Origin of the sequence: Castellaniella sp. (genome assembly GCF_049650445.1) — a bacterium.
Lineage (GTDB): Bacteria > Pseudomonadota > Gammaproteobacteria > Burkholderiales > Burkholderiaceae_B > Castellaniella.
Map to the genome: position 1 here is coordinate 55465 of NZ_JBASAD010000022.1, position 45652 is coordinate 101116.

Consider the following 45652-nt stretch of genomic DNA (forward strand, 5'->3'; position numbering starts at 1 on the left):
CGGGCCCTTGATCCACGGACGCGACCGGTCCACGACCTGCCAGCGGTGCGCCAGCCCGGATTCTTGCAGAGCGATGGCCAGCAGCATGATGCGCGCCTCGATCGAGCCCATCTTCGCCGGCAGCAGATCCAGAGCGGGCTCCATGATTTCGCCGACGAATACCTGCGGCGTCATCGGCAACGCCGCCATTTGATTGCTCATAGTCCACACCTCGCCATGGCCGCCACATTCCCTCGCGCCCGCACGACCATGACAGCGATCAGCACCGACACAGCCGCATCCCAAGCCGACGCGCCGCCGGCGTTGAGCGATACGTCGATCGCCTGGCCGCCCAGCGACACAAGAAGCAGATACGCCAGGATCGAGATCCACGGCTTGTACCGACTGCCCCCGCGTCGGTAGCACATCAGCACGGCTACCGAAATCAGATTTGCCAGCAAAATGATGTGCGCGGCCATGTCAGCCTCCTTTGCGAAACGCGGACACGAGCGAGTCCCAGACCTCACGAAAACTCACTGTCTTGATCCGATCAATCACGGTGATCGTGGTATGTACGACCAGCGCCGACACCAGGAACGCAGCGATGAACGGCGACTGGATAGGCGACAGCGCGGCAACATCCGGCACGGCCGCGTAGCCAACCACCAGAGACACCAGCGCGTAGATAACGCGCGGCACGCGAGCCGTATCCTTTGCCGTCAGCGCAAACGTCACGGCTCCGGCGAATGCCCCGGCCACGGCGCCGGGATCCAACTGGGTCAGCAGCGCCGTCAGGCTCACGGTGGCAGCCACGGCCCCAGCCGTTGCGATACTCGATGCAGGTTCTGCCATTCCAAACTCCCATAAAAAAAGCCCGCATCGAGTACGGGCATTGTTGAAATACTTTGTTGCGTGGCCTACAACGGGTCTTTTGCCCGCCATGAACGACCGTCGCCGCCTGCGCCTGGTGCGCAATCTCCCCACCCTCGCCCAGGCCCTGGAGCGCTACCTGGCCGAAGTGTCGGCCCGGAAGAAAAGCCATCTGCAGGAGCAATCCGTGGCGCGGATCTGGCTGCGCACAACCCTGGCCAGCCGCAACCTGGCCAGGGTCACGCCGGCTGACCTACAGCGCCTGCGCGACGAATGGCTGCAAGATCGCAAGCCGGGCACCGTCAATAGGCGCCTGGCACTGATCTCGCACCTGTACACCGTCGCACGCAAAGAATGGGGCTATACGTGGCTGGCCAACCCTGTGCAGCTGGTCACCCGGCCGGTGGTAGACGACGCCCGCGACCGACGGCTCTTCACCCGGATCCGGCTGAACGGCCTGTCGCCTGCGGAATGCCCGCGCAGCGAGCTCGACTGGATCATCCGCGCCACCCGCTCTGAGGCCCTGCCCACGATCCTGCGGCTGGCCGTCGAGACCGGTATGCGGAGATCCGAGATCGTCATGCTGCGCCGCGAGCAGATCGATCTGACGCACGGCGTGGTGACGCTCACAGACACCAAGAACGGCGACACCCGCTACGTGCCGCTATCCCCGTTTGCCCGTGACGCCCTGCGCCGATGGCTGGCCGGTCGCCCGATGCGCGGCAGGATATTCAGCGTGACGGCTGGGGCGATGACCCGCGCGTTTGCCCGGGCCCGCGATCGAGCTCGCCGCCAATACGAGGTCCTGTGCAAGCGGCACGGCCGCCGTCCGGTGCGGGCCTACTTCGTCGACCTGCGGCTGCACGACCTGCGCCACGAGGCCACGACGATGCTGTCCGACGTCTACCCCGCGCACGCCCTGGCCAAGGTCACCGGCCACAGGGACACGAGGATGCTCATGCGGTACTACAACCCCAGAGGCAGAGACCTGGCCCAGCAGCTCATGCGCTCCAAACTCGGCCGCTGGCAATCTGAGCAGCTACGCCTGGCCGCCTGAAGGCCAGCCAGTCATGACGTCGTAGACCTGGATGACGGCGCGATCATCCGGCAGCGCCTCGATGGCGTCGTGGTGCACGCGTTCGGCCGTGTAGCACGCCTGCACGAATTGCCCGATTGCGCCCGCGATCTGCTTCACATCCGCGACCGTGACGCGCACCCACCCGGTTTCGGCCTTGAAATCGACTTCATCGGTATCCTGCAGACCGGCCAGCGCAGCATTGGCCACGACCGATGTGATGCGATTCTGGTCGTCGATCGACGTACCCACGCGCACGCCGGTCTGCAGCGTGATGCCGCCCGTCATGACCGCCCACCGCTGATCCGTGGCGGCCTGCAGCTTGGCCTGGCGCAGTTCGGTCGACGTCGGCTCCGGCGCCGGCGGCTCTTCCGTGTGCAGCCAGCCAGGCACCGGCCCGACGCCGTCGTACACCTGGCCATCGTGATCCTCGCTCAGCGTGTAGAGCTTCCCGTGGCCCAGCCAGAGCGTGTCTTTGCGATGGTCCTCGATGACTTCCCAGGATCCGGTGCTCGGGTCGCCGTAGGCCTTGGTATCGACGACCGGATGCAGCGCGGTCACCCAACGAGTGACGTGCCCGGCCGGGACCGCCGGCGGCTCGACCAAGACCTGCAGATGCCCCTTCGTGGGGGCCTCACGCGCATACGGCGCATCGCCCTGCAGCAGGGCCTGATCATTAATCTGGTAGACGGTAAGCATAACGACTCCAGCCCCGCATTTACGGGGCAAATGGTTTGGAAAAAGGAAAGTGACTGCAGGGCTGCGAATCCAAGGCTGGCTGGGGCGTACCAGGCGGATGCTCTGCAAAACATCACAGGGGCTGCCTCCCAAGAAGGCGGCAGCACTGGATTTTTTAGTCCTTCTGGCACCACCGGGGCTCTTATGGTGAAGGGCACAGCTACTGGCACGGGCCCGGCCGGAACCGCCGGCGCAAACTACTACCGCGGCATCACATTGGACGCCTCCCGGGTAGTCCGCGCGTCATCGGAAACGCGCAGCGCCAGTAGTGCTGTCTCCGCCGTCGTGCTGGTCTGAGTGACTGCCTTGCTGCGAATGCGAGACTCACAGGGATGTTTCAAGCTGACGCTGGTCAGGGCCACTGGCACCGTATCCAGGGCCAGCCGGCAGGCGCGGTGACTTCAGGGATCGGAAATTACAGTTTTCCCCAGGCCCCCGGAGGGGTGAATGATGTCTCTGGAGGCAACGCGCTTGGGACAGTCTGGGCAACAAACGTCGTCACTGGGGCGGTCTCTGACGGTGTCCACGGAACCCCACGGATCTCGTCAGAGACTCGCGGAAGCTCTACTGCGGTAGCTGCCGCGATCTTGGTGTAAGGGGTCAGATCAGGAGGACAGGCAGGACGGCCATATTCTCGGGCCGTGTCTCTGCGCCGCCAGTAGATCCGGTGACCGTGTCATTGTTTCCCGTTACCCGGCCAGTCCCAGCCGCCCCTACGTTTCCGTACGGGGTAAAGCCCGCGTGAGCGTGCGCCCGTATCTGATCCGCCTGGCGCGTCCCCACAAGCCTCGCATTCGCAGTGTCAGCGTCAGTTCCGGCCATCCGCAGGAAAACATCCTGCAAATCCGGGGCCTTCCAATCGCCGCCGCCAAGGTCCGCAATGCGGCCCCAGCCCTTCGCCCAGTCCACCGCAGCAACGACCTGGCCGCGCTCCCGGAACAGGGCGATCAGGCGTTTTTGCTTCGGGTCGGACATGGACCACACGCCGCCCGTCGCCGACATCTCCCAGGCCCGGGGCGTCGGCGCGAAGTGCGACGGGATCTCGCCGCACAGGACGCTGCGGTAGCCCTCGAAGTACGCGCTGGTCGTCCAGACGTACAGATAGCCACCCATGTCAGTGCAGATTGCGGGGCCCTGATCAGCGGTAGCAGAGTCGAGTTCGGCGAAGGTGGCGCCGGGGATGCCAGAACGGAAATCAGCCAGCACAGCCCCCAGCGTGGCCGGCGTGATTGCCAGCAGCGCCGAAGCAAGCGCCTTCGCCTCGGCCTCCGTGGCGATCTCGATCAAGCCCTTCTTCGTGGTGCTGGCGTCCGGAGCCGTAGCGGCCAGGATCTGCACCAGCGCAGACAAGTCCCCGGCGGCAAGCGTCACACCCTTGGCGGTGGCGGCCAATTTCAGTTGGCCGTACAGCCAGTTCGCCTTCTGGTCGGCGATACGATGCACTGCGTTGAACTGCTCGACACTCGGCGGCACGCTGCCGATCGATGCCCAGCCAAGTTTGTATTGGGTGTCGATCCAGGTGTCGATCGCGCCGTTCTCGCCCCAGGCGTATTCGAACGCACTGAAAAAGTCCACGTTTGCCATGTGCTGCCCTCAAAAAGAAAAACCGCCCGGGCGGGCGGCTGGTATTGCTGTTGCTGTACGGTCAGATCCGGCGAGACATCACGCCCACGCCGAACCCGAAAAATCCCTGGTTGCTGAAGCCAAACGGCTTTTCCGTCGATCCGGTCAGAATCTGCACGCCCACGCCGGCCGCCAGCGGAATCCAGCGGTACGGGTTGACCATCAGCGGATCGTTCGGGCCTGGGATTTTGCTGATCCAGATGCGGACCTTGGCGTTGCCGGCATCCTTGATCCGGACATAGGCAACGTCGAAGATCGGCCGAATCGCGGCGATGATCTCGGGCGCCGTGCCGTGCCCGTTGTTGACGGCGATCTTCCAGTACAGGACCTTGCGATATTCGGCATCCAGCAGACGAGTCGATCCGGACACCGCCTTCTCGTAGCCGCGCCGAAACCGCGCCTGTCCGAACCCCAGGGCCCCAGGCTGCCCATCGAACCCGAAGAATTTCACGTAGACGGTGTCGGCGATCTCGCGCGGCTGGCCGACGATCTCGCCGATGCCATCGAGTTGCTGGCCGACGGCCGTATCCAGCCACCGGTCCTCGAATAGCTGGCGCAGCGCGCCCTGCAGGCCCTGGACCGGCGCATACAAGGCGCGCACGACCGACTCCAAGCGTGGGCTGTTGCCGTACTGCGCGAGGAAATTTCCCCAGGCGATGTCCGCGTGTTGCTGCTGCAGGTCCATCACGTCACCTCGATGCGGCTGGGGTCGAACATCGCCCGCTCGATGTCGCCAATAGCGATGTTGGCAGCCGAGTAGTCGCCGGGGGCGGGGATGTTGCCCGGGTCGCTGGCAAAGGCAAATTGCAGATCCACCTCAGCAATCCCTTTGGTCTGGTAGATGCCGGAGAAGAACCGCTGAACGATCACGTCCTGGCCAATCTCGTGGGCCTGGCCAGTCACGTTGATCGACTCGGCCACCAGCTCGAAGCCATCGACCGGAAACGGCTGTTCCGCTGCCGGCAGCAGGGTCAGAGCCGCTTTCACCCAGACGTAGACCGGGGTCGGCCGGTCGAACCGAATCAACTGGTCGCCCTCGAGCGCGGTCACGGTCTTCTCAATGGCTCCGTTCGTGTCGATGCCCGCAGCCTTGTACTTGTAGATGGCCGTCGCGATCTCTTCCTCGATGCCGCCGTCCACGACAACATGCAGGCTGTGCGGCAGACGACCGTCCACGACCGCGTCGGTGTCGTTCTGGAACACCTTGATAGCCCGGATGCCGGAGACCTCGCGCTGGATGTTCGGCGCGATGCTGGGCAGTGTGGCAGCGCCGAACCGGAACACACCGGTCTGGTAGCGGCGGCGCAGCTCGGCATCGGTCTCAGTGCTGCGCCCTACGGATCCGCTCACCAGGTTCGTCACCGCCTGCCAACCGTCCACCAGCGTCACAATGGTGTCCAGGTCGCCGGGCCCCACCGTTTCGGCAATAGGGTCGATGGTCTGCGCCAGGACTCGGCTGCCCAGTGTGGCCACGGCGAGATTGGCTGATGGCTCAACGGATGCCTCTCCGACATCCACGGCTAGCAACCGGACCGCCGATCCATCGCTCGATACCTGCATAGGGCTGGCCGCCAGGGTCGCAACCAGGCCGGCCAGAATGTCGCCGATGGTCGCCACTGCATCGCTGGTGTAGCTGTAGGCCACACTGTTGATCGTGACTGTGTACGTGGTGCTATTCAGCACGGTCGGCACCAGACGGACATCAGCCGCGCCCAGGGCGCTGATCGTCGCGGCCTGCGCGGTCTCCCACAGCGACTGAGTGACGCGATTACGGATCTGGGCGCCAACCGGCACCGGGGTACCCTGCAGCCCATAGACGATCACGTAGCACTTGGAGCGCTCGGCAGCCAGTCTGGACACGCCCGAAAACGCGACTGCCCGATCCAGCGATGTTCCAGAAGCTGAGCCTGGGTACATGGCATAGTAGACGCCCTCGCCCATCTCCCACAGCGCAGTCTCGCGGTCGGCGAAGGTGTCGATCAGTACCCCCATGACTGAGTCCGGGCGCGTCTCGATATCGTCGGGCAGGCCCTTGGCGCGCAGGTTCGCCCGCAAGACTTCGATGATCTCGACCCGGATTTCAGGCAGGCGCGGGCGAACGAACCCCGCCGGGGTCACACCGTAATCTGGCATGTGATGATTTCCTATCGGGTGACGCTGACCGTGATCGGCCCTTCGTCGGTTTGGATGCCGGGCAGCGTGATGCGGCCTTGGCGGGTCTTGGCGTCGATCTCGATTTGAACTGTGGGAACGCCAGTCACACCCGGCACGTCGCGCACCTTGGCGCGGATGATGGATTCGACCTGAGCGCGGTTGGGCGACTTGATCATGACGGCTTCCAGGTACGGCACGCCCCAGGTGCCATCCAGAAACCACTCACTCAAGAAGGTCAGCAGCGTGATCTTGATCTGCTGTGCCACGCGGACCGCGCCGTCGGCCAGCACCAGATCCCGGTCCTTGCCTAGGGCCAGGTCGTGACCCAGGCCCAGTTTGATGTCGACGCTCATACCACCTCGCCCGTCTGCCCGCCGCCCGGCGTGACGCCGTCGTGCTTGTGGGTGCTGTCGATCACCTTGCCGTCATGTGTGATTGCGCCGCCGGTGAAGTTCGCGCCGCCTTCGATTGTGGTGCCCGCGCCGCCGCCCGACCCAGACAGGCCCGCCGTGTAGGTCAGCAGACCGTTTACCGTCACTTTGCTGTTGAACGTCGTCTGTTCGGCGTTGAAGGTGTTGGTCTGGCTATTCACGGTCATGGTGGGCACGTTGATGGTCAGGTCGCCGCTGGGCGCCAGCTTGATGGTGCCAGGCCCGTACTGGATGCAGACATTCTCAGTATCTGCCACCGGCCCCGGGCGCATGACCGGCGTGGCGAAACAGTCGGACAGGTCGAACTGGCGCGGGTCGTCCGGGGCCTGATCGGATCCTGACAACCAGTTTTCCAGACTGCGCTGGCTGAAGTTCAGCTTCACGGGGTCGCCCGGCTTGAGCGGCACCGTGACCATGGCGCGGCCGCCGTCGGCAATCGGCCAGCACACCGGCACCTGTACGATCTGCGGCGCGGACAGCGTCTGGCCGTTGGCCAACTGCTTGGGCATGGCCGGGCGCACCGTCGCGGTCTTGCCGTCATAGGCCACGATGACGCCCGGCAGGCAAACGTTGACCTCGGCCAACGCGGCTTGGATCAGCTCCTTCATTTTTTGTCCTTCTTACGTGGCGGCGCGTTGCGGTCCACCAGTTCCAGTTCGGTTTGCCAGTCGCCTGACCCGCCCCAGTCGCCCGTGTGGTGCAGCGCCTCGATCCGAAACCATCCTTCGATCGTGCGACTTTCCAGCTTCACCAGGTCGCCGGGATTGAGCGTGGGTAGCAACAGGCTTTTGACCCGCCAGCCGTCGATCTGCTGCTTGGCCGAGACGATGTCCTTGTTGTCGCCGCTTCGCTGATCCTTCACGCGGGCCTTTTCGCGGGCGCCCTTGCGCATGCGCTCCGGATACCCGATCAGGCCGCTGTCGGCCGCCAGCACGAACGCCTGGCGCGGCGTGGTACCGAGGCGCGGGATAATCTGCAGCTCGCCGTTCTGGATCGACCATTCCAGGCCCGTGCCCTGCACGATCTTGTGCAGAGCCACTCGGGCGGCACCGTAGTAGCTGTAGCCGTTCTGCCAGACGCGATCCGGCACGTCGGCGGCCATATTCAGGCGCAGGCCCATCTGGCGGGCCAGGTCGCGGGCGACAGTGTTGGCGCGCGCGCCCGGCCCATAGCCCAGGCTCACCACGGTGTCGCGGATCTCGGCGTAACCGTCCAGCACCTCAAGCTCGGTCACCACATCCGGACCGTCGAAGTACGTCCAGGCCTCGGCCACGGTGCCATAGGCCAGCAGCAGCGGCCCGTCTTCCTCGGCGTAGCCAGCATACAGAGCCGCTACCGTATCGGGCTCCTCCATCGCCTCTCGAGTGTCTTTGGCCAGATTCCAGATGCGGATCTTCGTGACGTTGGGCTCTTCCTTGGTGTCCTTGTCCGCCTCGAAGGTGATCCGCATGGGCGGCACGATCTCCACGCCCTTCTGGCCCGGATGGCCCACCAGCAGGCGGTAGTCACGATTGAAGCGCGGCAACTTCGGCCTCCGTCAGGTAGTAGAGCGCAGCGGCGCCAGTCAGGAACGTGTCACGACCGATCCGCAGATCGTCGTCGTTGGCGTAGACCACAAACTCGCCGGCCGGCACGGCCAGATGCCGGAACTGCTCAAGCAACGGCGTGTTGGGCACCAGCGACAGCCCACGGATGATGTCCTCGTTGCGGGCATTGGCGATTCCCATCACCCAGATACCGGCCTCGCTGTTCCAGTCAAAGCGCAGGAAGAACGTCACATCCTCCAGGCCAGCCTCGATCACGAAGCTGTTTTGGTCACGCATGGGGATCTGGATCATTTGCCCCACCCCGTGCGGCTGGCCAGGTCGGACGGCGGCTCAGCCTGTGCCGACTCGGTGCTGGTCTTGCCGCCCTTGGCACCCGTCTGTCCAGCTTTTCCCTTGGCGCTGCCCTGGGCCTTGGCCGGCGGGATGTCGGCCTGGCGCAGACTCACCTTCTGAATCTTCTGGAATTCACAGGTGATAGTGATCTTCTCGCCTTCATTGGTGCGACCGATCTTGGCATTGCTCATGCCGTACTCGGTATAGATGTCCATCCCTGTGACGATGGTGACCGGCAGGCGGTCCCTGTGGATCTGGCGCAGCGCTTCCTTGGCCTGGATCAGCTTCGAGCGCCCACCGGCGCCCAGTAACAGAACGCCCGCCGCCGTCACCACACCAGACAGCGCCAGGCGCTCCGGCTCTTGCGTGATGTGGTCGGTCACCGGCGGGCCATCTTCGACCGCGTAGCCGGTGACATTCGCCGCCAGTTCCGTGTCCTCGGTCAGCAAGGCATCCAGAGGCACGCTGCCGATCATGGTCTGGGGGCTGCCCAGATTGAACAGGAGGGAGAGGAATGCCATTTCGATCATCCAAAAAGAAAGCGGCTCCAAAGAGCCGCCTTTGCTTACTGCCGTGCCTTACGTCCGTTTTGCCCACCGAAACCGAAGCGTCGCCCACAACGCAGAGGCGTAGCCGCGCGACGTCAGCATGTTGGACACCAGCACGGCGTCCACTGCCACGGGGTCATGAGCAGGCAACAGCATCCTAGCAATCGCGAACTTCGCGTGGTCGTATCGCGTAGTTCCAGGGAGGCGTGCAAGCCGCATTCTTACAAATTGTCGTATATTAGTCATTTTTACCTATACCTCCGATCCAATGAATTCTGCTGAACGTCTTTCCCGGCTAGCGAAGGCAATGACCTCATCTCCGTCTAATCCACAGCACGTGGGCATTCAAATGTGGCCGAACGTCCTGAGCTCGCTAACAGATCAGGAGTCTTGGGAAAATGATCAGATAAGTCGGTTCTTGGTGACGATCCAAGATGAGATAGCGGATCTCAACGACGAACTAAGGGAGCGCGGCGTCCCTGAGACACTATTCGCCAATTACCTAACAAACATGCGATCATCCGTGGACCCTATGCGGCAAAAAGACAACTGGCAGTCACTGCTCAAGGCATTTGATAAACCCAGGACAGACTGCCTGCAGTGGGCATCATTGTATTTAGGAGACGAGGAAGAGGAGATCTCCAGGGAGGAGATGGAAGACCTCGTTTCCGCTATAGAAAAACTAAAGAACCTCATCTCGACCGGACAAATCCCAGGCCCTTTGCGACGATCGATGCAAAAACACATCGCAAACATGGAAGATGCGATCGCAGACTACCCTATAAGAGGGGTGGGCTCTATCAGAACGGCACTAGAAGCCTCTACCGGAATCCTACACAGCAGCAAGGACGCCTACAAATCCGCAATGCAAACCGATCAAGGAAGAGACATCATCGGATCGGCACGAGAAATGCTCGAGAAAGCCGGTGGACTTATCGATGCGGCGGGCAAGAAAGCCGACGCCATCGGAAAAATCGGATCTGCCTTGGGTGCGGCGTTCAAGCTTCTCTCATAGCCGCCCGTAGGCGGCTGGTGGAGCAAATCGATCCTTTCAGCGGCTAGCCTTCATCGCCTCGGCCTTCGCCTTCACCTCCTGATCAAACGACTTGGATTTGTTCAAGGCAGAAAGTTCTTTATCGCAAGCCTTTTGATCGATTCCGCACCTCGTCTTCTCCCCCAGCCGAGCCTCTGAGACGGACAGCAGAGCGCCCATCCGCAGGCCAAGTCCGTCAAATTCGTCATTTTCAGGGTGACGAATTGCGCCCAACATCTTCTCCTTGATATCCGACTCAAACTCATCACCGAATCGGCACCCGGCGAGCATGGGCGCGCCCAAAACAATACCGCCGCCCTGACAGACAATCATAACTTTGGCTCCCTTCCGAAGCTTGGCGACACGCGGTGCCGACCCACCATCGAACGCTGCCTGAACAGCAGAGAATTCTGGGCCGTCGAGCACAAGAAACGGAGAATTCCCCATACCGCTCTTGATGGCTTTCACATTGCCAGCCACCAAAAGGCGTTTTCGATAGTATTGCTGGTCACCAAGAACTTCGTTCTGACGATAGTCGTCGGAGATTTTTTTCGCCGTCACCCGCTCAATATCTAGGATGCCACCAGATACCGATCTCGCTCCTTTCAGGAAACTGCCGAAATCGTTCTGGAAATAATACTCAAAGATCGCGGCTTGCTTGGCGTTCATTCCTCCGGCAGCGAAGGTCGCTCCGGGCACAATCAGACCAACCGTCAGAAACAAAGACCGCCAAAGCATATCGCCCTCCTCCTGTAGCGTTCGGCTTTATTCTAAGGCATCGCCTCGACGTTGGGGGTCAGATGTCCCGGAGGCATCACAGGCACAGCAGAGCCATATCCGCGTCGCACACCATCCTCTGCCGCTCGACCAACGGCAGTCGGGTTCCCAGCAACGCCCTGAATCGTGATATTCGTCTGGCGATTGTCCTGGGCTGAAACCGAAGCGCTCCCAGCTCCCTGAACAGTTGACGCTGATGGGCCGGGTTTGCTCCCCTTGAGGATGTCCGGCACCAGCCCATCAAAGAATCCAACCAGTCCGTCTTTCTTTTCAATGAACCAGTCCAGCAACCGCTGAAAGCTGGCTCTCACCTCAGCCCAGGACTGCGCCGCGCCCTCCGTGAACGCCTTCCAGATATCCTCTCCGGCTTTCTGGATGTCGCCCCAATAGCGGATGATGATCAGCGCCACGGCGGCAATAGCTGTCGGAATCCAGCCGATCAGCATCGCAACGCCGGCGATGACCAGCCCAGCCGTCCCCCACTTCTTGGCAAACTCGCCCACGGACAAGCTGGCATCGCCGATCAGGTTCTTCACGCCCTCCAGGATGCCTTTCACCCAGTCGATCTGCGTCTTCCACTCTTCCGACCGGCCAATGATCCCGCCCAGTACAGACTGGCCACCGCGCAGCCACGTCAGTACATCATCACCGATCAGCCTGATGGCCTCCAGAATGGCGTACATGCGCAGGAACGGCCACAACGCGGCCATTGAGGCGCCACGCATCGCCCGCAGCAGCGGCAGCAGCCGCATCACGCCGGCGGCCAGCAGCGCCATGGCCCCGATCTTGACGATTTCGGTCATGTTCTGGGCAATCAGCTTGGCTAGGCCGTAGAACGTCGCGCTGGCCGCGCTGGCCCGGTTCATCTGCCAGACCATCCGCCCCCAGGCATTACGGATCAGCGTAGCGCCGCGCCCGAAGGTCTTGGGCATGCGGTCGAATTCTTCGTTGATGCTCTCGCCTAGCTTCAGCAGACCGCCAGCCAATGCCTTGCTGGTGAGCTTGCCCTCCTGGCCCATCTGGCGCAGTTGTCCAACCGACACGCCGAAGGAATCAGCAACAGCCTGGGCCAGACGCGGAGCCTGTTCCAGAATAGAATTCAGTTCGTCGCCGCGCAACACGCCGGAGCCCAGGGCCTGGCCCAACTGTGTGAGTGCCGCCTGCTGGCTGCCGGCCGACCCGCCGCCAATGGTCAGCAGCTTGCCAATGGTGTCGGTCAGTTGCAGCGACTGATCCAGCCCCAAGCCCAGTTCCTTGCGGTTGCGGCTGACGCTGGTGAACAGGTCTCCCGTGGCCAGGTAATCTTGGCCAGACGCCTGCGCACTGGCATACAGGCTCTTGAGCGCCCGCTGCTGGTCCTCGATGCTGTCGGTTGCCAGGCCGATGCGCGCCTCGACGCCAGACCACTCATCCGCCAAGCCGGCCGCGGCTGTCACGCCGACATAGGCCAGTGCACCACGGATGTACCCTGCCAGCGCCGTGTACCCGCCGCCGATCTCGCGGACGTTTCGCGCGGACTGACGCTGCTCGCGGTTCAGGCGGCGCTGTTCGCGGATGCCCTGGATGACCTTGCCGGGCACCAGGCCATAGCTGGCCAGCGCCTGGTTGACGCCTTCGCGCCAGCCCTGCATGGCCGCACGGCCCACGCCAGAGACCTGCTGGCCAACCGTGCGTGCCTTCTTGGCGTATTCAGTCAAGCCGGTACGATCCACCTGATACCTCAACAGCGTGACAAGCTCGCGGACAACGCTCATTACTTGTTCCTTTCCATTTGCGCATGCTCAGCGGCCTGCTGGGCGTCCAGTAGCTGATTGAGGGTGATGAGATCGGTCAGATCAACTTCGCAGCGCCTGACCTCGCCCAGCGTCACCTTCCCGGCCAGGATGGGACGCCAGATGAGGAATTCCGCCGTTATTCGGTCGGAGTACCGCCCAACAGGCCGCCCGCCTGGAATTTCTGGGCCAGTCCAGTCCGGCTGACCCAGGCGGCCAAAGGGCGGCCAAACCACACGCGCAAGGCATGGAACAGCAGTTCCAGCACATCGGTGAATTCCGCGAATGCCATAGCCTTGGCGGCGGCATCCAGAGGCACCAAGTTGCCGTTGAGCTCGACCGAGATCAAATCTTTGGTCAACAGGCGATTGGTCCAGCCGATCAGTTGCTTGCCATCCAAACGCTGTGATAGCTTCGCGATTGCGCCAGCCATCGCCGCTTCGTCCCGCACATCATCTTGGCCACCAGCCAGCAGGGACACCAGGCCGCCCGCCGCCGGCAGAATGTCCTTTTGCAGGTCACCAAAGATCGCCAGCGCCTCGAAAGCATCCAGGGGTTGGATCAGAAAAGCGGTGCCGCTGACGGTCACCTCGATAGGCTTTGCCATCAGTTCGTCCCCCCGTTATGGAACAGGCCGGCGGCCTCGAGCGTCCACTCACGGGCCTCTAAGCCTTTGCCAAATGTCGCCTTGGCATGCTTGACCACCCAGCCGGTGCCGCCAAATAAGGTCGTTCCACGCAAGTCGGTGACCGCAATCGGCACGGCGCCGTCTCCACCAGAGACCCGATCAGCCAAATGCAGAGCTGACAAGATGTCGTTGCTGCGACTGGTCTGCTGTAGGGTCACGGTGATGGTGTGGCGAGAATCCAGGCTCATCGCCCGGGCGACCTCGCCGTCGGCGCCGGCTTCGCTGGTTACGCCGTCACCCAGTGGCTCGATGTCCACGAACGTGCCGTCAGCAAATCCCGACAGCGCGGCCACCCCTACGATGACCTTCACCCGATCGGGCGAATAGGTTTTCACGTCTGCCATTTCTCAGCGCTCCTTAAAAGTCGTAGACCAGAGATCCCTTGATCTCGGTCGTGTGGATGGCTCCGGCCAATCGGGCAGTGAATTTCAGGTCGCGCAGCACCCGGTTGGCCTTGTCGTTGGTGAGGATTTGGCTGGCGCGCGGCACACCGATGGTGTAGGACGGGATCACCTGGTCGTTCTCGTCCAGTTCGGGCGGCGCGATGCCGCCACGGCGCACGTTCAGGTCCAGTGGATCGCGGATGGCGTTGGCCATGAGCTGAATGCCGTCGTCGGTGTACGGCGCCTTGCCAGTCGAATTGGTCGCCCGCACGATGGCGCCCACGGCCGCCACCTTGATCTGCTCGGCCAGTTGGTCGCGCAACCGGATGACATCAATCCACTCGCCAGCGGCCACGCGCCCGCCCTGGGTGACCGCGAAATTGCGGAACATCTCGAAGGTGGTGACGTTCTTGCCCTTGGCGGTGATGTATTCGCCCTCCCGCAGCGGGCTGACGGCCACGCCGGCCAGTTGGACATTGGCCCAAGATTCCTGCCCCGCGTAGTAGGTGAAGCGGTTGCTCATGAGCGCCGCTTCCGGGTACTGGGTATCAGCGCTGGCGCTGTACATCGCCGACGTGCGGAAATACTGGTTCTCCATCAGGTAGCTGGCGATATCGCTGGTGGCGCCCGAGTCAATGATGTTGGGATCCTTAGAGGCCGTGGAGAACAGCTTTTCGTTCGCCTCGGTCCAGGCCGCCGCATCTTTCACGTCTTGCACGACACGGCTGGTCAGGATCAGGCCGTACCAGTTCGACATCTCGCCGTTGACGGCGGCCAGGGCATCGGTCGCCGATTCGGCGCTGGCAGCCAGGACCATCTCCAGGTTGCCGGCCACGCTGAGCGCCATCGGCTTGCCGGCTTCATCGTTGATCAGAGCAATATCCGCGGCCGTGGCGGTCGCCGTGACAGGCGCCGCCGTGCCGTTGATCGCTGCGGCCAGACCGGTGGCGATAGCCGCCTCATCGTCGGCCTGCAGCCCAGCATAGGACGCCTTCACGGACTGTTGGGTACCCGTACCATCGCGCCATTTGAGCGTGACAGAGTATTCCGCCACCGCAGCCTTGGTAACCGTGACGGTCGCGCCGTCGACCTGGCGCCGGCCGATGTAGCACTGCGCGACGTGCGGGGTCTGGCTGAAGACGTCGCGCGCCGCCCGGTACAGAGGATCCGTGGCGGGCAGGCCCATGTCCAGCAGTTCGTCGGCGCCGGTGATGACCAGCACCCGGTTGGTGGACAGGACATGACTTCCCAGGATCAGCATGTCGTTGAAGGACTTTTCGTCGATCGCCAGGGTGCCGAGGGAAATCACGACATTGGCGATCCGGTCGAGGTTTGCCATAGGAGGCTCCTATAAAAACCGCATCAGCGGCCCAGAAAGAAGAAGCCCGGCTCGGAGCCGGGTCAGTGGATGAAAAGGGACGGTTGAAGTTGAGACTCCAGCGCTTCACGCCGTCGCCTGAAATCGGGAATGGCGTACTTCCGCTCCAGCATCAGGCGCGATCCGAAGGACGCTTTGACCTGGGTGGAGACCTCCTCTGCCACCAGCGCCTGAAGTTGCTGATACAGGTTCTGCGTGCGCTGGCTTAGTGCATCACGCATGCGGTAGAACTCGCGGATCAACCGGACCTTGAATGCCACAACCTCGTCTGTGTTGCGCATCATCGAAATCAGCAGAGCGGCCTGCTGCTCGTTCAACATGGCGTATTCGGTCGGGGCGCCGCCGCCCTGTGGGCGTTTCACCACCCGCATTTCAAATGCCAGTGGGCCGAACTCCTGGAGGATGGCCGCATGCTGCCGGATCAACTGGATGACGCTCTTGTGCCTGGCCTTCATGCCGCGCGCGATCACGAGGCTGGATGCTAGGGGTTCACCGCCGATGACGGAGACCAGTGGCTCGAATGGTGTTTGCATATTCACTCCCTGCAATGCCCTGGAAATGAGGATGGCCGCAGCAGCGCCCCAGGGAAGGCGATTTCGGATGCCTCCTAGCTGCGGCCAAAAAGAAACCGCCCGAGGGCGGCGGATAGGAAGAAAAATCGTCAGGCCGTGGTGATCGGCACAGACGGCAGACCATCAGCCGCCAGCGAGCCTTGGATTGTTTCAATCCAGCTCGTCCACTCGACATAGCTGCCGACGTAGTGGCAGGTCAGGTCCAGGATCGTGCGTTCCTCGTAATGGATCTTATCGACCAGTGCCGGAACGTCCTGGATGCGATCCACGCTCAGGATGCCGATATCCAAACTCTCGCTGGCATCCTGGGCGGCTTCACTGTGAATGCGCAACGCCAAGGCGTCCGCCCGCCCCCAGGCGCCCGGTCCGTAGCACTGGATTTGCACTTCGACCACGCGGGAGGCGAAGGACTTGCGGTTGCCATCGCCATCCACCTGCCCATGTTCGACCGGGTGTGGTGCGCTGGGCGAGATCTCGATTGTCGAAAACTGCTTGGCTGGGCGCGGGCCGTTTTCGTTGGCAAACACCGTGGGCTCATCCAACAGGCCGGCAAACAGGGCATGAAAATCATCGTGAATCATGGCAGTTTCGTCATTGCAGCCAGATAGCGGTAATGCGGGATGATGCCCGATTGCCAGGGGCTGACCGCCACCAGCAGATAGCGCTCACCCAGCCATTCAAGGCTATCGCCGTTCGTACTGTTTTCCCCTGCCACATTCAACCGCACGTCGGTGTAGAGGCGCACCATGCGCTCGATCCTGCGTCCGGGCTGTTCGGCCTGCATCTGGTCGTAGTCGCCCGAACTGGCCGGCTGCACGGATGCAAGAATGGCGGTGGGGTCGCCGTCTGGCCCATCCTGCCAGCGCCCGCCTACATAGCTGCCAGGCAGGCGCGGGATGATGGTCTGTGGCGCGCGAAGGCTCATTTCTTCCTGACCTCATGATCGATGGCGTTGTACAGCAGTTTTGTATCTTTCAGTGGGTCATCACGACCCTTTTTCTTGACGGTAGACGGGGCATTGCGTGCCCACGGCCCATTGTCGATGTGCGCATTGATCCGTCCATGGAACCACTTGCCCAAATCGGCAGCAGCAGCCTCTGGCGTCAGGCTTCCGTCGAGAACCAGCCCAACTTGCTTCTGCATCACGTCGGCTGTCTTTTCGCGGTAGGCGTCCGCAGTTCCGCCGATAAAGTCGCGCTTTGGGATCGTGCTGGTTCCATATACCTGAATAGTGGCGACCTCGCCTATAGTCATGCCGTTGTCATAGGCGTCGTCAAAGTGATTCGGAAGAATCCCGGCTGCGATCTCAAGATCACCCAGGCGCACGCTCTCGCGCACGATCTTGTCCAGGCCATGATCGATCACTTTGACGCCGCTCATTTCACACACGCCCCACGCTGCATCTTGATCGGACACTGGCGAGCCATCTCGTCGTACCGCGCCTTGAAGCCAAACTGGTCCAGCGCCTCTGATCCGCTGGCGTAGGTGCGGGACAGGTCACCCTCGGATTCGCTCTTGATGCCAGCCGTCGGCACAACGCCACCCTCTTTCCCGACGCGCATCACCAGCAACCATGCCGCATACAGCGCCTGGGCGGCGTCCTGCTCGGCCTCGGACAGGCACCATGGGCGCTTGTTGGCCGCCAGGGCCAGCGCCTGCTGTCGATCATCTTCCGTGTATCGATCGCCAGGAAGCTCGAAGGCTAGGATTTCGAGAGGGGTCATTCGTCGTCGCTCCTCGCGGCATCTTCAATCAATTGCAGCTTCGCTATTTCAAGGGCGCCGACGGCCAGCGCAACCGGCACCGCGCCATCGTACTTATGCACGGCTTCCAGCACGTCATGGACGATGCCCCCAGCCAAAACGGCCACGCCTGCCATCAGGGAGTCATCCACTGTCAGGCCTTCTTGGTCCCGCGCTTCGGCTTGGCGATAACCGCCGCCGGGCGCGGTGCGACGTTCGCAGCCGGCCCGGAGCCGGCCACCTCGACCCACCCCTGGCGCTGCAATTCGCGGGCTGCAGCGGGGCTGGCGTCGATTGTGCGCCCGCCTCGGATCAGCGTGACGATGCTCATTGGACATCTCCAGCAGCCCGCAGCGCGGCGCGGATCTTGTCGGCGCCGGCACGCGCATGCACGGCCACGCCACGCTCAGCGGCCAGGGCGCGCAGTTGGTCGACGTCCAGATCATCCAGGCCGTCGGGGTTCGGTGTGATCGTGAGCGCCCGCAGCTCGTCGGTGCCCATGTCTTCGGAAAACTCGATGCCGCGCTCGGTCAGCATGTCGATCAGCAGCTTGCGCTGTTCGGCGTCGGGCAGGCGGCCATCGTCGCTGTCGGAGGCGGCTTTCGGCTTCGATTGCTTCTCGCACTGGACCCAGCCCAGCTTTTTGTGTTCGGCCAGGGCGCCGGGATGCACTTCCAGATAGTCAGCGCCTTTGCTGACCGGGATCAGATGGGACATTTCGCATTCTCCAGAATGCTGGGGCCGAAGCCCCAGCGGTTCATCAACCGACCAGCAGGGCGACGTGCTCGGGCTTCACCACCGCGCAGCCCCAGGCCAGGCAGACCTCGTACTTCACCTGGCGGTACTGGCGGTACACCCGGACCTCGAACGTCATGCCGGTCACGGGATCCGTGATGGTCATGGCGTCGTCGGCGGAGTCACCTCCTTCCGGCACGGCGGGCGCGCGGGCGGCCAGTACGATGGCACCCCGGGCAAACGCGGCGTTCGGCGTGTAGTTCGCGCCGATGGTCATCGCGCCGCCATCGGCCAGGGCGACCAGCAGGCCGGGCTTGCCGATCCCGAGCGTGGCCGGCCCGGTGATGCCGGTGTTGACGACGTACTTGTTGGTGTCCCCGCTGAAGGTCACGATGTCGCCAGCCAGCACGGTGCCGGTACCGGTTTTCAGCACGATGCCGGAGACGCCCGCAGCGTGTGCACCATCAGCCACGTAACCCGCGCCGGTGCCCTTGGTGTGCAGATTGATGCCGCCCGAATACCGCAGGGCGAAGTTCTGCACGCGGTCGGTCATGCCGTTGCGCAGCATGTCATTGGTGCCGGCCTCATTCACCTTGAAGAGCACTGATTGCTTGCCGCGCAGGTTCGCCATGGCCATGGAGCCCAGCACCAGTTGGCGATCCACGATGGGCGCACCGTTGACGTCCAGGATCTGGGCCACGCCCGCGAAGTCGGACAGATCGCCAGCGGTGCCAAACGGCGCCGTGCCAGCCGTGCCGTAGGCCCGCGAGGCGCCCGCCATCGCCGCCAGGGACAGATCGATTTCCACCGCGTTGACCAGCTTGCGCATGGCGTCGGTGAACTGATCGGCCAGGATCTGGTTATAGACGCCGGTCGAGCCGACTGCCCGCTGCTCTTCGCCATTCCAACGCACCGGAGCCGCCTTGGACTTGGTGATGGTGACGTCCGTATGGTCGACGGTGGTATCGCCCGAGTTCGCGGGTTGCGCGCCCGGGGTGATGTCTTCCAGTTCGCCCGCCTCGCCCAGGGGCACGCGGACGGTTTGACCGACGGCGGCCCGCTCGGCATTGGAATCGCGGCGAACCGCGGGGATGAAGCCGACCATTTCACGGGAAACCGTGTTCAGGGCGGCATACAGGGTCGGGATAATCCCAGTCAGGGTGTTAGCCATGATGTTGATCCTTGAGAGATGAAACGAAGGTTGAATTGCAGGATCATCCGACCCTGATAGCGCCAGGCCTCATCCGAGGCGCCAGCCGGGGTAATGCGTTAATCGGTGAGCGTGACGGCCTTGTCGCCGGTGACGGCGGCCATCTGTTCGGTGGGAGACAGCTTGGAGAACTGCTCGCGACTCATGGTGCGGGCGCCACCTTGGCCACCGCCACTGCCGCCGGCCCCACCGCCCGACGCGCCAGAGCCCTTCAGGATCTGATCCTTGTAGGGGTATTGGTCCACCAGCACCTGCAGGGCTTCGTCAAAGTCGGCCAGTTCGCCCGGGCGGGCAGCGGAGAAAATCTTGTTGCCGTTGGCGTCATATGCCACGGTCTTGCCGTCCTCGACCTTGAAGGCCTGGCCGAAACGGGCCTGCACCAGGTCGGCGGGGATGGCGAATTTGTCGGCGATGATCTTGGATCGAGCAAAGCTGCCGCCGATCTTCTCGGCGTAGAGCTGATCTTCCAGCGCCTTGGCCTTGCTGTTCGCCTCGTCCAACTGCGCCTGGAAAGCCTTACTGGCTTCAGCCTTCACTTTCTCGACCTCACCGGCGTCGATCAGCTTCTTGCTGTCCAGATTGGCGACCGTTTCCAGCGCCTTGATCGCGGCTGCCGGATCCTCGATGCCCTCGAAGCTCTTGAGCGTCTTTTCGGCGGCCTCTTTGGCCTCCCGATGACTCTTGGCTTCGGCGTTCAAGCGGCTGATCGTGTTGCGCGTGCCAGGAGCATCGAAAGCCACTTCCTTGCCGTCGTCTTCGACGTACACGGGCTTGCCGTCCTGCACCTCGGCGTAGGTCTTGCCGTCCACTTCCAGGGTTTTGAGCTTCATTGCTTTGTTTCCTCGGCCATCCGGCCACTACGGGCATCTGCCCACGGCGCCCGCCGCCATCCGGCGATCAGGCATAGAAAAGCCGCCCACAGTTGCCTAGGGCGGCCAGAAAGAAAATGCCAGCTCGGCAGCAGGCAGAATGCTGTGTATCGACGGTCAGTCGCCGCCGTACTTATTTTTCAGGTCAGAAATCGTGATGATCTTGCCCTGCCCGTTGATCAAGTCGGACAGAGTGATGTCACCGCGCTTCCAGATTGCATAGCGGCCAGGCCCGAAATATCGCCCCTGCCACTTCGCCGACTTGGTTTCAACGAACTCCTCGAATGTCATGCCTCGGCTGACCTTCCCGTCGGCGCCAGGAATGGCGCTGGCTGGCCCATCCTCGGGCAGCTCCGGGATCATGTTGCAGCGGCATCCGGTGTGATACGGGGATGCGCCGATTGCCCGGACAGCCTCGTTTTTCGCCACCATGTTCAGATCGAACAGCTCGCCGTCCATGTTCCCGCAGAGCAGGCACGTCTTGCTGTCGAACATCGAACTTGAGCGGTAGCCAGAGATCAGGCTGGTTTCCGTGGCGGCGGTGCGCTTCGCCTCGGTCTCTGCCGCCAGGGTCATTTCCTGCACAGCAGACTGCACATTGCGCGCCGACTTCTCAATCACGCCGCCGCGCCCAAAGATCGGCTCCGTTGCCTCCCTCATGCCTGCCGCCTGGGCCATCCTCAGGGCGCGGCGGATATTGCGGCGCACGCCCTGCGATGCCGACTCCCAAGATTCAGCCGTGGTCATACCGCTGACCAGCACATCAGCGACTTTCGGCGGGATGCGCCGGCGTGACCTGATGGCCCTGGCAATCTCGGGTGTGATAACTGCCAAAAGCTCGGTCAGCCCAGTGTCCGTCAGTCGATCAATCCGGCGGTACCGGCCATCAATCCGCGTCACAACGCTGGCAATCAGGGCATTCATCTGACGCCTATTCAGGCGCGACAAATCGACACCTGCCAGCAGCGCCGCGATTTCTTCACCCAGCGTCAGGACGTGCTGACGCGCATCCTGTTCCAGCCCCCGGCTGTACGCAATAACATCGAGGTGCAGCTCAGAGAAACGGTCATACAGGGACGCCATTTACCGCCCCGCTGTTGATCCGCTCCTGCTCTGCTTGCCAATCCAGTTCGTTGCTGATCACTCCCCGGCGCTTGCATTCATTGAATGCCGTCTCTTCCGAGATAATCTCGCTGGCAACCAGTTTCGTCAGGCCATCTACGCCGGCGGCTTGGTCATCAAGAGCATCGAAATCATCGTTGACGTCTGCGTGGCCGCCATCGTCAATGCCGCGAAATTCGGCCATGATCTGCAGGACCTGATCGATCGCGTCCTCCAATCCTTGCGCCATAGCGCCAAGTGCGGACTGCTCGACAATAGCGTCTGATTTTGCCTGGGCGACGGCCTTGGTCGCCTGCGACGACTTGACCAGCAGCTTGGCGCCGGCCTCGCGCATTTGATCCTCAAGCGCCGCCAAACTGTCACTGCCGACCTTGACGCTCTCTGCAGACCCCTGAACCACACCCATGGATGCGCCCGCGGGCAATTGAACGACAGATTCGGCGCTAGCGGATATCTTCGCCTCTCCATCGATGCCTGCTGCATAGACGATCCGGATCCGTGCGAATCTCACGCTTGCGTCCTGATCAGACTGCTCCTGCCAGTGCTTGATGTTCAGGTGAGCGAGTTCCAGCAGCGGGGATTTCGCCTGAAGCATGCCGGTGCGTCCACTGTAGAAGGTCACCAGTGGGATGCTGGAAATACTGGTCTGCCCCTCGTCCACCAGGGTCCAGTCGGCCTTCCTGCTGTCCTCGGGCTCCTCCCAGACTTCAAAGCGTCCAGGCTCAAGCACCCGCACGCGGTTGACCAGCTTGGCGCCATATGCGCCATCGCGCACCGTCGCCGTCTCGCGGATGCGCGCCTGCACCAGCGTGCTGACGTTGTTCTGGATCTCAACGATCCAGCCGATCAGGTCATGCGGGCGCACCAAGCGCGCATATGGGCGCAGATTGGCCGCCTTCGCGTCCTGAAGCGTCAGGACGCCATCCGCGCGGGAAGACAGCCCAGCGGTCTTCGGATAGTCAACCAGCGCATGGCACAGGCCATACGCAAGTCCGGACGAAAACCAGCTCGCTGCAAACACATCCAGATCGTTACCCTGCAGGTCGATGTTTTCGATGTCGCCCTTCAGGTCATCGGCTACCTCGTCTCGATTGATGGGCCGGTAGAACACGCGCCCGGTCATGTTTTTTACTGTCTCAGAGAACGCGGGGTACAGCGTGGCGCACGCCAGGCGCTTTTTGTAATCCTCCGGACATTCCATCTCAAATCGCGGCAGGTACTTCTCGCCTACAGCCCGCATAGCTGCCGTCCCGCCCATCAGTGCGTCGATAAGGTCGCGGTCGCCCTGCCCCGCTGTGTATTCGGCGCTCGGGTCGTTCACCTTCAGGGTCATTTCAATCTGCCTATGGTTTGGGTGGCCACGCGCTTCACAATCGGCCACTCACGATCCACGCAATATCCAATTGCGGTCGTGATGTGCTGGTATTGGTTTTTCTGGTCTTCCTGGAAGGCCGACCCATCCTTTAGCTGCACGGTTGCCAGGCCCTTGTCGCACCACTTGGCAGTCGCCGGATTCACGAACAGGCTGATATGTCCGTCCGCCGTCTTGATCTTGGCCCGGACCGCGTTCTGGCGATCCTTGATGGCCGGGTGCGCTGGCTTGACCCGGCGTGTGTACGCCCAGCCATTGGCCTTCAGAACGCCCTCGATGTCGGTGTAGTCCGATGCGTGGCCGTGCTTTTCGCCGGCCTGTCCCGCCGGATCGCCATAGATCAGGACATGCCGGTTTTTGTGATCCTTGAACTTCTCGACGAACTCGACGGCTGACTGCTTCGATACCGCACTGGTCAGCACTATTTCGTCCAGCAGGTACAGGTCGTTGTTGCCCTCGCCGCGCCGCACACCGACGGCCGATGACAACGGCGTGTAGTTCTGGTCATGCATCCACATCAACTGCTCATGCGGCTCGATCCTGGCCGTCGTGTGGTTCGCCTTGCTGTAATCCTCATAGATCCGCCCGGAAGCGGTCTCGAAACTCGCTTCAAACTCTTGCCTGAACTGCTTGGCTGACATCGCCCGCTTCATCGCGGCGATCACGTCGGGCGGAAGGATCTCGGCAGACTTCCAGTGAAATACCGCGAAGTCCGGGTTTTGTCCGGTCTCTGCGGCGCTGCACAGGTCGTAATAGTGATTCAGGCCATCCGGCACACCTAACAGCCAGCACCAGGCCCGGTATTCCGGGTCCAGCGGGTTGACCGTGTTCAGCGCCGGAAGGATGTTCGCCTCCCAGGCCGATGACTTCACATCGGCGAATTCGTCGATGCCGCCGCCCTTCCATGGGATGCCCTCGATGCGCTGCGGCTTGTCCAGGCCGATGACATGGATCTCGCTGCCGTTGGGCATGAAAATGATGCGGTCGGACTCGCTCGGGCGCCTGGCATGTAAGGCCGACAGCGTGAAAGCCTTCAGGTCATCCCAGAAAATCTTCTTCGCCTGGTCGTGCGTCGGGGCAGCCGCGAAGTACGGCCCCGGAACTCGGTTCGCCTGCTTGATCAGGAACCGCTTGAATCGCTCCGTCTTGCCGCTACGCCGTCCGGCAGGCACCAGCGGGAACCGGATACCGCTCGGCACAGCCTGCACGAGCGCCAGTTGAACCGAGTGATCAATCAGCGGATACCAGCGGGCAAGCTGGCGATCCAGGATCAGATTGCCGGTGCTCATGACGGCAGCTTTTCGATCAGATCGACAAGCACCTGTTGGATGTTATCGACTGGCGCCGCCTGCTTGTGATTCACGTACGCATCGCCCGTTTCCTTGGCGGCCTGCTCGAGCGCCTGCATAGCCAGGGCGTAGTTCTTCATGTCCTCAGCCTTGGTAGCGATCCGGCCAAGCACCCTGAGCCGGTACATCCGGTTCGCGATCGCGATATCCTCTTTGCCCTCCTTGAAGCTGGCTCGGGTCTCGTGAAAAAGATCGGCCCACTTCTTTCCTAGGCCCTTGCTTGCGCGTTTGGTCGGGTCATGTGTTTCACACTGCTGGCGCGATACCGTGATACCGAATTCTTTCTTGACGGCCTCGGCCACCTGGGAAGGAGAGTCGAAGCACGCCAGCGCCTGTGTGATAAAGGCTTTGACCTCGCTAGTCAGGGCTGCCATAGGCGTCTATCCGTCGCGGCCAGTCAAGAATCAGGCCGACTTGAGTAGGCAGGTTCCGCAGGCCCTCGCAATGTTCAGTTGTGCCACTTCGGGCGATGATTGGGCGGCCACCACGAGCCGAGAGACATCCCCCGATGCGCCGTAGCGCTGCACCACGCCGACGAACTCCTCGACGTCATGGCCGCGCATTGCCAGCCGGGGCATGCCGTCTTTCGTGAACTTTGGCGCCCCGAATTCATCCTGCTCCTGGCCGATGTGATAGAGCTCGTGCTCGACCAGCGCGCAGAACTCGGTGTCGCTGCACTGGGCACAGTAGTCGGCGGCCAAGGTGATCAAGAATTCCGGCACATGGCCGAACCACTCACGCAGTTGCTGTTCCTGCCTCGCCTTCTGCCAGCCGCCGGCGCGGATCATGACCTGCTCGGCCTGGCCCACCACCGTACGGCCACGCTTTGCGAAGGCCGACGAGGCCCACAGAAAGCCGATGTCGGCGTCGATCAAGTGAGAGTGATCTGGATTGTGGAGCGGACCGCCTTCAGCCAGGACGATTTCCTGGACCCAGGCGGCAAGATCGAGGGTCGGAGCAAGGGATGTGTAAATCGAGTCGGGCAACAACAACGCATCTGGTGGCATCGGGCGCCTGTCGCTGCTATGGTTGTCTTTCATAATGCGAACCTGTTACGCACAGGTTCTCTTTTGGCGTAGCCATTGGAGACTCCATGACAAAATGCACGTGCCGATTTATCGGCGGCCCTCATCACGGCGAACCTGTTGAAATACCGTTCAATGCGGATGCGATTAGCATCATCAACAGCGAATCGAGATACCTCACATTTGGGATAGTCCACGGGCCAACTAACGAGCCGCGCATGTATTGCGTCCACGTTAGCCTGACATCCAATGAAGAGCTGACAGACCAGGCAGTGTCTTTGATCGCAAAAGACAATCTATGGGACTGGGGTGCCCCGTATGGAACAGAAGACACCCCAAAATAGCTGCCAAAACACCGCGCCCCGCGAATCTCTCGACTCAGCGGGGCACGAAACGATGCCGAAGCATCGGGAGGAGACACTGGTTGCGGGGGCGGGATTTGAACCCGCGACCTCCGGGATATGAGCCCGACGCGCTGACCTGGCTGCGCTACCCTACGTCGATCGAACGTTAATCACTAGGGATGCGCCCCGCGTATCTTCCGGCTGGGCGCGATGGGTGGCGGACTTGGGAGGATTTCCGTTTTCTGATTCTTTCTGGATCTGTCGCTACCAGATATCGCGAGTACCATCTGCTCAGACGAAAGATGCGCAGTGAGGCCCGCAACGCCAGCACCAGGCTGTACAAAAAAAGGAAGTATCCGATCCCACCAGCTATGTAGTTCCCGATATCAATCCACGCCCTGTAGGGCATCAGAAATTCCGGAGTCGGGAACTGATATCCCTTAACAACAAGAGCAAACAACATTGCTATCAATTGCACGGTCACAAAGACAATGAATGCTGCACCAACGCTGATGTACGCGTTGTCGTCTATCTTGTCCCCGCGAACCAAAAACCGCTTGAACTCATCGCTGCCAAACCCAAGAAATATTGCGAACCCGGACACTGTAAACCCGAGAATAGTCGGCAGGACATCAATGACCTGATTCCACCACGGATGCATCAACCAATACGGCGAAGCAAGTACCCATGTAACTGCGGCCAGCCAGAACTCAGGCCCATAGCAAATACCTTTCACGCCACGCGTATTGCGCCATACAAATATCAATAGCGCCAGGTTGCCTAACGAGCGCCGTTTGGCCACACCTCACCCCTCTATAGAAATTTCTGCATCACAAACGAAACTAGTGCTCGCAACGCCCCTTGTGTGTTTGGGTCATAGGACGCTCGCTCATACATCGGAAAGTCCTTTGAGGACGCGTGCTCTCTAACGCCCTTGGCGTTTTTCCCGCTAACCTTGACCTCTCCATGGTTCGCCGCAATATGCGAAAGCGCTTTAACGCCTTCGTCCGGGGTCAGGGTTGGTTCTTCAGGTGCCTTCTTTAAAATTATGCGCTCAGACCCAGCGCTCAATCGCTCAAGCCTATCCAAGACCTCAGCCTCGTCTTCATCTTCGAGCGCGTTTGGCCGTTCTATAAATATCTCTAGCGTCTTTAAAACGCGCCACGCCAGGAGTTCGTCGATCGCTTTCCGATCCGTCAAAATAGTTAGGTCTACTTCGCCAAATCGCTCAATGATCTGCTGCCGCAAGACCAATTTACTCAGAAGCCTGTGAATGGTAGCTGCCGCCATCCCGCCATCTGAAGACTTGCTAACAAAATACAATCTGTGCTTCGTAGGCAGAAACACGTACGGAATGGTCTTCAGGTTGGGCTTGAGATAATCCGGTATCGATACCTTCAGCACCTCATCTTCGGTCGCTGGCTTCCTGCGTTGTATATCAAACCACGGCTCATTGGGATCGATATTTAAGAATTTGTAGATGTACCCGGTTATCGGCGCCTTAGGATCGTCCTTGTTTTCGCTGCGTGCCTCACCGATCATCATCGCCGAACTACCGTACAACGCCGTCCCTCGATTTCTATAGAGCATGCCCCAAAACTCGACATACTCTTCGAAATGATGGCGCGTATGAACTCTTATATTGAGTCCGCTCACCTGGAATGATCTCTCCCTTGCCATGCCGTGCATCCTCCTGTTACAAGAAGGTACAGAATACGCGGCTTATGCGACGGTCTCTATAAGCAAAAACCCCGTTGACCAAGCGAGGCTCAGAAAATCTATCACCCGGCGATCAGCCCGGACGGCCTGCAATGCAGGACTTGCGCCGCGCCCACGAAGGGCCGGAAATCAATCAACGATGACGGTATTGCCGCCGCCAGGTCGCTCCAGCTTGGCTTGCAATTCAGCTTGTAAGCGGCCGATGGCCCAGACCAACGCAAGCGCGGCGGTGTCGCGGCACGTTCCGTCATCTGAACTGAAGCCGCCGATTTCGATCTTGCCATCAGTCACCACGACAGTGCCAGTCTTGGTCAGCCTGCAGAGGTCGCCATCAAGCATGGAGGCTCCAACGAAAAAGGCCCCGCGATTGCGAGGCCTTACGTTTTCACAGGACGCAATTGTCCTGCCCATATTGTCCCTTACGCTGTCCCAATAATCCAGCGTTTTGGGCAACTTCATGTCCCAATAGACGCCAGGCATACATGGCGGCCCGGGTGGTTCCGCCGACCCGCTCCACATGCCCGATGTCGATCAGGTGATCCAGGACGCGCTTGACCCCCTTTCGCACGGCCTCCATCTGCCTGGGCGTCAGCGTCCGGCCGCCCGATGCCTCATGCACCAGTTGCGCCATCCGGAACGCCCTGCCCGGGTACGGCCGCATCAGGCCCAGGATTTCAGGCGCATACTTCATCTTCTTCAAACTCCTTGAAAATCTCGATCTTGAATTCGTCCAGGCAGGCCGCGTACTGGTCCCTGGTGATCTTCAGGTCGGTCCTGGCGCGCTGCCGGCGAGTGTTGCCGACGCGGGTCCAGACCGGGCGCATCTGACCCTCATGGAGCTCGACACTGCGCTCGTACTGATCAAAGGCCGATCGCTGGGTGTATTCGTAGCGCAATACGCAGCGCGTCAAGGTCGGCAGCCGATCGAAGATGGCCTGCACGCGCTGGGCGCGATCCGGGTTGAAAATCACTCGGGGCGGCGCGTCGTCAGATTCAGACTCCCAGTCTGGGGCTTGCCAGCCGCGCTCAGCGGAATAGCAGCGGCTTGGCTCCCTGGGTTCCGGCGATTCGCCAGCCCAACACCAGGCAATCCAGTTCTCGATCTCGGCGCGCACGAAAGTCGGGTATTCCATCAGCGCCTCCACACGGGTGAATTCTCGTTCCCATTCCCCGCCCTGCCCGCTGTCGCCTGCATCTTGGGTTTCGCAAGGGCGGCACGATCGAGGTTGTGGCGCATCATGGACAAAGGCTTGATCGTCAGCGGCCTGAACTCCGGTGGCGTCCGGCGCGCCGCTACCGGCAGGGTATCCAGCCAGGCGCGAATGAATTCCGTCGTATCACCCTCGCACGCGCGGCCGGTCTCGACCTCGATGGCGTAGACCAAGGCGTCGATCTTCTGCAGCGGCCCATTGTGGCCGGCCTTGCGCAATGCCTCCCTGGCTCGCTGGTGAGTGTGGGATTTTCGGTGGAGATAGTCGGCCATCAGAATTCCTCCACGTCCCAGCCGCCGCCGTTTTTCTTGGCGCGCACCTTCACGGCGACAAACCGCATCGGGTACTGATCGGCCGCGACCTTGATCTTCACGCGGGCATCGTCCTGCCAGAAACCCTTCACTTCGTGGCACTCGAGCGTGCCGTCAGCCAGCATCACCACGAAGTCGGGGCTGTAGAACGTGTTATCCGCCAGGCGCAGCTTCACGCCCTCGAAGCGATACCAGAGGATCTCGCCGGCCACCTTGCGGATCTCCAGGTGCTGGGCGTAGGCCGCCTCGGTTTTGTTCATCTGGCCGGTCTTGAGGCGCCCCAGGGCCTGCATCTTGCGTATCGCGCCGGTATTGCTTCTCGCCTGTCGATCGCGCGGGAACGCCAGGTCTTGCATGCTGGGCAGCGGGTCATGAAAAGTCATGGGCTTCCTTCTTCAATCTGAATTGCCGCGTCACCTCAGCTTCAAGGTATTTCTGGGCGGCCTTGCCACGGCGTTTGCCGATGGCGTCCAGCTCGGGCTTGCGTTGGCTGTAGGGCAAGGAAAGGATGTGGCGGGCCTCGCAGGCTAGGCGGTGCTGTTCGATCTGCTGGGGCGTCATGCGGCCCGCTCCTCAAGCGCCCGGCGCGCCATCGCCACGACAGTCGGTGAGCGCCCTTTGGGGTTAGCCAGGATCTTCTTGGCCCAGGCCTTCGGATCGCGCGGCTTTTCGATTGCAGCAGCCGCCATGGCCTTGATTCCGGCGTCGGCCTGCTCCTTGGTGGCGGTCGCTCGGCCAGGGGCCGGCAGTGCCGCAGCGGGAGCCGGGATTTCGTCCCATGACTGGCGGGCCAGTTGGATGCTGTACGCAGCCTCCCAGCGGCTCTTGAGCGTCTGCCAGGACTGATTGAGCATGTCGTGGTTGCCGATCTCAACGGCAGCCCAGTACACGGCCGGATGCGGCCAGGCGCCGATCTCGCCAGCGCGGCGACCTTGCATGCCGGTCACGGCCATACGAAAAGCCACTTCCGGCTCCAGCCAGGGACGGCACAGCCGCTTGAATTCGGGCAGCGTCGGCGCGAACGGACGATTCCCGCATGCAGCCAGCCCTGCGGACACCTCGTCACCAGTGAAGCCGGCAAGCTGTTCAGCCCAGGCTTTCACCATCGTGGCCTTATCGATGCCATCCCACTGCTGCATGAATTTCGAGCCGTACAGCAGGTGCAGGCGCTCGATCACGCGGGCGGCCCAGGTCTCCGGGATCGGTTGGATTTCAGCGAGTTGCATCGATTGTCCCCATGTCGATTTCGGTTTTCCCGCGCGCCAGGTCACGGATGATCGCGGCGTCAGCGGCGTAGCGGTCCTGGCGGCTTGGGGCTTGATGCGTTCTGCTCAAGCCGGACGATTTCTCGCGGCGCACCCAGTTGCGCCAGGTGGCCTCCCAATCAACCTTTCTGGCGTCGGCGCCGCCCTTCGCCGCCCAGTAGTCGCGGAACGAGTCGGCCACCCGCAGCGCGTCATCCGGCGTCCAGCTGGGTTGCTCCAGCAGCGCCCAGGACATCCAGGTGTCCGGCAGTCGCCAGTCGGTCGCCAGTCGCGTGGCCCTGGCGGCCTTGGGAGCAGGCGGCTGCGCAGCAGGCGCGCCCTCTCTCTCTTTTTCTGGTTCTTGGTTCTGGTTCTGGTTCTGGTTAGTTGAACAAGGCGTCAACGGTTTTTCATCGTCTGATGAACGGCTGTTCAACGGCTGTTCAACGGCTGTTGGATTTGTGTTGTTCGTTTGTTGGGTTTTTTGTGCTCTTTTGGCCGCGCTGGCCTTCCCTGCAGCGGATTTGGCCTGCACGCCAGCCTGGAATCTGCTGATTTCTTCCTCGCAGCGCGCATGGAACCATCCGTCATCAGTTTCTGTGAAGAACTCGTTCAACACCTGTTCAACGGCTGTTCGTTCTTCGTCGGAACGCGCGATGATCAGTCGACACAGCTTGTCCATGTCCTTCATGATCGGGTGCTCGGTGTCGTAGTACAGATCCAGCAGATCGCGGTAGATGCTGCGCTCGATGCGAGTCAGGTGACGTGTGGCGCTGTTGAAGTCGCCGATGTGGTGGGGGTAGTAATTCATGCGGCAGTCCTTTTGCTGATCTTCGCCGCGCGCACCGGCTCCCACCGGCCCAGCGCATCGAAGAACACAGCCCGCTTTTCGTCGCGGGTCGCGGTTGTGCCGAAGTCCAGCCAGTGATGGCACGGCGCGCAGCCCGGCACGCTGAATCGATCAGCGGCCTTCAGGCCCATGCCCTTGCCTGTATCGGCCCAATTGCCGTGGCAATCGACCACGCTCGGATCCTCGGGGATGCACGGACATACCCCAGGCACACACAAGTAGCAGGGTTCTCCGCGGCAGGCGTCCAGCAGCTTCCGGTCATGGTGGCCGTCGATCTTGTGCTTGCGCCGGCCCGAGCGCTTCATGGGGCTGCGCGTCATCGGCGTGGCCTGGCGCATAGGTGCCTTGCGCTGCATCGGCTTGCCAGTGGATTTGAAGGTGGAGTTCCAAAGACTCATGCCGGCACCCCTTCACGCAGCCAACCCGGCACATCCACACGCTCAGACCAGACGACGTTGTTTTCCGCGCCCCAGGCAAACAGGTATTCGATGAATTCCGAGGCCACAGGGATTGTGAAATTGCGTGTTTGAACGCCCAGTTGCACAACACCAGATCCGTCAAGGCTAGGCATCACAGTGCCCCAGCCTCGAAGTGGAGTTCCGGCAGCCGCCATCACGCGGGCGAATGCGTCCACCAGCAGCCGCTTGACCGTCTCCTGATCGCGCTTTTGGCCGAAGAATTCACACTGCTTGGCAATGTCGCCCAGCATGGCGTGATAGCGCTCTTCCTGGATGCGGCGCTTCTTCGGCTCCTTGGGCGGCTCAACCAGCCAGCCATCGGGGGCCGCATCGATAAGCTGACGGGCGATAGGCCGGGTGGCGGGGGTGAGAATCAGGGCGCTGGCCATCACTTCAACCCCGTCCAGATAGCAACTGCCAGAACTGCCAGTGTCATGGCCGGGGCCGCGCCGAATACGATGATGTCGTGTTCAGTCATTGCGCCATGCCCTTCATCCGTTGAACGACTTCCGCCACCTCGGTCATGACATGATTGCCAGCGTCCTCGACTCGCCCTACCTCAGCTTGATCCACGCGGCCGTCAGCCAGGGAGTCGTAGATTTCCTTGCCGAACATGCCGCTGGCGACCATGAAGGCCGCGACTTTTTCCAGCATGCCCATGTCGCATTCGCCCACCCCATCCGGCGCCTTGACCAGCAGGAAGCCCGCCTCATTGGCCCAGGCCTTCAGCATCCGAAAGTCGCCGCTGATGCCGGCGATGCGCACGGCCTCTTCGAGCGTCAGGTGGTGGCGCTTTTCGGCCTTGTCAGCGGGACGATTGACCTTGTTGCGCAGCACGGCCGGCGAAATGCCCACCCGGGGCCCCAGAGACTCGGAGCCACCCAGGTAATCGTGGACCGTGTGATATGCAGCATCGACGGTGTTCATGCGTATGCGTCCTGAACGTATTTGTTGACAGCCAGACGGCCTACAGTGGAGCTATGGAAATGGAAATCACGAAAACCGAAACCCTGCTGCGCGAAGCCCAAGCCATCTGCCGGGGAGTGACGGGCCGCGAGGACGTCAACGACGATCTGCTTTGCAGCGTCTTTCGACGTCTGGAACTTGAGGCCGACCTCGCGAGCGACGATCTGCAAGATGCGCTGGATGCGGCCTGGAAAGGTCTGGTGCACTGAAATGGTGTCGGGCGGCGCGACCGGCACCCTGTTGTCGTTCGGATCGGGGCGCCAGGGATGTTGGGAGGCCGGTTCCTGGCCCGTAGAATCTGATGTGCCCAAGAACTCTATAGAGAGAAAAACATCATGACCGCCAGCGCGCCGCAAGAACTGCTTTACGTCTCGCCCATGCTGCTCGCCCCAGGCTCCATCATTGAGCCCGGGAATTTCGGCAAGAACATCCTTGGCCAAAACCCAACGCAAGGCAGAAATGGATGGCCCGTGGTGCGAGAACTGATTTTCGATCAGGTGCGTTTCTTTACTGCGCCTCACCTGCCCAGCCGACTGCACTGCAATTTCCTTTTCACCAGCACCGCAGCCGCGCTGCATGGAGGCCAAGAATTGGCTACAGAAGTCCTTTCTCCATGCATTTATAACGTTGAGATCACCGATCCCGAGGCCCCTCAATGCATGGGTGACTTCGATACGCTCAAGACGATTGACGAGAACCACTTCATATCCAGTACACACGCCGTGGCGACGGCGTACTGGCATGCAGCGGCCACCAATAATTTGCGTGAGGGGTGTCTGCCTGAACTGCTTACGGCTTCGCCGATCCGCATTCTCAGAAGGGCTAGTTATCAGCCGCATATTCTTGTGCTCCCTACCATCAGAATCGCCCCGCCCAAGGATCTTTCCAGTCCTCCACAGTCTTCCTTGGTACATCAAGATTCTGAACAGCCGTCGTGAGCGCCGTGAGCGCCCGCATCGTCTCGGAAGCGATCTGCTCAAGCCGATCAAGGCGTCGCACAATCACCTGCGAGTCGATCGGTTGCGTGGTGGGGTTGGGCTCACGCATTGGCAGTCCCCGCGTTTTGGGATAAGGAAGTGATCAAATGAAGCTGGACCGCAACTTGCAGCACACGATTCTTGAGCGTCTTGCCGAGCTCTACCCGAACCGCGTGGACTGGGCCGCCATCGCGAGCTGGCCTCCCGAACACAACATGCCGGGTCACGAAGGAAAACTTCGCGCAAACCTGGACTACCTGGCCGAACACCAGCTCATCAAGTTGTTTCGGCCGACATACCTCGAAGGCAAAGGAACGGGCGCATCGATCACCGCGCGCGGCCTGGATTTCCTGGCAGACGATGGCGGCCTGTCGGCCATCCTGGGGGTAGTGACGATCAAGTTTCATGACGACACCCTGAAGGATCTGATTGAGGCAAAGATTCTTGCGTCTGACCTGCCCCAGCCAGATAAGAAACGATGGACCGATCAGCTTCGATCGCTGCCCGCCGAGACCACAAAACACCTGACACTGAAGCTTGTGGATATGGGGCTTGCATCAGGTCCGGCAGCCATTGCAGCAATAGGTAAGTTTCTGGCTGGCTCTTGACGGCCTCAAACGCGATGAGCCCACGTCCCGGCCCCATCGACACACAGAACCCTGCCAGATCGCATCCGGGGATATTGATCACGATGCCATTGGGGACGAACACAATGCTTTCGGGGCGCAGATCAGACATTGGCGGGCTCCTTGGTGGACATCTCCCAGGCGCGATACACCTTTGGCCGCGCAAAGCGAAGGGTCTTTTTTCTCGATTTCGGCATGCCATTCACCCGCCACTGCGACACAGCGCCGGTTGTGATCTCGAAGAATTCGGCCATCTTCAGCGTGCCGCCGAAGGCGTCGATCAAACTGGAATCGGGGTGAGGTTTTGTGTTCATGGCTTAAATCTTAGTTGACTAAGAATATAAAAGCAAGCAATTCACAGCCAACTAAGAGAAATATTGTTTAGCCTACTAAGATGAATTTCCAGGCCAGAATCACCACAGCGTTCCAAGAAGAAAACCGCCGACTCAAGGAGGCCGGCGGGCCGCGTCTGACGAAAACACATCTTTGGCAAGCGGCCAAAGTGACATCAGCGGCCGTCACGTTCTGGTTCAGCGGTGCCAACGCCGCCGACCTGGACACCTGCATGAAGATCGCGCCCCTGCTTCGCGTTCGCGGGCAATGGCTGTTCGACGGCACCGGACCAAGGCACGAAATATCCGACGACGGTGGGAATGAGGATCACGCCCCCATCCGCCTGGTAGACGCCAAGGCGTCAGCCGGCAAGGGACAGATCGTCTTTTCCGATGACATCACCAAGATCCTGATGTTTCGCCGTGACTGGCTGGCCAAGAATGACGCCAAGCCAGATCAGACCATCGGCTTTGAGGTGGACGGCGACTCGATGACCGACATGCACATCATTGATGGATCTGTGGTGCTGGCCAACCGCCGGCGCACAGATCCCCTATCCAAGCGCGTCTACGTCGTCTGGATCAAAGGGAAGCTGTACGTCAAGGAATTGGTGAAGAAGGACGGCGTCTGGTGGGCCAGATCGCACAACGCCGAAAAGGCCGACGAGTACCCGGACATCGAGATTGATGACCCTGAGGCTCGGATCGTGGGTCGAGCGTTTTGGTGCGGCTTCGGCCTCTGAGAAACCCTGATTGAGCAGTTTTTGATGAGGGGTTACTTTGGGCCTGAAGGTAACAAAACCTTATTATTAATGTGGATATGTATAGGAGAAGACATGAAAAAGATTATCGCAGCAGTGGTCTTGGCCATCTTTGGGATAGCCGCCACGGCGCCGGCCTGGGCACACAGCGGCGGCACTGACAAGAACGGCTGCCATAGGAACCACAAGACTGGGGATCGGCATTGTCATTGATGGCAAGCCCCGGTGCAGGCTTGGAGTACAGGAAAAGACGATGATGCAGAACTTCGGGCAGAGCGTAGGCCCTCTCATGATGATCCTGGTGGCCGTGATCGCCGTCTTGTGGATCGCCCTGCCCTTCGCAGTGTTCGGCATCAAGAAGCGGCTCGACGCCATCCTGGTGGAGTTGAAGCGGATGAACGGAAACATCAGGCCGCCTGAGGGTCGGTAGGCGGCCTTCTGGTGTGAGGTTGGGGTGTGGGACAGGCATTTTTTACCTACCATGCGACAAAACTTAATGACAGTGTGGGAATGTGAAAGGGGGCGGGATAAGTGAAAGATGGCTCGTGGACGCATATCTACGGCATCGCTGGAGCCGTACCTGGCGTTATAAGCCTCGTTGTCGCATGGAGAGTCGAATCACCCTGGTCAGAGTATCTATTGATGGCGTCAGGGTGGTTTGCAGCCCTGGTCTACGCAGCGCTTCTATTAAAGGCTATTTCAAACAGCAACAATCTTGCGGAGCGATGCGGGAAAGCCGAGACTGAATATGAGAGATCCAAGGGCGATATAGATGTTCTGCAGAAACGACACGACGACGAAATGATGCGTCGCGCAGCCACGTTAGATTACTTGGCTGGAGTAGCTATGACACAGCAAGCTATGCCACGAGCGCGGGCGATAAAGGGGAAGCCAGATGACAATTAATATTTCTTTAGACCAATATAACTATTACCCGGCTATTCGATCGAGACGAGCTGAACTCGAAGGCCTTAAAGAGTTGAATAAAGACAGAAAGCGAATGATCCTTCCGGTGATCACTCTAGGCGAGTGGCCGAAGGCACAGAATTTCGAGCAATCATTAAGCGCGGCATCAGAGGCCATGGATGAATTGCCATTCATCATCGACCTAACGACAGATCGTGCTAGGCTGCCAGACCTGCGTCAGCAACTGACTGGTGGGGCCGACGGATTCAAGGCTTGGCGACGGTTCGCTAGTCAGGCGCCACAAGCCATACCTGTTGTTTTGATAAACGAAACAGCACGCACCCGCGATGTAATTCGTCAAGCAGCAGAAATTGAAGACGCAACAGGTAAGGTAGCCTTCAGAATCAGAGATTTCATGACAGAAACACCGAAGGTGATAGCAGCTCTTTGCGCTCTGAACGACCCCACAAACGCCGTAATTTTTGTGGACTGTCAATATATTAGAAATGGAGTTGCGGCGTTTGCAACGGCCGCAGTGGCGACAAACAACGCGATTCGCGCTGAGTTTCCAGAATCGATAATCTCCATACTATCTACAAGTTTTCCGGCGTCAACAATTCCGTTCCTTGGCGACGGCCAAAGTGGAAGCATAGAAATACTTGAGCAAGATCTTTTCTCAAGAGCAGGCGGTCGTGGCGCCGCTATTTATGGGGATCATGCATCAATACATTCTGTCGTTTATGACGACGCCGCTGGTGGCATACGTCGTTGGTCCCCACGAATTGACTACCCAACAAGCAGGACATGGAGGCTCGAAAGAAGGTCTGGTAGTAGCAACGCCGCAGGCTACATAAGCGCGGCACAAACTCTGCTTGAACAGTATCCTGAAATTGAAGGCAGTGATATCTGGGGCGAACAGAAAATATACGAAGCGGCGATAGGAAATGTGCACGCTATGGGGCCCGCAAAGTGGATTGCTGTCCGCGTGAACATCCACCTAGCACGCCAAATCGACAGGACGGCAGGCCTAGAAGGAGATGATGGCAGCGAAGATGAAGGTTCTGAAGAAGAAGACTTTGATTTTTGAATTTGAGGTCTAAACAACCTTGCGAGGGATCGCCACGAGAGGCCCCATGGTTGCGAACATATCAAGCCAATCTGGCTGTGCACTGCTCTTGACTCGCTCTGGTGTGGAGCGCAACATACGCTTCCTCTCATCAGTCGCCCGCAGCTTCGAATTGCGCTCATCGCGCAATTTAATGTATGCGAGTGAGTGTTCCCGGATTTCTGGGGCCTTCAAACGCAAACATGCCTGCAATAGCGTCTGTCTATCAGCTGAATTCTGAACGCGGATATTCCGGCCTCGTAGAAGCTTTCGCAGTTCCACGACAGGAAGAAAGCCAAGCCACGCACTTTTAGTGATGGCCCTATATTTTGGCTGCCTTATCTCGGTGCACTTCCCATCGTCAGCAACAGTAATTACGCCTATTCCGCGACCGGCAAGACTCATCACGCCATCCAAATGGTTCAGCGCACACACCACTGTCGTTGCTTCGAAATTTTTCTGATAGCTAGATAACTGACCCTCAAGCCGTACGAGCTTATCGGCGGAGCTCTTGATTTCAAATGCCGCCAAGTGTCCATTTGCGACGACCAAGTCAGCTCGTCTAGCAAAAGAGTCGACCGTGAGCTCCTTCAGAAAAACACAGCCGTCGTCTTCCTTGCTCATCAAATAATCAAGCAAAGCCGTGCGGATGGTGGATTCGGTTGCGTCAAGTCTCATGGCACTCGAATGATAACGCACCGTGCATCTATTCGGTAGTATTTGACAGTCCAGGTCGCCCTCCTTAGGAGGCTTTCCATGCCCCACTCTCCCAGCCCGCCCAGCGGGCTTTTTTGCCCCCTACCCCAGCACCCGCAGCCCCGTGCGCGCCACGAACTCCTCGTAGCTGATCGGCGGGCCGGGCCGAGCGCCTGCGCTATTTGCCTGCCAATGAACCCAAGAGCGGCCCGTCGTCGCGTCGTACACGACCTTGTAGAGGTAGTCGGGCACGGCCACCCTGCCCGTCCCAATTGCCCTCGGATAGTCGCCATAGATCGGACCCGAGATCACGTAGACGTCGCCCTTTGCCCGCATCACGTACTTGCGTGTGTCCTGTTCCGTCTTGTTCCAGGTGCCGCGATTGTGCTGCGGGTCCTGCGGCACCATGTTGGCCAAGCTGAAACTCTGCGCCATCGCCTGGTCGTCGGGCATGTCGCCAGCCGGTGCCATATGCCCACGATCAAAGCCTGATCCCCTGTAGTCGACCAGCCCCGCCCGCTCGGACGCCGGTAGACGCGCTTCCTCGTAGAAGTTATCGGTGCGTGCGATGCCCTGGGCGGCGATCAGCATCTGACGGTTCAGGCGCTCGACGACCAGCACCGGGGTTTTTCTCTGGCCGCTGTACAGGATGGCGAAGGACGAAAAGCATAGTTCGCGCAGTGCGGGGGCTGATGGGACAGCCGGCGGTGCCTGATGAGGGAAGAACTGCCGGCACTGAGGAAATGACGTCTGGACGTAGCTGCCGGGCGAAACCGACGCCGGCGCAGTCTGTTGAGCGCCCTGCGGCAAATCCAGCCTGGCCAGCATCCCGTCGATGCTGAGCTCCTGTAGTTGCGGATGCAGCACCCAAGACATTGCCGCGAACGATGCAACCGCTGATAAGACCAGGGCTCGGAAAAACCGTGCGGGGCCACTGCGCCCCGTCTTTCTACTGCTTGCTGTGCTGCGCCTCTTGCCGCGGCTCTGATGCTTCTTTGCTGCCATGGGTGAGGATTATAGGAAACGACGCAGCCCGCACTCAGCCGCCTCCGGGCAGCTTTTTCATGCCTGTCGATCAAGCCCCTTGGCCGACATGATCGACACCGGTGGCTCAACGTCAGCCCGCCAGTGTGCTGCTGCAGCTCCTGCAGGTCCTGCGCTTTTTTGCAACTCCTGCAGCACCTGCACATTTTTGTTGCTCCTGCATGTCCTGCAGGTTTATGCGACTTCTACCGCCATCCATGCAAAACCACAATATATTGTGCTGTATGTATGCACAGTTAGAATGAAGCCGCGTATTTCCTGACAAATTTGTAACGGCTTGTGGTTTCGGGGGCATTTTGGTTTGTAGTGGAAAACCCATGCCCATTAAAATCCTTCCAGGCAAAGAAAAAGCCGCACGAAGTGGGGAAACCTCGTGCGGCCCTGAGCCTACTTTCTGCCAGCGACAGAAGGAAGCGAATTAGCGAGACGAATTTTCGTTCTTTCTGGTGCTGGCGTCAACCTTTCCTATACAAGGAACGCATCATGCGACAGACGCAACACCAAACCTCACTGCAGCTCATCGCCCATCGAACCGATAGCGGCATCGTCCAGCAACGGGCGGCTGACGGATACATCAACGCCACAGCACTCTGCCAGGCCGCAGGGAAGCGCATGGGACATTACCTTGAAAATGGCACCACGAAAGAGTTCCTAGCGGAACTTTCTGCGGATGTCGGAATTCCGACACCCCAACTAATTCAAATAGTTAGGGGTTGGAATGAGCCTCAAGGAACATGGATTCACCCGCAAGTCGCCATCCACCTTGGGCAATGGCTGTCGGCAAAATTTGCCGTCCAAGTTAGTAAGTGGGTCTACGACTGGATGTCCGGGAGGGGGCAGCCGGCCAGGCTTCCGTACCACATTGAACGCCACCTGATGAACCAGAACAAGATCCCCCTGGGTTACTTCTCAGTGCTGCAGGAGATGACCAACTTCCTGGTGGGGCCGATGGAGGCGAACGGCTACCGCCTGCCGGAAAAGTGTATGCCCGACATCGCCCAGGCAAAGATGCTCTGTAGATATCTGCGCGACGAATGCGGCGTGGACACAAAGACGCTCAGCAAATACTCGCACGAATTCCCGGATGGCCGTGTGGTTCAAGCGAACCTCTACCCGGTGGAATACCTCGGAGCATTCCGGCGACTGATGGCCGAGGTGTGGATGCCGCAGCATGCCGCCGCGTACTTCAAGACCCGTGACCCCGACGCCCTGCCGGCGCTCGACAAGATCCTTCTTCTGAGCGGGCCGCAGCAACCTGGGCGCCCGCCCGCCAACAAGCCTCGATTCAAGCGCAAGGCCTGACCGCCCTGTCCCCTCCTACCAGCCGCCTAGAGCGGCTTTTTTGCGTCTGGGTGCCAGGCGCCGCGCAGTTTTAGCGTCAAAAGTTGGTGACTCATAGCTGCTGGGTTGTGTTTTCCCAGTCGGCAGGCCCGCGCACCGGGTGCCATGGAGCAGACATGCGCGACGACGTCATTTTGATGGCCGCGATCATCTTGGTCTGGATGATCTTCTACTAACTCCACCGCCGCCCTTCGGGGCGGCTTTTTTGTGGGCGCTTGGTATTGGTGAGGCCTGCTGCGCCCTACAAATCTTAGTTGCCTAACTTTTTACTTGACTTTGTTTTCTTAGTTGTCTAAGATTCATTCATCGCATCCCCAAGCCTAGGCCCCAGGGCCAGTAACAGGGATGCAGCAGTACAGAAACAAGCGCAAGCCCATGCGAGAGCGGCAGTACCCAGAACACCGGATCTGAACCGCTGGAGTCGAAAGAGGAATGCCTGGTCCAGGCTGCAACTGGACTGACGCTATGAAGGGGTAGTAAGCGGAGAGCCCCAGAGCCGACAGAGCCGCGTGACATCGAGCGAACAGGAGCCGTCTGGGGCTCGATGTCCGGAGTTATCCGAAGCCGCATTCAACCGAGTGCGGCGCCGAATGACACCCAGCCCCGGCCACCGGGGCAGCACCGGAGAAACGAACATGATCGCTCACGCAGAACACCAAGGACGGATTTTCGTCTTCTCCACCGCAGAGCACCGCGACGCCTGGACGGCTGCACTGCCTCGCTCTCAACGCATCACCCCAGGAACGACCGACGACCATATCAAGGGATTTTTGCTGGACCAGCGCAAACCAACAGACGTCGAGCAATCGGAAGGCATTGTTTACGTGTGGGAATAACAGCCCCGGCCCCTGCCGCGAGACAGGGGGCTTCCTGATGACAAGGAGATAGACATGGAAATCACCGCCTTTCTCACGACCGACGAAGCGCATGCTCTCGGTCGGAAGTACGCCCAGGCTGGCCTGAAGCTGACACCGCACGACTGCAAGCCGATTGATGACGCGATCTTCGAGCAAATCAGCGGCTTGACCGGCACGGCCCGCTGCAAGGCTTACAACGCCCTGCGCGGCGCCTTCAATCACGGCTGGAATCAGGCCTACGCGGCACAGGAACCCAATCATGACCACTGAAACGAATATCGGCGATGTCGTCCAGCTTTCCCCGGACGCTGGCGCCTTCGCGGCCTGTTTTATGGTCGTGACTGAGCCGAAACCCTGGGGCGCCCAGGGATATGTCCGGGTGCCTGGCGGCGGTGACGCCTACTTCCGCGCCAAGCACGAATACATGACGCACATCGGCCGTGCCGAGTGGATACGATCCGATGAAACCGAGGGCCAGCCATGACCAAGGTAACGATGCCGCCCGTGTCCGTGGCTGTCGAGTCAGACTTTGATCTGCGATGGGTTGGCTCTGATCCCCTAGCGCAACTGGTGGCGCGAACCGGTGCCAGGGTAGGAAGCGTATTCATCACCACCGAACAGGCCGAAGCCTACGCCGCCGCCAGAGTGCGGGAGGCGCTGGAAGAGGCGGAGGCCGCAATTACGGATCTGCTGAGCAAACAATCATCCGTGCGGGCTGCTGACGCAATCGCCGCCATCCGCGCCCTACTCCCCTCAACGCCTGCACGACCGGAATCTGAGCAGTAGCCGGGTCCAGGCCGCACCCGGTTGGGTCAAGTCGGGGTCATCGCACAGGCTGACGAACTGGCCGCCAGAAATTAACCCTAGCGGTGGCGCTTGCCGGGGTTTTTCTTGTGGTGGATATGCGGGCCCCGCTCTTTACTCACATGCTTGCCGCTGCGAGTGCTAAGGCTCACGCCTTTGGGAGCGACGGGACGGGGAGTGCGCTTACGATCGGCTTCAGTAACGATTTTGTTGCCCATGGAAGTCTCTCTAAAGTTTAGGTAAATCCTGTCATTGTCACACATTTGCACTCAAACGCCAGCATGTAGGCGCACATGCCCATGCCCGGCACGGTGAAAGCCGGAATCGAAGCGGATGCCTAATCTGCAGCGCAACAGCGCGAGCCGCCGGGGGCAGCTTCGCGTATGGGGCCCACGATACGGCCCCACCCCCCACTATCAGACCTTCCGCATGCGGCACGGCGGGCTCGGCCCTATCAGCCAGCCGATCTCAATCACACGCTCGAGTACGCACCCCGGAGATTCGCCGGCGTCGTGCCGCATGCCGAGGGCCTGAACTCCTGAACCCGCCAATACCGCCCGTGTGCACGCGGTCGTGACGACTGGGAACGCAAGCAGACCCTCGACCTTTTTTGGAGACTGACATGAGCGCAGTGGATTCGCTTTTCATGTGGCTGGCGGCTGTCTCATTTGCTGCCGCTGGCGACGCGCTGTGGGTGAGCAGGATCCGCCCTGCCCTGGCGCCCCGCTTCGGCTGGCGCGACCTGGACCCCGACGAATTGATCCCGGCGAAGGCCTGGATCGGCGCCCTGGCTGTGTTGGCCCTGTTTTTCATCATCGTGCCGTTCGTCGGCGCGGCTGCGGGGTACTGACATGATCCTCGACACCCACATCCAGGGCATCCCCTGCCGCGTCCGGCTGACATATCACCGCAAAGAGGATTCGCCGGTTCTGAACGGACCGATGGACTGGGCAGACCCAGGATCGCCCGAGGAAGTCGATTTTGCAGTGCTGGACATGCAGGACAAACCCGCACCGCACATCGAGCGCGAGATGCTGCCCGAGGACCGGGCGGCAATCGAACAGGAATTGATCGCAGCGATTCACGCCGAGGCTGAACAAGTCCGGGCAGATGCTGCGGAGCTGGCATTTAACGAATGGGGAGCGTACGCATGAGCGAAGTCGCTGAAGCTGAAAGCACTGAACTTGTCACCCTGCCGGCGCGTGAAGTCGCCCTGCAGGTCTACAGCACCGCCGGCGGACTTGATCCGCTGATCGAAGAAATCCGCAACAAGGTCTCGGGCGTGGTCTACGACATGACCACAGCCAAGGGCCGCGCCGAATGCGCGTCCGACGCATTCAAGGTCGCCAAATCCAAGACGGCCATCGAGAAATTGGGCAAGGCTCTGTCTGCAGAATACAAGGAAATCCCGAAGAAGATCGACGCGGAGCGGCGTCGGGCCTTTGATGCGCTGGAGGCCTTGCAGGCCCAGGTGCGCCAGCCGCTGACGGAATGGGAGGAAGCGGAAGAGGCGCGTGTGCAGCGACACCGGGGCGCACTGGCTGGCATTGAAACGCTGCTCACGAACTGCGGCGAGACGTCGGAGGCTCTGCGAAACGCCCTGAAATTTGCGGAAATGGTCGAGATCGGCCCCGAGTGGGAGGAATTTGAGACCGAGGCGCACCGTGCCAAGGCGAGGGCCATCGAAACCCTGACCGCCGCCCTGGCTGCCCGCGAGAAGTATGAGGCCGAGCAAGCCGAGCTCGCCCGCCTGCGCGCCGAAGCTGAGGCCCGGCGCATTCAGGACGAAAAGGACCGCATCGCCCGCGAGGCAGCGGAAGCCGCGACCAAGGCAGCAGAAGCCAAAGCCCAGGCCGAGCGCGAAGCAGCCGCCCGGCGCGAAGCCCAGGCCAAGGCCGCAGCAGAACAGGCCGAACGCGAACGCCTGGAAGCCATCGAGCGCCAGAAGCAAGCCGAGGCCCGCGCCGAAGCTGAAAAACTGGCCGCCGAGCAGCGCGCCAAGGATGCTGCCGAAGCTGCCCGGCTGGCAGAGATCCAGCGCCAGGCTGACGAAGCCGCCCGCATCGAAGCCGAACAGAAGGCTCGCGAAGCCGACCGGGCACACAAGGCCAAGACCAACAATGCCGCCGTCGCCGCCTTGGTGGCCGGGGGACTGACCGCTGAGGCCGCAAAGCTGGCCGTGACTCTGATTGCTCAGGGCAAGGTGCCGGCAGTGCGGATCAACTATTAGAGGGAATCATGAGCGCAATTCACTCTGCAATGCTGGCCATCATGACAGACGTTGCCAAGGAAGGCATCAGCAAGTCCATGTACAACAAGGACCAGAAGTTCAACTACCGCGGCATCGATGCGGCCATGAACACAATGGCCGGAATCCTGATCCGCCACAAAGTCCTGATTCTTCCCGCCTACAGCGACGTCCAGGACAAGGACAAGCCCACCAAGAGCGGCGGCTCCATGGAATACGTGAAGGTCAAAGGCCAGTTCACGTTCCTGAGCGTCGAGGACGGAAGCTCGGTTACGACCGTGTTTTTCGGAGAGGGTTGTGACGTGTCGGATAAGTCCACAACGAAGGCCCAGAGCGTGGCGTTTCGCACGGCTCTGTTTCAGACCTTCGTCATCCCGACGATGGCGATCGACCCGGAAGCGGATGATGGCCATGAAGAAGCTGTATCGCCCGAAACGCAGGCCCTGTTGGACGAGGCCCAAGCCGCAGCCGAAACCGGCATGACCGCCTACAAGGCGTTCTGGGAGCGGATCACGAAAGAGCAGCGCACGGCAATCGGCGCTGAACATGAGGCGTTCAAAAAGATCGCCGCCATGGCCGATGAGCAGGTGCCGGCATGATCGTCTACGACGCCCCCCAGGGGTCATCCGAATGGCTGGCCTGCCGCGCTGGCGTCATTACCGCCAGCATGTTTTCTACAGTGCGCGCCAAGGTCAACGGCCTGGACGCCAAGCAAGCCTTGTATGTCGATGCGATCCTGGCTGGCAGGACTGAGGCTCATGCCCGCGAGATTGCGGGCTACAAGGCCGCCCCAAAGGCTGATGTGGTCGACCGAGCGATTGCCGGAGAGCGAGTGGGCGAATGGTCGGACGCCGCCAAAAACTACGCCTTCCGGCTGGCCGTCGAGCGCATCGCTGGCGAACCGCTGGACGAGGGTTTTCAGACCTGGACAATGCGCCGTGGTCATGAGATGGAGCCAGAGGCCCGCCGGGAATTCGAAGCCCAAAGCGGGCTGATCATCGAGCCTGCCGGGTTTGTCACCACGGACGACGGGGCCTTTGGCGCCAGCGCGGATGGATTTGAAGGCAAAAGGGCTGGGGCCGAATTCAAGTGCTTCATTGCCCCGGAAAAGCTGCGTGCCTTCTGGTTTGACAACGACGCGGCCAGCGTCACGGATCAAGTGCAGGGCGGCGCGTGGATCACTGGGCGCGGGCGCTGGCATTTCGGCTTGTACTGCCCCGCCCTGGCGCCCGTCGGAAAACAACTTTGGATGCGCACCTACGAGCGCGACGACGACTACATCGAAGCCATGGAACTCGATCTGATCGAGTTCAAGGGCCTGGTCGACGAATACGAACGCAGGCTGCGCATGAAAGAAGCCGCGTAGCGCAGAGAGCATCAGCCTCATGGAGGGCAAGCCCATGTCTCAAGCAATCGCCCAACTCGTGACACTGACACTCAACCCGCAGATCGCCCGCCGCATCCGCCGCACGAAGTTCAGGCCGCCCAAGCCGCCGCGCGTGAAACCGGAGCCCAAGCCAAAGCGCC

The 45652-nt window shown here is 60.7% G+C and carries 67 protein-coding genes and 1 tRNA gene (1 of these 68 cut by a window edge); 19 read left to right on the forward strand and 49 right to left on the reverse strand.

Going from position 1 to position 45652, the window contains the following annotated elements; translation table 11 throughout:
- The 3 genes in view from WA983_RS07685 to WA983_RS07695 are tightly spaced (at most 1 nt apart) and all read right to left on the reverse strand, a layout consistent with a single transcriptional unit that may run on beyond the window.
- A protein-coding gene (locus WA983_RS07685) for a hypothetical protein (protein ID WP_424248403.1) crosses the window boundary here: on the reverse strand, positions 1-201 show its 5' portion. 330 nt of this gene lie to the left of the window's left edge; 201 of the gene's 531 nt are visible here — the first part of the coding sequence; the start codon lies at positions 199-201; the stop codon falls past the left edge of the window.
- The gene (locus WA983_RS07690; RefSeq protein WP_424248401.1) at positions 198-458 is read right to left on the reverse strand and encodes a phage holin family protein; all 261 of its coding nucleotides are present in this window, start codon (positions 456-458) and stop codon (positions 198-200) included. Before WA983_RS07690 ends, WA983_RS07685 begins: the two co-directional genes overlap by 4 nt.
- 1 nt (position 459) lies before the next feature.
- Positions 460-831 carry a putative holin gene (locus tag WA983_RS07695; protein WP_424248399.1) on the reverse strand — a complete coding sequence of 124 codons (372 nt, stop codon included), beginning with the start codon at positions 829-831 and terminating at the stop codon, positions 460-462.
- Between the two features lie 88 nt (positions 832-919).
- On the opposite strand from WA983_RS07695, the gene WA983_RS07700 reads away from it, so the two are divergent.
- A complete protein-coding gene (locus WA983_RS07700) occupies positions 920-1906 on the forward strand; it encodes a tyrosine-type recombinase/integrase (RefSeq protein WP_424248397.1) in 987 nt (328 codons plus the stop codon).
- Here the strand turns inward: WA983_RS07700 and WA983_RS07705 are convergent.
- The 9 genes from WA983_RS07705 to WA983_RS07745 form a co-directional block, all read right to left on the reverse strand.
- Complete coding sequence (locus tag WA983_RS07705) at positions 1889-2623, reverse strand: DUF4376 domain-containing protein (protein ID WP_424248396.1); 735 nt, start codon at positions 2621-2623, stop codon at positions 1889-1891. The genes WA983_RS07700 and WA983_RS07705 overlap by 18 nt on opposite strands.
- A gap of 639 nt (positions 2624-3262) precedes the next feature.
- Entirely contained in the window at positions 3263-4246 is a 984-nt protein-coding gene (locus WA983_RS07710) for a hypothetical protein (RefSeq protein ID WP_424311828.1), read from the reverse strand.
- 61 nt (positions 4247-4307) lie between these two features.
- Positions 4308-4970 carry a DUF2612 domain-containing protein gene (locus WA983_RS07715; protein ID WP_424311829.1) on the reverse strand — a complete coding sequence of 221 codons (663 nt, stop codon included), beginning with the start codon at positions 4968-4970 and terminating at the stop codon, positions 4308-4310.
- The gene (locus WA983_RS07720) at positions 4970-6418 is read right to left on the reverse strand and encodes a hypothetical protein (protein ID WP_424311830.1); all 1449 of its coding nucleotides are present in this window, start codon (positions 6416-6418) and stop codon (positions 4970-4972) included. The genes WA983_RS07715 and WA983_RS07720 overlap by 1 nt, the downstream gene beginning before the upstream one ends.
- 11 nt (positions 6419-6429) lie before the next feature.
- Positions 6430-6792 carry a hypothetical protein gene (locus WA983_RS07725; protein ID WP_424311831.1) on the reverse strand — a complete coding sequence of 121 codons (363 nt, stop codon included), beginning with the start codon at positions 6790-6792 and terminating at the stop codon, positions 6430-6432.
- Entirely contained in the window at positions 6789-7478 is a 690-nt protein-coding gene (locus tag WA983_RS07730; RefSeq protein ID WP_424311832.1) for a Gp138 family membrane-puncturing spike protein, read from the reverse strand. Before WA983_RS07730 ends, WA983_RS07725 begins: the two co-directional genes overlap by 4 nt.
- On the reverse strand, positions 7475-8395 hold the full coding sequence (locus WA983_RS07735) for a phage protein (protein WP_424311833.1): 921 nt from the start codon (positions 8393-8395) through the stop codon (positions 7475-7477). The genes WA983_RS07730 and WA983_RS07735 overlap by 4 nt, the downstream gene beginning before the upstream one ends.
- Positions 8376-8708, reverse strand: coding sequence for a phage baseplate plug family protein (locus WA983_RS07740; RefSeq protein WP_424311834.1), 333 nt, complete (start codon positions 8706-8708; stop codon positions 8376-8378). The genes WA983_RS07735 and WA983_RS07740 overlap by 20 nt, the downstream gene beginning before the upstream one ends.
- Positions 8705-9271, reverse strand: coding sequence for a phage baseplate protein (locus WA983_RS07745; protein WP_424311835.1), 567 nt, complete (start codon positions 9269-9271; stop codon positions 8705-8707). The genes WA983_RS07740 and WA983_RS07745 overlap by 4 nt, the downstream gene beginning before the upstream one ends.
- A gap of 445 nt (positions 9272-9716) precedes the next feature.
- On the opposite strand from WA983_RS07745, the gene WA983_RS07750 reads away from it, so the two are divergent.
- A complete protein-coding gene (locus tag WA983_RS07750) occupies positions 9717-10313 on the forward strand; it encodes a hypothetical protein (RefSeq protein ID WP_424311836.1) in 597 nt (198 codons plus the stop codon).
- Positions 10314-10349: 36 nt separating this feature from the next.
- Here the strand turns inward: WA983_RS07750 and WA983_RS07755 are convergent, their stop codons facing one another.
- The 34 genes from WA983_RS07755 to WA983_RS07920 all read right to left on the reverse strand — a co-directional run bounded on the left by WA983_RS07755 (position 10350) and on the right by WA983_RS07920 (position 32389).
- Positions 10350-11000, reverse strand: coding sequence for an OB-fold protein (locus WA983_RS07755; RefSeq protein WP_424311837.1), 651 nt, complete (start codon positions 10998-11000; stop codon positions 10350-10352).
- 101 nt (positions 11001-11101) lie between these two features.
- Complete coding sequence (locus tag WA983_RS07760) at positions 11102-12862, reverse strand: tape measure protein (protein WP_424311838.1); 1761 nt, start codon at positions 12860-12862, stop codon at positions 11102-11104.
- A gap of 157 nt (positions 12863-13019) precedes the next feature.
- Positions 13020-13487 (reverse strand): phage tail assembly chaperone, encoded by a 468-nt coding sequence (locus tag WA983_RS07765; RefSeq protein WP_424311839.1) that lies wholly within the window; start codon positions 13485-13487, stop codon positions 13020-13022.
- Positions 13487-13912, reverse strand: coding sequence for a phage structural protein (locus tag WA983_RS07770; protein ID WP_424311840.1), 426 nt, complete (start codon positions 13910-13912; stop codon positions 13487-13489). The genes WA983_RS07765 and WA983_RS07770 overlap by 1 nt, the downstream gene beginning before the upstream one ends.
- A gap of 13 nt (positions 13913-13925) precedes the next feature.
- Positions 13926-15290, reverse strand: a complete 1365-nt coding sequence (locus WA983_RS07775; RefSeq protein ID WP_424311841.1) for a hypothetical protein — start codon at positions 15288-15290, stop codon at positions 13926-13928.
- A gap of 62 nt (positions 15291-15352) precedes the next feature.
- Positions 15353-15862, reverse strand: coding sequence for a Rha family transcriptional regulator (locus tag WA983_RS07780; protein ID WP_269360252.1), 510 nt, complete (start codon positions 15860-15862; stop codon positions 15353-15355).
- Positions 15863-15990: 128 nt separating this feature from the next.
- Entirely contained in the window at positions 15991-16482 is a 492-nt protein-coding gene (locus WA983_RS07785; RefSeq protein WP_424311842.1) for a phage neck terminator protein, read from the reverse strand.
- Positions 16479-16826 carry a hypothetical protein gene (locus WA983_RS07790; RefSeq protein WP_424311843.1) on the reverse strand — a complete coding sequence of 116 codons (348 nt, stop codon included), beginning with the start codon at positions 16824-16826 and terminating at the stop codon, positions 16479-16481. The genes WA983_RS07785 and WA983_RS07790 overlap by 4 nt, the downstream gene beginning before the upstream one ends.
- A complete protein-coding gene (locus WA983_RS07795) occupies positions 16823-17281 on the reverse strand; it encodes a hypothetical protein (RefSeq protein WP_424311844.1) in 459 nt (152 codons plus the stop codon). Before WA983_RS07795 ends, WA983_RS07790 begins: the two co-directional genes overlap by 4 nt.
- Positions 17278-17625, reverse strand: coding sequence for a DUF4054 domain-containing protein (locus WA983_RS07800; RefSeq protein WP_424311845.1), 348 nt, complete (start codon positions 17623-17625; stop codon positions 17278-17280). Before WA983_RS07800 ends, WA983_RS07795 begins: the two co-directional genes overlap by 4 nt.
- Positions 17622-17795 (reverse strand): hypothetical protein, encoded by a 174-nt coding sequence (locus tag WA983_RS07805; protein WP_424311846.1) that lies wholly within the window; start codon positions 17793-17795, stop codon positions 17622-17624. Before WA983_RS07805 ends, WA983_RS07800 begins: the two co-directional genes overlap by 4 nt.
- A 2-nt stretch (positions 17796-17797) precedes the next feature.
- Entirely contained in the window at positions 17798-17974 is a 177-nt protein-coding gene (locus tag WA983_RS07810) for a hypothetical protein (RefSeq protein ID WP_424311847.1), read from the reverse strand.
- Positions 17971-18360 carry a hypothetical protein gene (locus WA983_RS07815; RefSeq protein ID WP_424311848.1) on the reverse strand — a complete coding sequence of 130 codons (390 nt, stop codon included), beginning with the start codon at positions 18358-18360 and terminating at the stop codon, positions 17971-17973. The genes WA983_RS07810 and WA983_RS07815 overlap by 4 nt, the downstream gene beginning before the upstream one ends.
- A 43-nt stretch (positions 18361-18403) precedes the next feature.
- Entirely contained in the window at positions 18404-19549 is a 1146-nt protein-coding gene (locus WA983_RS07820) for a P22 coat - protein 5 family protein (protein WP_424311849.1), read from the reverse strand.
- A 98-nt stretch (positions 19550-19647) separates the two neighbouring features.
- Positions 19648-20418, reverse strand: a complete 771-nt coding sequence (locus tag WA983_RS07825) for a DUF6651 domain-containing protein (RefSeq protein ID WP_424311850.1) — start codon at positions 20416-20418, stop codon at positions 19648-19650.
- 156 nt (positions 20419-20574) lie between these two features.
- On the reverse strand, positions 20575-21540 hold the full coding sequence (locus tag WA983_RS07830) for a hypothetical protein (RefSeq protein WP_424311851.1): 966 nt from the start codon (positions 21538-21540) through the stop codon (positions 20575-20577).
- A complete protein-coding gene (locus WA983_RS07835) occupies positions 21524-22912 on the reverse strand; it encodes a DUF4055 domain-containing protein (protein WP_424311852.1) in 1389 nt (462 codons plus the stop codon). The genes WA983_RS07830 and WA983_RS07835 overlap by 17 nt, the downstream gene beginning before the upstream one ends.
- The gene (locus WA983_RS07840) at positions 22909-24240 is read right to left on the reverse strand and encodes a terminase large subunit domain-containing protein (protein ID WP_424311853.1); all 1332 of its coding nucleotides are present in this window, start codon (positions 24238-24240) and stop codon (positions 22909-22911) included. Before WA983_RS07840 ends, WA983_RS07835 begins: the two co-directional genes overlap by 4 nt.
- Complete coding sequence (locus WA983_RS07845; protein ID WP_424311854.1) at positions 24237-24674, reverse strand: DUF2280 domain-containing protein; 438 nt, start codon at positions 24672-24674, stop codon at positions 24237-24239. The genes WA983_RS07840 and WA983_RS07845 overlap by 4 nt, the downstream gene beginning before the upstream one ends.
- A 30-nt stretch (positions 24675-24704) precedes the next feature.
- Positions 24705-25340, reverse strand: a complete 636-nt coding sequence (locus WA983_RS07850) for a putative metallopeptidase (protein WP_424311855.1) — start codon at positions 25338-25340, stop codon at positions 24705-24707.
- Positions 25341-25746: 406 nt separating this feature from the next.
- Positions 25747-25824: transfer RNA gene (locus WA983_RS07855), tRNA-Met, on the reverse strand.
- Between the two features lie 11 nt (positions 25825-25835).
- Positions 25836-26471 (reverse strand): hypothetical protein, encoded by a 636-nt coding sequence (locus WA983_RS07860; protein ID WP_424311856.1) that lies wholly within the window; start codon positions 26469-26471, stop codon positions 25836-25838.
- An 11-nt stretch (positions 26472-26482) separates the two neighbouring features.
- Complete coding sequence (locus WA983_RS07865) at positions 26483-27358, reverse strand: DUF4747 family protein (protein ID WP_424311857.1); 876 nt, start codon at positions 27356-27358, stop codon at positions 26483-26485.
- 159 nt (positions 27359-27517) lie between these two features.
- The gene (locus WA983_RS07870; RefSeq protein WP_424311858.1) at positions 27518-27727 is read right to left on the reverse strand and encodes a hypothetical protein; all 210 of its coding nucleotides are present in this window, start codon (positions 27725-27727) and stop codon (positions 27518-27520) included.
- 46 nt (positions 27728-27773) lie between these two features.
- On the reverse strand, positions 27774-28079 hold the full coding sequence (locus WA983_RS07875; protein WP_424311859.1) for a hypothetical protein: 306 nt from the start codon (positions 28077-28079) through the stop codon (positions 27774-27776).
- Positions 28063-28521, reverse strand: a complete 459-nt coding sequence (locus tag WA983_RS07880; protein ID WP_424311860.1) for a hypothetical protein — start codon at positions 28519-28521, stop codon at positions 28063-28065. Before WA983_RS07880 ends, WA983_RS07875 begins: the two co-directional genes overlap by 17 nt.
- Positions 28521-28871 (reverse strand): hypothetical protein, encoded by a 351-nt coding sequence (locus WA983_RS07885; protein ID WP_424311861.1) that lies wholly within the window; start codon positions 28869-28871, stop codon positions 28521-28523. The genes WA983_RS07880 and WA983_RS07885 overlap by 1 nt, the downstream gene beginning before the upstream one ends.
- Positions 28871-29293, reverse strand: a complete 423-nt coding sequence (locus WA983_RS07890) for a DUF1064 domain-containing protein (protein WP_424311862.1) — start codon at positions 29291-29293, stop codon at positions 28871-28873. Before WA983_RS07890 ends, WA983_RS07885 begins: the two co-directional genes overlap by 1 nt.
- A complete protein-coding gene (locus WA983_RS07895; protein ID WP_424311863.1) occupies positions 29280-29471 on the reverse strand; it encodes a DUF7696 family protein in 192 nt (63 codons plus the stop codon). The genes WA983_RS07890 and WA983_RS07895 overlap by 14 nt, the downstream gene beginning before the upstream one ends.
- On the reverse strand, positions 29468-30136 hold the full coding sequence (locus WA983_RS07900; protein ID WP_424311864.1) for a hypothetical protein: 669 nt from the start codon (positions 30134-30136) through the stop codon (positions 29468-29470). The genes WA983_RS07895 and WA983_RS07900 overlap by 4 nt, the downstream gene beginning before the upstream one ends.
- On the reverse strand, positions 30123-30965 hold the full coding sequence (locus WA983_RS07905; protein ID WP_424311865.1) for a YdaU family protein: 843 nt from the start codon (positions 30963-30965) through the stop codon (positions 30123-30125). The genes WA983_RS07900 and WA983_RS07905 overlap by 14 nt, the downstream gene beginning before the upstream one ends.
- Positions 30962-31402, reverse strand: coding sequence for a hypothetical protein (locus tag WA983_RS07910; protein ID WP_424311866.1), 441 nt, complete (start codon positions 31400-31402; stop codon positions 30962-30964). Before WA983_RS07910 ends, WA983_RS07905 begins: the two co-directional genes overlap by 4 nt.
- Positions 31399-31851, reverse strand: a complete 453-nt coding sequence (locus tag WA983_RS07915) for a recombination protein NinB (RefSeq protein WP_424311867.1) — start codon at positions 31849-31851, stop codon at positions 31399-31401. Before WA983_RS07915 ends, WA983_RS07910 begins: the two co-directional genes overlap by 4 nt.
- Positions 31852-31936: 85 nt before the next feature.
- Positions 31937-32389 (reverse strand): phage regulatory CII family protein, encoded by a 453-nt coding sequence (locus tag WA983_RS07920; protein WP_424311868.1) that lies wholly within the window; start codon positions 32387-32389, stop codon positions 31937-31939.
- Between the two features lie 59 nt (positions 32390-32448).
- On the opposite strand from WA983_RS07920, the gene WA983_RS07925 reads away from it, so the two are divergent.
- The 3 genes from WA983_RS07925 to WA983_RS07935 all read left to right on the forward strand — a co-directional run bounded on the left by WA983_RS07925 (position 32449) and on the right by WA983_RS07935 (position 34013).
- Positions 32449-32637: a hypothetical protein gene (locus tag WA983_RS07925; RefSeq protein WP_424311869.1), complete on the forward strand. Its 189-nt coding sequence runs from the start codon at positions 32449-32451 to the stop codon at positions 32635-32637.
- A gap of 126 nt (positions 32638-32763) precedes the next feature.
- Positions 32764-33366, forward strand: coding sequence for a hypothetical protein (locus tag WA983_RS07930; protein ID WP_424311870.1), 603 nt, complete (start codon positions 32764-32766; stop codon positions 33364-33366).
- A 146-nt stretch (positions 33367-33512) separates the two neighbouring features.
- Positions 33513-34013, forward strand: a complete 501-nt coding sequence (locus WA983_RS07935; RefSeq protein WP_424311871.1) for a hypothetical protein — start codon at positions 33513-33515, stop codon at positions 34011-34013.
- Between the two features lie 122 nt (positions 34014-34135).
- Here the strand turns inward: WA983_RS07935 and WA983_RS07940 are convergent, their stop codons facing one another.
- A complete protein-coding gene (locus tag WA983_RS07940; protein WP_424311872.1) occupies positions 34136-34345 on the reverse strand; it encodes a hypothetical protein in 210 nt (69 codons plus the stop codon).
- Positions 34346-34425: 80 nt separating this feature from the next.
- Between WA983_RS07940 and WA983_RS07945 the strand changes: the two genes are divergently transcribed.
- The 4 genes from WA983_RS07945 (at position 34426) to WA983_RS07960 (ending at position 37117) form a co-directional block, all read left to right on the forward strand.
- Positions 34426-35106 carry a S24 family peptidase gene (locus tag WA983_RS07945; RefSeq protein ID WP_424311873.1) on the forward strand — a complete coding sequence of 227 codons (681 nt, stop codon included), beginning with the start codon at positions 34426-34428 and terminating at the stop codon, positions 35104-35106.
- A 93-nt stretch (positions 35107-35199) separates the two neighbouring features.
- Positions 35200-35337, forward strand: a complete 138-nt coding sequence (locus tag WA983_RS07950) for a YHYH domain-containing protein (protein WP_424311874.1) — start codon at positions 35200-35202, stop codon at positions 35335-35337.
- Positions 35338-35377: 40 nt separating this feature from the next.
- Positions 35378-35554, forward strand: a complete 177-nt coding sequence (locus tag WA983_RS07955; RefSeq protein WP_424311875.1) for a hypothetical protein — start codon at positions 35378-35380, stop codon at positions 35552-35554.
- Positions 35555-36019: 465 nt separating this feature from the next.
- Positions 36020-37117: a beta family protein gene (locus WA983_RS07960; protein ID WP_424311876.1), complete on the forward strand. Its 1098-nt coding sequence runs from the start codon at positions 36020-36022 to the stop codon at positions 37115-37117.
- A gap of 9 nt (positions 37118-37126) precedes the next feature.
- On the opposite strand, the gene WA983_RS07965 is transcribed toward WA983_RS07960, so the two are convergent.
- Both WA983_RS07965 and WA983_RS07970 read right to left on the reverse strand, forming a co-directional pair.
- Entirely contained in the window at positions 37127-37813 is a 687-nt protein-coding gene (locus WA983_RS07965; protein WP_424311877.1) for a sce7726 family protein, read from the reverse strand.
- Positions 37814-37933: 120 nt separating this feature from the next.
- Positions 37934-38836 (reverse strand): DNA/RNA non-specific endonuclease, encoded by a 903-nt coding sequence (locus tag WA983_RS07970; RefSeq protein ID WP_424311878.1) that lies wholly within the window; start codon positions 38834-38836, stop codon positions 37934-37936.
- Between the two features lie 522 nt (positions 38837-39358).
- Here WA983_RS07970 and WA983_RS07975 point away from each other — a divergent pair.
- From WA983_RS07975 to WA983_RS08020, 10 genes are all read left to right on the forward strand, one after another.
- Positions 39359-40177: a KilA-N domain-containing protein gene (locus WA983_RS07975; protein WP_424311879.1), complete on the forward strand. Its 819-nt coding sequence runs from the start codon at positions 39359-39361 to the stop codon at positions 40175-40177.
- Positions 40178-40851: 674 nt separating this feature from the next.
- Positions 40852-41052: a hypothetical protein gene (locus WA983_RS07980; protein ID WP_424311880.1), complete on the forward strand. Its 201-nt coding sequence runs from the start codon at positions 40852-40854 to the stop codon at positions 41050-41052.
- A gap of 54 nt (positions 41053-41106) precedes the next feature.
- Positions 41107-41343, forward strand: a complete 237-nt coding sequence (locus tag WA983_RS07985; RefSeq protein WP_424311881.1) for a hypothetical protein — start codon at positions 41107-41109, stop codon at positions 41341-41343.
- Positions 41333-41557, forward strand: coding sequence for a hypothetical protein (locus WA983_RS07990; RefSeq protein WP_424250412.1), 225 nt, complete (start codon positions 41333-41335; stop codon positions 41555-41557). The genes WA983_RS07985 and WA983_RS07990 overlap by 11 nt, the downstream gene beginning before the upstream one ends.
- A complete protein-coding gene (locus WA983_RS07995; protein ID WP_424250414.1) occupies positions 41554-41859 on the forward strand; it encodes a hypothetical protein in 306 nt (101 codons plus the stop codon). The genes WA983_RS07990 and WA983_RS07995 overlap by 4 nt, the downstream gene beginning before the upstream one ends.
- A gap of 640 nt (positions 41860-42499) precedes the next feature.
- Entirely contained in the window at positions 42500-42727 is a 228-nt protein-coding gene (locus tag WA983_RS08000) for a hypothetical protein (protein ID WP_424250416.1), read from the forward strand.
- Position 42728: 1 nt separating this feature from the next.
- Positions 42729-43031, forward strand: coding sequence for a hypothetical protein (locus WA983_RS08005; RefSeq protein WP_424311882.1), 303 nt, complete (start codon positions 42729-42731; stop codon positions 43029-43031).
- Positions 43028-44107, forward strand: a complete 1080-nt coding sequence (locus WA983_RS08010) for a hypothetical protein (RefSeq protein WP_424311883.1) — start codon at positions 43028-43030, stop codon at positions 44105-44107. Before WA983_RS08005 ends, WA983_RS08010 begins: the two co-directional genes overlap by 4 nt.
- 8 nt (positions 44108-44115) lie before the next feature.
- A complete protein-coding gene (locus WA983_RS08015) occupies positions 44116-44724 on the forward strand; it encodes an ERF family protein (protein ID WP_424250424.1) in 609 nt (202 codons plus the stop codon).
- A complete protein-coding gene (locus WA983_RS08020) occupies positions 44721-45491 on the forward strand; it encodes a YqaJ viral recombinase family protein (protein WP_424250426.1) in 771 nt (256 codons plus the stop codon). The genes WA983_RS08015 and WA983_RS08020 overlap by 4 nt, the downstream gene beginning before the upstream one ends.
- The last annotated feature ends 161 nt before the right edge of the window (positions 45492-45652 follow it).

Coding starts and splice junctions, on each gene's coding strand:
- WA983_RS07925 (WP_424311869.1), top strand. CDS start 32,449: ATGGAAATCACGAAAACCGAAACCCTGCTGCGCGAAGCCCAAGCCATC.
- WA983_RS07705 (WP_424248396.1), bottom strand. CDS start 2,623: ATGCTTACCGTCTACCAGATTAATGATCAGGCCCTGCTGCAGGGCGAT.
- WA983_RS07870 (WP_424311858.1), bottom strand. CDS start 27,727: ATGCTTGATGGCGACCTCTGCAGGCTGACCAAGACTGGCACTGTCGTG.
- WA983_RS07955 (WP_424311875.1), top strand. CDS start 35,378: ATGATGCAGAACTTCGGGCAGAGCGTAGGCCCTCTCATGATGATCCTG.
- WA983_RS07725 (WP_424311831.1), bottom strand. CDS start 6,792: ATGAGCGTCGACATCAAACTGGGCCTGGGTCACGACCTGGCCCTAGGC.
- WA983_RS07840 (WP_424311853.1), bottom strand. CDS start 24,240: ATGAGCACCGGCAATCTGATCCTGGATCGCCAGCTTGCCCGCTGGTAT.
- WA983_RS07845 (WP_424311854.1), bottom strand. CDS start 24,674: ATGGCAGCCCTGACTAGCGAGGTCAAAGCCTTTATCACACAGGCGCTG.
- WA983_RS07895 (WP_424311863.1), bottom strand. CDS start 29,471: ATGACGCCCCAGCAGATCGAACAGCACCGCCTAGCCTGCGAGGCCCGC.
- WA983_RS07825 (WP_424311850.1), bottom strand. CDS start 20,418: ATGAAGCTCAAAACCCTGGAAGTGGACGGCAAGACCTACGCCGAGGTG.
- WA983_RS07745 (WP_424311835.1), bottom strand. CDS start 9,271: ATGGCATTCCTCTCCCTCCTGTTCAATCTGGGCAGCCCCCAGACCATG.
- WA983_RS08000 (WP_424250416.1), top strand. CDS start 42,500: ATGAGCGCAGTGGATTCGCTTTTCATGTGGCTGGCGGCTGTCTCATTT.
- WA983_RS07835 (WP_424311852.1), bottom strand. CDS start 22,912: ATGACCCTGAAGGTGAACGACCCGAGCGCCGAATACACAGCGGGGCAG.
- WA983_RS07875 (WP_424311859.1), bottom strand. CDS start 28,079: ATGAAGTATGCGCCTGAAATCCTGGGCCTGATGCGGCCGTACCCGGGC.
- WA983_RS07990 (WP_424250412.1), top strand. CDS start 41,333: ATGACCACTGAAACGAATATCGGCGATGTCGTCCAGCTTTCCCCGGAC.
- WA983_RS07780 (WP_269360252.1), bottom strand. CDS start 15,862: ATGCAAACACCATTCGAGCCACTGGTCTCCGTCATCGGCGGTGAACCC.
- WA983_RS07965 (WP_424311877.1), bottom strand. CDS start 37,813: ATGAGACTTGACGCAACCGAATCCACCATCCGCACGGCTTTGCTTGAT.
- WA983_RS07765 (WP_424311839.1), bottom strand. CDS start 13,487: ATGGCAAAGCCTATCGAGGTGACCGTCAGCGGCACCGCTTTTCTGATC.
- WA983_RS07930 (WP_424311870.1), top strand. CDS start 32,764: ATGACCGCCAGCGCGCCGCAAGAACTGCTTTACGTCTCGCCCATGCTG.
- WA983_RS07795 (WP_424311844.1), bottom strand. CDS start 17,281: ATGAGCGGCGTCAAAGTGATCGATCATGGCCTGGACAAGATCGTGCGC.
- WA983_RS08005 (WP_424311882.1), top strand. CDS start 42,729: ATGATCCTCGACACCCACATCCAGGGCATCCCCTGCCGCGTCCGGCTG.
- WA983_RS07730 (WP_424311832.1), bottom strand. CDS start 7,478: ATGAAGGAGCTGATCCAAGCCGCGTTGGCCGAGGTCAACGTTTGCCTG.
- WA983_RS07715 (WP_424311829.1), bottom strand. CDS start 4,970: ATGGACCTGCAGCAGCAACACGCGGACATCGCCTGGGGAAATTTCCTC.
- WA983_RS07970 (WP_424311878.1), bottom strand. CDS start 38,836: ATGGCAGCAAAGAAGCATCAGAGCCGCGGCAAGAGGCGCAGCACAGCA.
- WA983_RS07815 (WP_424311848.1), bottom strand. CDS start 18,360: ATGTCCCATCTGATCCCGGTCAGCAAAGGCGCTGACTATCTGGAAGTG.
- WA983_RS07935 (WP_424311871.1), top strand. CDS start 33,513: ATGAAGCTGGACCGCAACTTGCAGCACACGATTCTTGAGCGTCTTGCC.
- WA983_RS07885 (WP_424311861.1), bottom strand. CDS start 28,871: ATGGCCGACTATCTCCACCGAAAATCCCACACTCACCAGCGAGCCAGG.
- WA983_RS07710 (WP_424311828.1), bottom strand. CDS start 4,246: ATGGCAAACGTGGACTTTTTCAGTGCGTTCGAATACGCCTGGGGCGAG.
- WA983_RS07850 (WP_424311855.1), bottom strand. CDS start 25,340: ATGAAAGACAACCATAGCAGCGACAGGCGCCCGATGCCACCAGATGCG.
- WA983_RS07720 (WP_424311830.1), bottom strand. CDS start 6,418: ATGCCAGATTACGGTGTGACCCCGGCGGGGTTCGTTCGCCCGCGCCTG.
- WA983_RS08020 (WP_424250426.1), top strand. CDS start 44,721: ATGATCGTCTACGACGCCCCCCAGGGGTCATCCGAATGGCTGGCCTGC.
- WA983_RS07985 (WP_424311881.1), top strand. CDS start 41,107: ATGGAAATCACCGCCTTTCTCACGACCGACGAAGCGCATGCTCTCGGT.
- WA983_RS07890 (WP_424311862.1), bottom strand. CDS start 29,293: ATGACTTTTCATGACCCGCTGCCCAGCATGCAAGACCTGGCGTTCCCG.
- WA983_RS07700 (WP_424248397.1), top strand. CDS start 920: ATGAACGACCGTCGCCGCCTGCGCCTGGTGCGCAATCTCCCCACCCTC.
- WA983_RS07975 (WP_424311879.1), top strand. CDS start 39,359: ATGCGACAGACGCAACACCAAACCTCACTGCAGCTCATCGCCCATCGA.
- WA983_RS07820 (WP_424311849.1), bottom strand. CDS start 19,549: ATGGCTAACACCCTGACTGGGATTATCCCGACCCTGTATGCCGCCCTG.
- WA983_RS07760 (WP_424311838.1), bottom strand. CDS start 12,862: ATGAGCGTTGTCCGCGAGCTTGTCACGCTGTTGAGGTATCAGGTGGAT.
- WA983_RS07790 (WP_424311843.1), bottom strand. CDS start 16,826: ATGAGCCTTCGCGCGCCACAGACCATCATCCCGCGCCTGCCTGGCAGC.
- WA983_RS07690 (WP_424248401.1), bottom strand. CDS start 458: ATGGCCGCGCACATCATTTTGCTGGCAAATCTGATTTCGGTAGCCGTG.
- WA983_RS07775 (WP_424311841.1), bottom strand. CDS start 15,290: ATGGCAAACCTCGACCGGATCGCCAATGTCGTGATTTCCCTCGGCACC.
- WA983_RS07920 (WP_424311868.1), bottom strand. CDS start 32,389: ATGAACACCGTCGATGCTGCATATCACACGGTCCACGATTACCTGGGT.
- WA983_RS07830 (WP_424311851.1), bottom strand. CDS start 21,540: ATGGCGTCCCTGTATGACCGTTTCTCTGAGCTGCACCTCGATGTTATT.
- WA983_RS08015 (WP_424250424.1), top strand. CDS start 44,116: ATGAGCGCAATTCACTCTGCAATGCTGGCCATCATGACAGACGTTGCC.
- WA983_RS07740 (WP_424311834.1), bottom strand. CDS start 8,708: ATGATCCAGATCCCCATGCGTGACCAAAACAGCTTCGTGATCGAGGCT.
- WA983_RS08010 (WP_424311883.1), top strand. CDS start 43,028: ATGAGCGAAGTCGCTGAAGCTGAAAGCACTGAACTTGTCACCCTGCCG.
- WA983_RS07755 (WP_424311837.1), bottom strand. CDS start 11,000: ATGAACGCCAAGCAAGCCGCGATCTTTGAGTATTATTTCCAGAACGAT.
- WA983_RS07810 (WP_424311847.1), bottom strand. CDS start 17,974: ATGAGCATCGTCACGCTGATCCGAGGCGGGCGCACAATCGACGCCAGC.
- WA983_RS07960 (WP_424311876.1), top strand. CDS start 36,020: ATGACAATTAATATTTCTTTAGACCAATATAACTATTACCCGGCTATT.
- WA983_RS07945 (WP_424311873.1), top strand. CDS start 34,426: ATGAATTTCCAGGCCAGAATCACCACAGCGTTCCAAGAAGAAAACCGC.
- WA983_RS07950 (WP_424311874.1), top strand. CDS start 35,200: ATGAAAAAGATTATCGCAGCAGTGGTCTTGGCCATCTTTGGGATAGCC.
- WA983_RS07905 (WP_424311865.1), bottom strand. CDS start 30,965: ATGAATTACTACCCCCACCACATCGGCGACTTCAACAGCGCCACACGT.
- WA983_RS07800 (WP_424311845.1), bottom strand. CDS start 17,625: ATGACCCCTCTCGAAATCCTAGCCTTCGAGCTTCCTGGCGATCGATAC.
- WA983_RS07900 (WP_424311864.1), bottom strand. CDS start 30,136: ATGCAACTCGCTGAAATCCAACCGATCCCGGAGACCTGGGCCGCCCGC.
- WA983_RS07880 (WP_424311860.1), bottom strand. CDS start 28,521: ATGGAATACCCGACTTTCGTGCGCGCCGAGATCGAGAACTGGATTGCC.
- WA983_RS07695 (WP_424248399.1), bottom strand. CDS start 831: ATGGCAGAACCTGCATCGAGTATCGCAACGGCTGGGGCCGTGGCTGCC.
- WA983_RS07865 (WP_424311857.1), bottom strand. CDS start 27,358: ATGCACGGCATGGCAAGGGAGAGATCATTCCAGGTGAGCGGACTCAAT.
- WA983_RS07940 (WP_424311872.1), bottom strand. CDS start 34,345: ATGAACACAAAACCTCACCCCGATTCCAGTTTGATCGACGCCTTCGGC.
- WA983_RS07980 (WP_424311880.1), top strand. CDS start 40,852: ATGATCGCTCACGCAGAACACCAAGGACGGATTTTCGTCTTCTCCACC.
- WA983_RS07770 (WP_424311840.1), bottom strand. CDS start 13,912: ATGGCAGACGTGAAAACCTATTCGCCCGATCGGGTGAAGGTCATCGTA.
- WA983_RS07915 (WP_424311867.1), bottom strand. CDS start 31,851: ATGGCCAGCGCCCTGATTCTCACCCCCGCCACCCGGCCTATCGCCCGT.
- WA983_RS07995 (WP_424250414.1), top strand. CDS start 41,554: ATGACCAAGGTAACGATGCCGCCCGTGTCCGTGGCTGTCGAGTCAGAC.
- WA983_RS07910 (WP_424311866.1), bottom strand. CDS start 31,402: ATGAGTCTTTGGAACTCCACCTTCAAATCCACTGGCAAGCCGATGCAG.
- WA983_RS07785 (WP_424311842.1), bottom strand. CDS start 16,482: ATGATTCACGATGATTTTCATGCCCTGTTTGCCGGCCTGTTGGATGAG.